This is a genomic window from Kribbella sp. NPDC049227 (genome assembly GCF_043197265.1).
In the GTDB taxonomy this organism is placed as follows: domain Bacteria; phylum Actinomycetota; class Actinomycetes; order Propionibacteriales; family Kribbellaceae; genus Kribbella.
The window spans coordinates 1-54,915 of sequence record NZ_JBICST010000001.1; the positions used below are offsets into that span (position 1 = coordinate 1).

The 54,915-nt window shown below is 68.8% G+C and carries 61 protein-coding genes (1 of these 61 only partly in view); 34 read left to right on the forward strand and 27 right to left on the reverse strand.

Features of this window, described 5'->3' with window-relative positions; genetic code table 11:
- From ACGFH6_RS00005 to ACGFH6_RS00015, 3 genes are all read left to right on the forward strand, one after another.
- Positions 1 to 308: transposase (locus tag ACGFH6_RS00005; protein WP_393378987.1), on the forward strand; the 308-nt coding region annotated here is incomplete at its 5' end.
- Between the two features lie 329 nt (positions 309 to 637).
- Positions 638 to 865 (forward strand): DUF3107 domain-containing protein, encoded by a 228-nt coding sequence (locus ACGFH6_RS00010; RefSeq protein ID WP_131358936.1) that lies wholly within the window; start codon positions 638 to 640, stop codon positions 863 to 865.
- Between the two features lie 145 nt (positions 866 to 1,010).
- A complete protein-coding gene (locus tag ACGFH6_RS00015; protein ID WP_393378989.1) occupies positions 1,011 to 1,289 on the forward strand; it encodes a GlsB/YeaQ/YmgE family stress response membrane protein in 279 nt (92 codons plus the stop codon).
- A gap of 224 nt (positions 1,290 to 1,513) precedes the next feature.
- Here ACGFH6_RS00015 and ACGFH6_RS00020 read toward each other — a convergent pair whose 3' ends face one another.
- A complete protein-coding gene (locus ACGFH6_RS00020) occupies positions 1,514 to 2,194 on the reverse strand; it encodes a ferritin-like fold-containing protein (RefSeq protein ID WP_131358941.1) in 681 nt (226 codons plus the stop codon).
- 319 nt (positions 2,195 to 2,513) lie between these two features.
- Between ACGFH6_RS00020 and ACGFH6_RS00025 the strand changes: the two genes are divergently transcribed.
- Both ACGFH6_RS00025 and ACGFH6_RS00030 read left to right on the forward strand, forming a co-directional pair.
- On the forward strand, positions 2,514 to 4,046 hold the full coding sequence (locus ACGFH6_RS00025) for a DEAD/DEAH box helicase (protein WP_393378992.1): 1,533 nt from the start codon (positions 2,514 to 2,516) through the stop codon (positions 4,044 to 4,046).
- Between the two features lie 101 nt (positions 4,047 to 4,147).
- Positions 4,148 to 5,077 (forward strand): DUF4349 domain-containing protein, encoded by a 930-nt coding sequence (locus ACGFH6_RS00030; RefSeq protein WP_393378995.1) that lies wholly within the window; start codon positions 4,148 to 4,150, stop codon positions 5,075 to 5,077.
- A 1-nt stretch (position 5,078) separates the two neighbouring features.
- Here ACGFH6_RS00030 and ACGFH6_RS00035 read toward each other — a convergent pair whose 3' ends face one another.
- Positions 5,079 to 5,828: a ParA family protein gene (locus ACGFH6_RS00035; RefSeq protein ID WP_393378998.1), complete on the reverse strand. Its 750-nt coding sequence runs from the start codon at positions 5,826 to 5,828 to the stop codon at positions 5,079 to 5,081.
- Positions 5,829 to 5,867: 39 nt separating this feature from the next.
- On the opposite strand from ACGFH6_RS00035, the gene ACGFH6_RS00040 reads away from it, so the two are divergent.
- Positions 5,868 to 6,737 (forward strand): alpha/beta fold hydrolase, encoded by an 870-nt coding sequence (locus tag ACGFH6_RS00040; protein ID WP_393379001.1) that lies wholly within the window; start codon positions 5,868 to 5,870, stop codon positions 6,735 to 6,737.
- Positions 6,738 to 6,761: 24 nt separating this feature from the next.
- Here ACGFH6_RS00040 and ACGFH6_RS00045 read toward each other — a convergent pair whose 3' ends face one another.
- Together ACGFH6_RS00045 and ACGFH6_RS00050 are read right to left on the reverse strand one after the other, a co-directional pair.
- On the reverse strand, positions 6,762 to 7,853 hold the full coding sequence (locus ACGFH6_RS00045; protein WP_393379003.1) for a hypothetical protein: 1,092 nt from the start codon (positions 7,851 to 7,853) through the stop codon (positions 6,762 to 6,764).
- Positions 7,850 to 8,356, reverse strand: coding sequence for an RNA polymerase sigma factor (locus ACGFH6_RS00050; protein WP_393379005.1), 507 nt, complete (start codon positions 8,354 to 8,356; stop codon positions 7,850 to 7,852). Before ACGFH6_RS00050 ends, ACGFH6_RS00045 begins: the two co-directional genes overlap by 4 nt.
- A gap of 196 nt (positions 8,357 to 8,552) precedes the next feature.
- Here ACGFH6_RS00050 and ACGFH6_RS00055 point away from each other — a divergent pair, with 196 nt between their 5' ends.
- Together ACGFH6_RS00055 and ACGFH6_RS00060 are read left to right on the forward strand one after the other, a co-directional pair.
- Positions 8,553 to 9,350 (forward strand): hypothetical protein, encoded by a 798-nt coding sequence (locus ACGFH6_RS00055; protein ID WP_393379007.1) that lies wholly within the window; start codon positions 8,553 to 8,555, stop codon positions 9,348 to 9,350.
- Positions 9,347 to 9,658, forward strand: coding sequence for a hypothetical protein (locus ACGFH6_RS00060; protein WP_393379009.1), 312 nt, complete (start codon positions 9,347 to 9,349; stop codon positions 9,656 to 9,658). Before ACGFH6_RS00055 ends, ACGFH6_RS00060 begins: the two co-directional genes overlap by 4 nt.
- On the opposite strand, the gene ACGFH6_RS00065 is transcribed toward ACGFH6_RS00060, so the two are convergent.
- The 7 genes from ACGFH6_RS00065 to ACGFH6_RS00095 all read right to left on the reverse strand — a co-directional run bounded on the left by ACGFH6_RS00065 (position 9,659) and on the right by ACGFH6_RS00095 (position 15,833).
- Positions 9,659 to 10,612: an ATP-binding cassette domain-containing protein gene (locus tag ACGFH6_RS00065; RefSeq protein ID WP_393379012.1), complete on the reverse strand. Its 954-nt coding sequence runs from the start codon at positions 10,610 to 10,612 to the stop codon at positions 9,659 to 9,661.
- A 3-nt stretch (positions 10,613 to 10,615) separates the two neighbouring features.
- A complete protein-coding gene (locus ACGFH6_RS00070; RefSeq protein WP_393379015.1) occupies positions 10,616 to 11,431 on the reverse strand; it encodes an ABC transporter permease in 816 nt (271 codons plus the stop codon).
- Positions 11,424 to 12,221, reverse strand: coding sequence for an ABC transporter permease (locus ACGFH6_RS00075; RefSeq protein ID WP_393379017.1), 798 nt, complete (start codon positions 12,219 to 12,221; stop codon positions 11,424 to 11,426). The genes ACGFH6_RS00070 and ACGFH6_RS00075 overlap by 8 nt, the downstream gene beginning before the upstream one ends.
- Positions 12,222 to 12,492: 271 nt before the next feature.
- Complete coding sequence (locus ACGFH6_RS00080; RefSeq protein WP_393379019.1) at positions 12,493 to 13,332, reverse strand: alpha/beta fold hydrolase; 840 nt, start codon at positions 13,330 to 13,332, stop codon at positions 12,493 to 12,495.
- Positions 13,333 to 13,439: 107 nt separating this feature from the next.
- Positions 13,440 to 14,327 carry a RecB family exonuclease gene (locus tag ACGFH6_RS00085; protein WP_393381134.1) on the reverse strand — a complete coding sequence of 296 codons (888 nt, stop codon included), beginning with the start codon at positions 14,325 to 14,327 and terminating at the stop codon, positions 13,440 to 13,442.
- 10 nt (positions 14,328 to 14,337) lie between these two features.
- Entirely contained in the window at positions 14,338 to 14,955 is a 618-nt protein-coding gene (locus ACGFH6_RS00090) for a MarC family protein (RefSeq protein WP_393379021.1), read from the reverse strand.
- A complete protein-coding gene (locus ACGFH6_RS00095; RefSeq protein ID WP_393379024.1) occupies positions 14,952 to 15,833 on the reverse strand; it encodes a PHP domain-containing protein in 882 nt (293 codons plus the stop codon). Before ACGFH6_RS00095 ends, ACGFH6_RS00090 begins: the two co-directional genes overlap by 4 nt.
- 127 nt (positions 15,834 to 15,960) lie before the next feature.
- Between ACGFH6_RS00095 and ACGFH6_RS00100 the strand changes: the two genes are divergently transcribed.
- Positions 15,961 to 16,365, forward strand: coding sequence for an NUDIX hydrolase (locus ACGFH6_RS00100; protein ID WP_393379026.1), 405 nt, complete (start codon positions 15,961 to 15,963; stop codon positions 16,363 to 16,365).
- Here ACGFH6_RS00100 and ACGFH6_RS00105 read toward each other — a convergent pair whose 3' ends face one another.
- Entirely contained in the window at positions 16,366 to 16,524 is a 159-nt protein-coding gene (locus ACGFH6_RS00105) for a hypothetical protein (RefSeq protein ID WP_393379028.1), read from the reverse strand.
- Positions 16,525 to 16,649: 125 nt separating this feature from the next.
- Here ACGFH6_RS00105 and ACGFH6_RS00110 point away from each other — a divergent pair, with 125 nt between their 5' ends.
- Positions 16,650 to 17,414: a GNAT family N-acetyltransferase gene (locus tag ACGFH6_RS00110; RefSeq protein WP_393379031.1), complete on the forward strand. Its 765-nt coding sequence runs from the start codon at positions 16,650 to 16,652 to the stop codon at positions 17,412 to 17,414.
- On the opposite strand, the gene ACGFH6_RS00115 is transcribed toward ACGFH6_RS00110, so the two are convergent.
- A complete protein-coding gene (locus ACGFH6_RS00115; RefSeq protein ID WP_393379033.1) occupies positions 17,390 to 17,803 on the reverse strand; it encodes a DUF4267 domain-containing protein in 414 nt (137 codons plus the stop codon). The two genes, ACGFH6_RS00110 and ACGFH6_RS00115, sit on opposite strands and share 25 nt — an antisense overlap.
- Positions 17,804 to 17,892: 89 nt before the next feature.
- Between ACGFH6_RS00115 and ACGFH6_RS00120 the strand changes: the two genes are divergently transcribed.
- Both ACGFH6_RS00120 and ACGFH6_RS00125 read left to right on the forward strand, forming a co-directional pair.
- Complete coding sequence (locus ACGFH6_RS00120) at positions 17,893 to 18,450, forward strand: TetR/AcrR family transcriptional regulator (RefSeq protein WP_393379036.1); 558 nt, start codon at positions 17,893 to 17,895, stop codon at positions 18,448 to 18,450.
- A gap of 114 nt (positions 18,451 to 18,564) precedes the next feature.
- A complete protein-coding gene (locus tag ACGFH6_RS00125; protein WP_393379038.1) occupies positions 18,565 to 19,521 on the forward strand; it encodes a hypothetical protein in 957 nt (318 codons plus the stop codon).
- A gap of 52 nt (positions 19,522 to 19,573) precedes the next feature.
- On the opposite strand, the gene ACGFH6_RS00130 is transcribed toward ACGFH6_RS00125, so the two are convergent.
- Positions 19,574 to 20,149: a histidine phosphatase family protein gene (locus tag ACGFH6_RS00130; RefSeq protein ID WP_393379041.1), complete on the reverse strand. Its 576-nt coding sequence runs from the start codon at positions 20,147 to 20,149 to the stop codon at positions 19,574 to 19,576.
- A 105-nt stretch (positions 20,150 to 20,254) separates the two neighbouring features.
- Between ACGFH6_RS00130 and ACGFH6_RS00135 the strand changes: the two genes are divergently transcribed.
- The 6 genes from ACGFH6_RS00135 to ACGFH6_RS00160 all read left to right on the forward strand — a co-directional run bounded on the left by ACGFH6_RS00135 (position 20,255) and on the right by ACGFH6_RS00160 (position 27,829).
- Positions 20,255 to 21,289, forward strand: a complete 1,035-nt coding sequence (locus tag ACGFH6_RS00135) for a LacI family DNA-binding transcriptional regulator (RefSeq protein WP_393379043.1) — start codon at positions 20,255 to 20,257, stop codon at positions 21,287 to 21,289.
- 11 nt (positions 21,290 to 21,300) lie between these two features.
- On the forward strand, positions 21,301 to 22,593 hold the full coding sequence (locus tag ACGFH6_RS00140; protein WP_393379045.1) for a sugar ABC transporter substrate-binding protein: 1,293 nt from the start codon (positions 21,301 to 21,303) through the stop codon (positions 22,591 to 22,593).
- Positions 22,594 to 22,730: 137 nt separating this feature from the next.
- Entirely contained in the window at positions 22,731 to 23,573 is an 843-nt protein-coding gene (locus ACGFH6_RS00145; RefSeq protein ID WP_393379047.1) for a carbohydrate ABC transporter permease, read from the forward strand.
- Positions 23,573 to 24,385: a carbohydrate ABC transporter permease gene (locus tag ACGFH6_RS00150; protein ID WP_393379050.1), complete on the forward strand. Its 813-nt coding sequence runs from the start codon at positions 23,573 to 23,575 to the stop codon at positions 24,383 to 24,385. Before ACGFH6_RS00145 ends, ACGFH6_RS00150 begins: the two co-directional genes overlap by 1 nt.
- A gap of 17 nt (positions 24,386 to 24,402) precedes the next feature.
- On the forward strand, positions 24,403 to 25,980 hold the full coding sequence (locus ACGFH6_RS00155; protein ID WP_393379052.1) for a glucoamylase family protein: 1,578 nt from the start codon (positions 24,403 to 24,405) through the stop codon (positions 25,978 to 25,980).
- Between the two features lie 22 nt (positions 25,981 to 26,002).
- Positions 26,003 to 27,829, forward strand: a complete 1,827-nt coding sequence (locus tag ACGFH6_RS00160) for a xylan 1,4-beta-xylosidase (protein ID WP_393379053.1) — start codon at positions 26,003 to 26,005, stop codon at positions 27,827 to 27,829.
- Here ACGFH6_RS00160 and ACGFH6_RS00165 read toward each other — a convergent pair.
- The gene (locus tag ACGFH6_RS00165) at positions 27,812 to 28,534 is read right to left on the reverse strand and encodes a FadR/GntR family transcriptional regulator (RefSeq protein ID WP_393379056.1); all 723 of its coding nucleotides are present in this window, start codon (positions 28,532 to 28,534) and stop codon (positions 27,812 to 27,814) included. The genes ACGFH6_RS00160 and ACGFH6_RS00165 overlap by 18 nt on opposite strands.
- A gap of 180 nt (positions 28,535 to 28,714) precedes the next feature.
- Between ACGFH6_RS00165 and ACGFH6_RS00170 the strand changes: the two genes are divergently transcribed.
- From ACGFH6_RS00170 to ACGFH6_RS00185, 4 genes are read left to right on the forward strand one after another with little or no spacing between them, the layout of a single operon-like run.
- Positions 28,715 to 29,986, forward strand: coding sequence for an ABC transporter substrate-binding protein (locus tag ACGFH6_RS00170; protein ID WP_393379058.1), 1,272 nt, complete (start codon positions 28,715 to 28,717; stop codon positions 29,984 to 29,986).
- Positions 29,986 to 30,933 carry a carbohydrate ABC transporter permease gene (locus ACGFH6_RS00175; RefSeq protein ID WP_393379060.1) on the forward strand — a complete coding sequence of 316 codons (948 nt, stop codon included), beginning with the start codon at positions 29,986 to 29,988 and terminating at the stop codon, positions 30,931 to 30,933. The genes ACGFH6_RS00170 and ACGFH6_RS00175 overlap by 1 nt, the downstream gene beginning before the upstream one ends.
- Positions 30,923 to 31,777 (forward strand): carbohydrate ABC transporter permease, encoded by an 855-nt coding sequence (locus ACGFH6_RS00180; RefSeq protein ID WP_393379063.1) that lies wholly within the window; start codon positions 30,923 to 30,925, stop codon positions 31,775 to 31,777. Before ACGFH6_RS00175 ends, ACGFH6_RS00180 begins: the two co-directional genes overlap by 11 nt.
- A gap of 20 nt (positions 31,778 to 31,797) precedes the next feature.
- A complete protein-coding gene (locus tag ACGFH6_RS00185; protein ID WP_393379066.1) occupies positions 31,798 to 33,093 on the forward strand; it encodes an alpha-L-fucosidase in 1,296 nt (431 codons plus the stop codon).
- Between the two features lie 338 nt (positions 33,094 to 33,431).
- On the opposite strand, the gene ACGFH6_RS00190 is transcribed toward ACGFH6_RS00185, so the two are convergent.
- Both ACGFH6_RS00190 and ACGFH6_RS00195 read right to left on the reverse strand, forming a co-directional pair.
- A complete protein-coding gene (locus ACGFH6_RS00190) occupies positions 33,432 to 33,935 on the reverse strand; it encodes a MaoC family dehydratase (RefSeq protein WP_393379068.1) in 504 nt (167 codons plus the stop codon).
- 112 nt (positions 33,936 to 34,047) lie between these two features.
- Entirely contained in the window at positions 34,048 to 34,614 is a 567-nt protein-coding gene (locus ACGFH6_RS00195; protein WP_393379070.1) for a general stress protein, read from the reverse strand.
- Between the two features lie 75 nt (positions 34,615 to 34,689).
- Here ACGFH6_RS00195 and ACGFH6_RS00200 point away from each other — a divergent pair, with 75 nt between their 5' ends.
- Together ACGFH6_RS00200 and ACGFH6_RS00205 are read left to right on the forward strand one after the other, a co-directional pair.
- Positions 34,690 to 35,799 (forward strand): magnesium and cobalt transport protein CorA, encoded by a 1,110-nt coding sequence (locus ACGFH6_RS00200; protein WP_393379073.1) that lies wholly within the window; start codon positions 34,690 to 34,692, stop codon positions 35,797 to 35,799.
- 219 nt (positions 35,800 to 36,018) lie between these two features.
- Positions 36,019 to 37,044: a winged helix-turn-helix domain-containing protein gene (locus tag ACGFH6_RS00205; RefSeq protein ID WP_393379076.1), complete on the forward strand. Its 1,026-nt coding sequence runs from the start codon at positions 36,019 to 36,021 to the stop codon at positions 37,042 to 37,044.
- A 73-nt stretch (positions 37,045 to 37,117) separates the two neighbouring features.
- On the opposite strand, the gene ACGFH6_RS00210 is transcribed toward ACGFH6_RS00205, so the two are convergent.
- Positions 37,118 to 38,308 (reverse strand): acyl-CoA dehydrogenase family protein, encoded by a 1,191-nt coding sequence (locus ACGFH6_RS00210; protein ID WP_393379079.1) that lies wholly within the window; start codon positions 38,306 to 38,308, stop codon positions 37,118 to 37,120.
- 110 nt (positions 38,309 to 38,418) lie between these two features.
- Complete coding sequence (locus ACGFH6_RS00215) at positions 38,419 to 39,915, reverse strand: protein kinase (protein WP_393379081.1); 1,497 nt, start codon at positions 39,913 to 39,915, stop codon at positions 38,419 to 38,421.
- Between the two features lie 119 nt (positions 39,916 to 40,034).
- On the opposite strand from ACGFH6_RS00215, the gene ACGFH6_RS00220 reads away from it, so the two are divergent.
- Together ACGFH6_RS00220 and ACGFH6_RS00225 are read left to right on the forward strand one after the other, a co-directional pair.
- On the forward strand, positions 40,035 to 40,691 hold the full coding sequence (locus tag ACGFH6_RS00220) for a peptidylprolyl isomerase (RefSeq protein ID WP_393379084.1): 657 nt from the start codon (positions 40,035 to 40,037) through the stop codon (positions 40,689 to 40,691).
- Positions 40,692 to 40,748: 57 nt separating this feature from the next.
- Entirely contained in the window at positions 40,749 to 41,366 is a 618-nt protein-coding gene (locus ACGFH6_RS00225; RefSeq protein WP_393379086.1) for a VOC family protein, read from the forward strand.
- Positions 41,367 to 41,385: 19 nt separating this feature from the next.
- On the opposite strand, the gene ACGFH6_RS00230 is transcribed toward ACGFH6_RS00225, so the two are convergent.
- The gene (locus ACGFH6_RS00230; protein ID WP_131359055.1) at positions 41,386 to 42,351 is read right to left on the reverse strand and encodes a CoA ester lyase; all 966 of its coding nucleotides are present in this window, start codon (positions 42,349 to 42,351) and stop codon (positions 41,386 to 41,388) included.
- Positions 42,352 to 42,501: 150 nt separating this feature from the next.
- Here ACGFH6_RS00230 and ACGFH6_RS00235 point away from each other — a divergent pair, with 150 nt between their 5' ends.
- From ACGFH6_RS00235 to ACGFH6_RS00265, 7 genes are all read left to right on the forward strand, one after another.
- Positions 42,502 to 43,029 carry a hypothetical protein gene (locus tag ACGFH6_RS00235; protein WP_393379088.1) on the forward strand — a complete coding sequence of 176 codons (528 nt, stop codon included), beginning with the start codon at positions 42,502 to 42,504 and terminating at the stop codon, positions 43,027 to 43,029.
- Between the two features lie 30 nt (positions 43,030 to 43,059).
- Positions 43,060 to 44,340 (forward strand): magnesium transporter MgtE N-terminal domain-containing protein, encoded by a 1,281-nt coding sequence (locus ACGFH6_RS00240; RefSeq protein WP_393379091.1) that lies wholly within the window; start codon positions 43,060 to 43,062, stop codon positions 44,338 to 44,340.
- Positions 44,330 to 44,860 (forward strand): DUF1003 domain-containing protein, encoded by a 531-nt coding sequence (locus tag ACGFH6_RS00245; protein WP_393379094.1) that lies wholly within the window; start codon positions 44,330 to 44,332, stop codon positions 44,858 to 44,860. Before ACGFH6_RS00240 ends, ACGFH6_RS00245 begins: the two co-directional genes overlap by 11 nt.
- A 49-nt stretch (positions 44,861 to 44,909) precedes the next feature.
- A complete protein-coding gene (gene htpX, locus ACGFH6_RS00250) occupies positions 44,910 to 45,809 on the forward strand; it encodes a zinc metalloprotease HtpX (protein WP_393379096.1) in 900 nt (299 codons plus the stop codon).
- A gap of 3 nt (positions 45,810 to 45,812) precedes the next feature.
- Complete coding sequence (locus ACGFH6_RS00255; RefSeq protein WP_393379099.1) at positions 45,813 to 46,376, forward strand: hypothetical protein; 564 nt, start codon at positions 45,813 to 45,815, stop codon at positions 46,374 to 46,376.
- A 77-nt stretch (positions 46,377 to 46,453) separates the two neighbouring features.
- Positions 46,454 to 47,599, forward strand: a complete 1,146-nt coding sequence (locus tag ACGFH6_RS00260; RefSeq protein ID WP_393379101.1) for an Mrp/NBP35 family ATP-binding protein — start codon at positions 46,454 to 46,456, stop codon at positions 47,597 to 47,599.
- A 39-nt stretch (positions 47,600 to 47,638) separates the two neighbouring features.
- Positions 47,639 to 48,724: a GNAT family N-acetyltransferase gene (locus tag ACGFH6_RS00265; RefSeq protein WP_393379104.1), complete on the forward strand. Its 1,086-nt coding sequence runs from the start codon at positions 47,639 to 47,641 to the stop codon at positions 48,722 to 48,724.
- Positions 48,725 to 48,727: 3 nt separating this feature from the next.
- Here the strand turns inward: ACGFH6_RS00265 and ACGFH6_RS00270 are convergent, their stop codons facing one another.
- The 7 genes from ACGFH6_RS00270 to ACGFH6_RS00300 all read right to left on the reverse strand — a co-directional run bounded on the left by ACGFH6_RS00270 (position 48,728) and on the right by ACGFH6_RS00300 (position 53,975).
- Positions 48,728 to 49,075, reverse strand: coding sequence for a sec-independent translocase (locus ACGFH6_RS00270; protein ID WP_393379106.1), 348 nt, complete (start codon positions 49,073 to 49,075; stop codon positions 48,728 to 48,730).
- Positions 49,076 to 49,147: 72 nt separating this feature from the next.
- Positions 49,148 to 50,617, reverse strand: coding sequence for a trypsin-like peptidase domain-containing protein (locus ACGFH6_RS00275; protein WP_393379108.1), 1,470 nt, complete (start codon positions 50,615 to 50,617; stop codon positions 49,148 to 49,150).
- 76 nt (positions 50,618 to 50,693) lie between these two features.
- A complete protein-coding gene (locus ACGFH6_RS00280; protein WP_393379110.1) occupies positions 50,694 to 51,746 on the reverse strand; it encodes a transcriptional regulator in 1,053 nt (350 codons plus the stop codon).
- Between the two features lie 3 nt (positions 51,747 to 51,749).
- Positions 51,750 to 52,358 carry an anti-sigma factor family protein gene (locus ACGFH6_RS00285; protein WP_393379112.1) on the reverse strand — a complete coding sequence of 203 codons (609 nt, stop codon included), beginning with the start codon at positions 52,356 to 52,358 and terminating at the stop codon, positions 51,750 to 51,752.
- Positions 52,355 to 53,023 carry an RNA polymerase sigma factor SigE gene (sigE, locus tag ACGFH6_RS00290; RefSeq protein WP_393379114.1) on the reverse strand — a complete coding sequence of 223 codons (669 nt, stop codon included), beginning with the start codon at positions 53,021 to 53,023 and terminating at the stop codon, positions 52,355 to 52,357. The genes ACGFH6_RS00285 and sigE overlap by 4 nt, the downstream gene beginning before the upstream one ends.
- Before the next feature lie 150 nt (positions 53,024 to 53,173).
- Entirely contained in the window at positions 53,174 to 53,395 is a 222-nt protein-coding gene (locus tag ACGFH6_RS00295) for a biotin/lipoyl-binding carrier protein (RefSeq protein WP_393379116.1), read from the reverse strand.
- Positions 53,396 to 53,429: 34 nt separating this feature from the next.
- The gene (locus ACGFH6_RS00300; RefSeq protein WP_393379117.1) at positions 53,430 to 53,975 is read right to left on the reverse strand and encodes a CGNR zinc finger domain-containing protein; all 546 of its coding nucleotides are present in this window, start codon (positions 53,973 to 53,975) and stop codon (positions 53,430 to 53,432) included.
- Positions 53,976 to 54,046: 71 nt separating this feature from the next.
- On the opposite strand from ACGFH6_RS00300, the gene ACGFH6_RS00305 reads away from it, so the two are divergent.
- On the forward strand, positions 54,047 to 54,915 hold the 5' portion of the coding sequence (locus ACGFH6_RS00305; protein WP_393379120.1) for an MFS transporter. It continues 307 nt past the right edge of the window; only the first 869 of its 1,176 coding nucleotides appear in the window; it begins with the start codon at positions 54,047 to 54,049; the stop codon falls past the right edge of the window.

Genomic DNA, 54,915 nt, shown 5'->3' on the forward strand with positions numbered 1-54,915 from the left:
AAGGCCTACGCCACGTCTTCAAGCTCGGCGGCGACGCCGGCAAACACGCCCTGAAAGCATGGCTGGCCTGGGCCGGCCGGAGCCGCATCGGCGTCTTCGTCCAGCTCGGCCGCAGAATCCGCCGGCACCTGCCCGCCATCCACGCCAGCCTCGACCACGGCCTGTCCAACGCCCGGATCGAGGCGGTCAACACCAAGATCCGCCTCATCACCCGCATCGCCTTCGGCTTCAAAGACCCCCACGCCCTCATCGCCCTGGCCATGCTCACCCTCGGCGGCTACCGACCACCCCTCCCCGGCCGAACCTGACCCACACATCAGACAGGAGACCCGGATATCCCCTCGTGTTGTGCCTTCTCCGTTCGTATACGAGGGGAGAACCCACAACACCAAGGGATATCCGATCCTCCGCACGGCGGAGTGGGCTGGGCGCGGAGCGGGCTGGGCGCGGGGCAGGCTGGGCGCGGGGCGGGAGGTGGGGCGGGCAAGGTGTGGGCAGCGCCAGAGGGCGGGGGGTGGGGTGGGGTAGGTACGGGGGTTCTGCTCTGGGCGGACGGGTGAGAGCTGGGGGGCGGTAGCGGATAGGCTCGAACCGTCACCGGCGAGAGCCGCCGGTCGGAACGTGCCCGGAGGGTTTCGTGGAGGTCAAGATCGGCGTACAGCACGCCAATCGTGAGTTGGTGCTCGAGAGCGAGCAGAGCCCGGACGAGGTCCAGGAGGCGGTCGCGGCGGCGCTCAGCGGCAAGTCCAACCTGCTGCAGCTCACCGACGACAAGGGCCGCCGGGTGATCATTCCGGCCGACCGGCTGGCGTACGTCGAGATCGGCGAGGTGTCGATTCGCAAGGTCGGGTTCGGCGCGATCTGATCGCGGTCCGGACACAGTCGCGCGTGTCCCGGTTGCGGACTGCCACCCAGGGGGCACGATGGCGGTAAGACCTGCGTTGCAGTGGTCTGGTAGCACGGGGCGCCAGGCCGGGGTGCGGGTCAGCCATCCCTCATAAGGAGGAACCGTGTACTGGGTCTGGATGCTCATCGTCAGTCTCATCGCGGGCATCATCTTCGGGCCGCTGGCCCGGCTGGTGCTCCCCGGCAAGCAGAACATCAGCCTCGGCTGGACCATCCTGGGAGGCGGCATCGGCGCCTTCATCGGCGGTCTGATCGCGAAAGCCTTCGGAGTCAAGGACACCCCCGGCCTGGACTGGACGCAGTACCTGATCCAGATCATCTGCGCCGTGATCGTCGTCGGCGTCATCGCCGGCTACCAGAGCAGATCGAAAACCGCAGCCTGACCACCTCACCTCAGCGGCCGCCACTCCGATCCGGGGCAGGCGGCCGCTCTGCGTTCCCCCCGCCCACCCTCCCGCGCATTTGAACGGATAACCCCTGGCCTTGCCGGTTCTCCCCCCTTGATATGGGTGGAGAAGGGGCAACTCGCGTGGTTATCCGTTCAAATGCGCAGCGGTCAGAGGGTGGTCGGGTCGGGTCGGGTCGGGTCGGGTCGGGTCGGGTCGGGTCAGGCCTGGAGGCCGAGTGCGGTCATCCGGGCGGTGTGCGCCTCGGTAAGTCGGGTGAACATCCGGCCGATCGCGGCCAGGTCCAGTCCGGGCCGGTCGACGCTGCCGGCCAGCAGGGCGGCCAGCGAGTCCCGGTCGGCGGCGATCCGCTGCGCCTGGCTGAGGGCCTCACCGACGAGCCGGCGGCCCCACAGCGCGAGCCGGCCACCCAGCTTCGGGTCCTCCTCGATCGCGGCCCGGACCCGGTCCACGACGAACTCGGCCTGCCCGGAGTCGGCGAACACCTCGAGCACCAGGGCCCGCGTCTCCGCATCCACGAACGACGCGATCTCGCGGTAGAAGTCGTTGGCCAGACCGTCCCCGACGTACGCCTTGACCAGGCCCTCCAGCCAGTCCGACGGCGCGGTGTGGTCGTGGAACGCGTCCAGCGGCGTCACGAACGGCCGCATCGCTTCCATCGGGTCCACGCCGAGCGCGACCAGCCGGTCCCGCAACTGCCGGAAGTGCCCGAACTCGGTCGTCGCCAGCGCCGCCAGCTCGGCCTTGTCGTTCAGGGTCGGTGCCAGTTTGGCGTCCTCGGCGATCCGCTCGAACGCGGTCAGCTCGCCGTACGCGAGAACTCCCAGCAGATCCACCGCCGCGGCCCGGTAGGCGGGATCATCAAAGGCCGTCTGCTCCATGCCCGGCACCCTATCTGTCCACCGGCGGGAGTGGCGCAAACCACACGAAGCGGCGTTGACAGCTCATGCGGTTACACTGGTGGGCGATTCGCCGGTGACGCGCCCAGATGGGCAAGCTGGTGCGAGGTGCTTGCACAGTGTCCCCGCGCCTCACAGACGAGGCTGACAAGCCTCTGGCGCCCGGCCACAGAGCACCTGTCCGTATCAAGCATGTTGAGAGGCGATCAGCCTGACCACCTTCCGAGAGCTCGGGGTCTTACCCGAGATCTGTGACGCGCTCGATCGCGTCAACATCGTCGAGCCGTTTCCGATCCAGGAAATGACGCTCCCGGTAGCCCTGATGGGCACTGACCTGATCGGTCAGGCCCGGACCGGCACCGGCAAGACGCTTGGCTTCGGCATTCCGTTGCTGCAGCGCACCATCTCCCCCGGCGAGGCCGACTACGAGGAACTGGCCGCCCCCGGCAAGCCTCAGGCGCTGGTCGTCACCCCCACCCGTGAGCTGACCATCCAGGTCGCCAAGGACCTCACGACCGCGTCGACCGTGCGTACGGTGCGGGTCCTGACCATCTACGGCGGCGTCGCGTACGAGCCGCAGCTGGACGCACTGAAGAAGGGCGTCGACGTCGTCGTCGGTACGCCGGGACGCCTGCTGGACCTGGCGAACCGCGGCGTGCTCGACCTCGGCCACATCAAGGTCCTGGTCCTCGACGAGGCCGACGAGATGCTCGACCTCGGCTTCCTGCCCGATGTGGAACGCATTCTGCGCAAGACCCCCGAGCTGCGGCAGACGATGTTGTTCTCGGCAACGATGCCGTCGGCCGTGATCGCGCTGGCCCGCACCCACATGCGGCACCCGCTGAACATCCGCGCCGAGTCGCACGAGGACACCGAGATGGTGCCGACGACCGCGCAGTTCGTCTACCGGGCGCACGACCTGGACAAGCCCGAGGTGGTGGCGCGGATCCTGCAGGCCGAGGACCGCGGCCGGGTGATGATCTTCTGCCGGACCAAGCGGGAGGCGTCCCGCCTCACCGACGACCTGCAGGACCGCGGGTTCAAGGCCGCCGCGATCCACGGCGACCTGAACCAGCAGGCCCGCGAGCGGGCGCTGACCCGGTTCCGCGGCGACAAGATCGACGTACTGATCTGCACCGACGTCGCGGCCCGCGGCATCGATGTCGAGGGCGTCACGCACGTCATCAACAACACCTGCCCCGAGGACGAGAAGGCCTACATCCACCGGATCGGCCGGACCGGCCGGGCAGGTGCGAGCGGCATCGCGGTGACGTTCGTCGACTGGCCGGACGTGACCCGCTGGAAGACCATCAACAAGGCGCTCGACCTGCCGTACGACGAGCCGCAGGAGATCTACTCGACGTCGCCGGAGCTGTACCACGACCTGGGCATCCCGACCGACGCGAAGGGCCGGATCAAGCCGGCCCGGGAGCAGCGCGAGGACAAGCCGGCCCGGGAGCCGCGCCGCAGCGAGGACCGCGCCGAGGACGGCGAGCGTCCGGCGGCCCGGAAGCGGAACCGGACCCGCAAGCGCACGCGCTCGGGGCAGCCGCTCGAGGAGAACGCCGACGTCACCACCAAGACCGAGGTACCGCCCTCCACGGAATCCGCGACGGAGGCCGCCGAGGCTCCGGCCGAGCGGAAGCCGCGCAAGCGGGCCCGCACTCGCAAGACCGCGCAGAAGCCTGTCGAGAAGGCCGTTGAGACGGCTGCTGCCGAGCCTGCCGCCACCGAACCTGCCGCCACCGAACCTGCCTCGGCCGAGCCTGCCGAGAAGGCTGCGCCGGAGCCGGGCACGAGCCCGACCGTCCCGCTGTTCTCCGCTCCGGAGTGACCTGCCCGTCGCCCGACCGTGGCTGAACAGTGACCTCAGCCTGCAACACCTAGCCTCTCGTGGACCGTCCTAGGACGGAAACCACAGAGAGGGGCTGGGTGATGAGGCGGATCAGGGGTGCCGTGGTCGCAATGGCGGCGCTGGGGGTCGTGTTGCTGGCGGGTTGCGGGGGCAACAGCAACGAAAGCAGCGCCGAGGGGATGTCCGCTCCCGCGCAGCGGCAGGACGGCGGAAGCGGCGCCTCCGCGGGCGACAGCGGCAAAGTCGCGGAGGGCGAGTCCAGCAACGGCGCACCGAAGGCGCCAGGGCAGCCGCAGGCTGAGCCGAGCGTGACCCGGGCGATCATCAAGACGGGCTCGCTCACGGTCGAGGCCGACGACGTGAACGGTCAACGGCAGAAGGCGATCACCGTGGTCACCGCACTGCGTGGCCAGGTCGCGTCCGAGGACACCGGCAGCAATGCCGACGGCAAGATCACCCAGGCGAACCTGGTGCTCAAGGTCCCGACCGCGTCGTACGAGACCGCGATCCAGCGCCTGTCCGACCTGGGCAAGCGGGTGCAGATCCACCAGGAGTCCGCCGACGTCACGGAGCAGGTCGTCGACGTGGAGAGCCGGATCAGCTCCCAGCGCGCGAGCCTGGAGCGGATGCGAACCCTGCTCGCGAAGGCGAACACGATCGGCGAGATCGTCTCGGTCGAGACCGAACTGACCCGGCGTGAGGCCGACCTGGAGTCCATGCTGGCCAAGCAGAAGAACCTCTCCCTCCAGACCGAGCTCGCCACGCTCACGCTGACCCTGACCGAGAAGGGCAAGCCTCCCGTCACGGAGGACCCGGATCGCGGTTTCCTGGCCGGGCTCAAGGGCGGCTGGCACGCGTTCGTCGCGACCTTCTCCGCACTGGCGACCGCACTCGGCGCGGTTCTCCCGTTCCTGGTGCTGCTCGCGCTGATCGGCGTACCGCTGTGGCGGAACCGGCACCGCCTGCGCCGTCAGCCTGCCCTTCCGCAGACTCCGGACGGCGGGCAGTAGGTCACAGCAGCGCGCCGGCCAGAGCCCGGTAGGCCTTCGCACCGGGCGAGGCCGGCGCGGTGCTGAGTATGGTCTCCCCGATCGCCGGCGCCTCCGCGAACCGGATCGACTTCGGGATCGACGGCTGCAGCACATCCAGCGAGTACGTGTCCGCGATCGTCTCCAGCACCGCCCGGGCGTGCGTCGTGCGGCCGTCGTACAGCGTCGGCAGTACGCCGAGCACGTGCAAGCCCGGGTTGGTCAGCCGCTGTACGTCGTGAATCGTGTCAAGTAGTTGCCCTACGCCACGATGCGCCAGAGTCTCGCACTGCAAGGGAATCAGGACCTCGGACGCCGCCGACAATCCGTTCACGGTCAGCAGCCCGAGGGTCGGCGGACAGTCGACGATGATCCAGTCGTACGACGCCCGCAGCGGGCGCAGGGCGGTCCGCAGCATCTGCTCCGGGCTGGCCTCCTGCGCGATCCGCACCTCCGCGGTGGCCAGCTCGATCGTGGCCGGCAGCAGGTCGGATCCGTCCTCGAGCTTGACCAGCACGTCCCGCGGCCTCACGCCGCCGAGCAGCACCTGGTAGATCGACGCGTCCAGGTCCTCGGGGTCGATACCGACCGAGAACGTCAGGCACGCCTGCGGGTCCAGATCCACGAGCAGCACCCGTTGGCCCAGCTCCGTCAGGGCAGCGCCGAGCGTCGCGACGGTGGTCGTCTTGGCCACCCCGCCTTTCTGGTTGGCAACTGCCATGGTGCGAGGCACCCGGCCATTGTGCCGTACCGGCGACTACTCTCTTGACTTGTGAGTACGCCGCGCACGTTGACGCTGCCCGACGGGGTCCACCCCGCGACCCTCGACACCGACCGGGGTTCGTTCGCCACGCTCATGGCGGTGCCGAAGTACGGCACGCCGCTCGGCACTGTACTGCTCGTGCCAGGGTGGACCGGCAGCAAGGAGGACTTCACTCCGCTGGTCGACCACCTGTGCCGGTACGGATGGCGCACGGTGGCTGTCGACCAGCGTGGTCAGTACGAGACCCCCGGGCCGGCCGAGCGGTCGGCGTACACGCTGGAGGAGTTCGGCGCCGATGTGGTGGCGATGAGCAAGGCGCTCGGCGGGTACAGCCAGTTGGTCGGGCATTCGTTCGGTGGACTGGTCGCGCGGGAGGCCGTGCTGACCGATCCGTCGGTGTTCTCGACCATCACGCTGCTGTGTTCGGGTCCGGCGGCGTTCACGGACGAGTCGAAGGTGCAGGGCCTGCAGATGCTCGCGTTCGGGCTGGACAACTTGCCGATCGAGCAGGTGTACGACCTGAAGCTGGAGCACGACAGCAAGGTGCCTGGGTACGTGACGCCGCCGGATGAGATCGCGGCGTTCCTCCGCAAGCGGTTCACCAGCAACAACCCGGCCGGCCTCGCCGAGATCACCCGCCGCCTGATGGACGCCGACGACAAGACCGACCGGCTGGCCAAGTCCGGCGTCCGCACGCAGGTGGCGTACGGCGCCTCCGACGACGGCTGGCCGATCACGGTCCAGGCCGACGTGGCGGAGCGGCTCGGCATTCAGGCCCAGATCATCCCCGACGCCGGCCACTCCCCGGCCATCGAGCAGCCCGCCGCGACGGCCCGGCTCCTGGTCGACTTCTTCCACGACCAGACGTTCATCGACTGACGGCGGTCGTCTCTGGCCGCGCGGTCACGCGACTGGTTGCACCGCCGGCTTGACTGTCAGCAGGTTGAGGCCGACCGGCGTGAGCGCGGTCTTCACTGCCTCGGTGTAGACCAGGACCTCGACCTCGGCGCGGCCACCGCCCGGGGACGATGCGGACGTGGTCTGGATACCGAGCTCCTGCCTTGCCGTGAGGTTGGTCAGGTTCTGGTAGATGCGGTTGACGTCGCCGCGGCTGAGCAGGGCCCGGGACACGCAGAGGTTGCCGTCGAACACCTTGTCCAGGGAGGTCCGGAACGCGGCCAGATCCCCGTGCGCGACGCCGACCTGCACAACGACCGGCTTGCTCCGGCCATGGCCTGCCGGGTACTGGATGAGCGGCTCGGAGATCTGGGAGCTGTGCGCGTCGAGGAAGGCCAGGACCGCGGGCGCGTTGAGGTTGTTCGGCTTCGACACCCAGCCGCCCTGCGGCGCCTTGCACGGCAGCGGCGGGATCTGCGGTGCGGGCGGTACGACAAACGCCTTCTGCTCCTGGACGTCGATGGATCGGTCGCCCCAGGTCCCGATCAGGGTCGCGGTCCCCTGGCGTACGTTCTTGATCGTCCGCACGTCGCCGAGCCGGGCGAGATCGACGCCCTTGAGCTTGACGGCGATGGTGGCCGGGCAGCTGGGAGCGGGCTCCTGACCGGGCGGATAACCCACCAGGTCCGTCGGGTGCGACGGGCAGAACACAGGCTCCTGACCTGGTACGGCGATCACCTCGCCGCTGGCCTGGACCTTGTCACCGGCGCGGACCAGCAGCTTGTCGTTCACCGGATCCGGTTGGGTGGCACCGGGCATCGGCGTGGCCGCCTGGTTGCCTTGGGCAATGGCTTGCTGGGTGTCACCGGTCGCGGGCGGGACGGCGGCCGAGTCCTGGCCGCCGTCCGGGAGGACGGTGAGCGCGGCGGCGGCGATCGCCGCGACGCTCGCGGCGGCCAGCGCCGGCACCCAGCGACGGGGACGGCGGCGGCCGCCGAGAAGATGGTCCAGGTCTGGTTCGGGGGCCGACGGCTGGTCCGCGCGCCACCGCGCACCGGCCCGCGTCAACAGGTCGTCGACCTCGTCGGTCGGGTTCATTCGCTGACCTCCAGCAGGGTGCGCAGGCGGGACCGCGCATCGGACAGGGTGGACTTGACGGTGCCTTCGGAGCAGCCCATCACCGCGGCCGTGTCGGCGATCGACAGGTCGGCGAAGTAGTAGCAGTCCACTGCGAGGCGCTGTCTGGCCGACAACGAGGTGAGCGCGTGGTCCACGTCCATCCGGGCATCCAGGTCCGGCCGCGACACCGGTCGATCGTGATCGTCGAACTCACCGGCCGGCCGCAACCGCCGTGCCGCCTTACGCGCCTGATCCGCGGTGATCGCGAGCAGCCACGCCGACGGCGTACCCCGGCTCGCGTCGTACTGACTCCGCTTCGACCACGCCCGCGCCAGGGCGTCCTGCACGATGTCGTCCCGGTCGGCCCCGACCGCGAGCCGCCCCGCCAGTCGGGCCATCGCGGGCAGATGGGGGCGCACCCACTCGACGAACCCAGCCCCGTCCGCCGGCGGACCCACCACCACAGCAGGCTCATCCGTCATCGTCGGCATACCCTGTCTACCCCCGAATCCCACTTCCGGTTGGGTCCCTACCCGCAGTTCAACGACCCCACCACCCCCCAAGTCACACCCCACCCCACTTCGTAACCTCCCCGAGTTATCCACAATCCGCGAAAATCGCCCCACAGCCGGTCCCCCCGGTCACTACGGTCGAAGAACCACGACCTGGGGAGATCAGATGTCATCCGAGCCGTCCGAGTTGCACCGAGCCTTCGCTGCGCATGGCGAGCTCGATTGGGGACCGAGCCTGGCGTCAGTGGCCGCCATGGCCAGGATGCACGGCCGGCCCGCCGTGGAGAAGAGCATGCGGCTGCTCGCCGAGGTGACAGCGATCGAGCCTCGGGTGACCGCGGACTTCCTGGACTCGCTGCCCGCGTCGGCAGCGCCGTACCAACTGAGTCGGCGCATCAAGTCGCCGGAGTCCCTCGCCCGCAAGATCCAGCTCTGGGAGGAGCTCGACCGCCGCTTCCCGATCGACGACGTGCTGCGATACACCGCGCTGACTCGGACATCCGAGGAGCTGGTCCGGGCAGCTCGACAGACAGTCGACGAGCTCAACCGTCGCGGTTGGCAGGTCACCTACGCGATGCACTCGTACACCGAAGGCTCCCGGTACAAGGGCATCCACGCCTACCTCGCACCACCGCGCGGTCCGCGTGTCGAGGTGCAGTTCCATTCGACCGCGTCGGTGAAGGTCAAGGAGGCAACGACGCGCTGGTACGAGATCGATCGCAGCGACACGGCCACGCTCGTCGAGCGGACCGCCGCGCGGCAGCAGTGCGTCGATCTGTCAGCCACACTTCAGCCTCCGACCGGGATCGACGGGCTGACACGGCTCGGCGGACGAAAGGTCGCAGTCAATAACTACAGTGACTCCCGGCAACCTCCGCGGTATCAGGCGGGTCCGGTGCCGGACCATGAGCTACCTGTGGCGCAATCCAGGACACTAGACAGGAACGACGGGATCACGCGATGAAGCTCTATCTGGTGAAGGAAGAGGGGCGGCAGGTGTGGGTCGCCGCGTTGGCGCACGAGATCATGTATTCGTACGTCGCCAATACCGGCAAGTTCCATGCGAACAATGCCCTGCGCAACGACTTCTACGCGGAGCGGTGGTTCACCTACGAGGACATCGGTCCGGCTGAGGCTCGCCGTCTGATCCAGGACGGCGTCGGCACCCTCGACGAGACGGACCATGCCACTGCCCTGCAGAAGTGGCGCTCCGATCCGGACCCCCAGGACCCTTCAGACGTCCTCTCGATGGCCGCCGGTCACAACCCCTGATCAGTGGTGGGTGGGGGTGTAGAGCTGGGTTATGACGGATTCGATGGTGGGTTCGGCTACGGAGAGGTCTACGAGGGGGTAGTTGGCGGCTATTTGGGAGAGGAGGGGGGCGGCGCTCGTGGTGGTGGGGAAGGTGAGGTGCTGGCGGGGGCCGTCGACCTTGACAACGGTGGCGCCTCGGATCTCGATGGGTGGGAGGGAGGTGGCCAGGTCGACGACCAGGGTGCGAGGGGCCGACTGGCTGGCGCGGAGGCCGGTGAGGGTGCCGTCGTAGATCTGGTGGCCGTGGTCGATGACCATCACCCGGCTGCACAGGGCTTCGATGTCGTCGAGGTCGTGGGTGGTGAGGATGACGGTGGTACGGCGTTCCGCGTTGACCTGGGCAAGGAACTCGCGCAGCCGGGCCTTGCTGATCACGTCCAGCCCGATCGTCGGCTCGTCGAGGTAGACGATCTCCGGGTCGTGCAGCAACGCGGCCGCGATGTCGCCGCGCATCCGTTGCCCCAGCGACAGTTGACGAACGGGTACGTCGAGCAGTTCGCCGAGGTCGAGCAGTTCGACGAACGTCGCCAGGTTCTCCCGGTGCTTCGCGATCGGAACGTCGTACATCTTCTGCAGTACGGCGAACGAGTCCTTCAGCGGCAGGTCCCACCACAGCGTGGTGCGCTGCCCGAAGACGACGCCGATCCGCTTGGCCAGCTTGAGCCGGTGGCGGGACGGGTCCACCCCGGCGACGCGGATCGTGCCGCTGCTCGGGACCAGGATGCCGGTCAGCATCTTGATCGTTGTGGACTTCCCGGCGCCGTTCGGCCCGATGTAGCCCATCACCTCGCCTGGTTCGACGGTGAACGACATGCCGTCCACGGCGCGCACTTCCCGGCGGGTACGGCGGAATCCGTTCCGCGACGTGACGGTGAAGGTGCGGGACACGTCCGACAACTCGATGACTGCCACTGCTCAGCTCCCTGTACTGCGGTAACGACGGAGACCGCCCCGCCACGCCAGTGACGCCAGCGCGACCATCGCGACGGCGACCAGCGGAGACAGCAGACCGATCCAGGACGGCAGGCCCAGCGGGGCCGGCTTCCCCAGCACGAACAGCACCGGGTAGTAGTTGACGAAGGCCAGCGGTACGACGAACGTGACGGCCCGGACGATCTCCTTGCCGAAGACCGACAACGGGTACTGCGTCAGCGTCTGACCGCCGTACGTGAACGAGTTGGCCAGCTCGGCGGAGTCGATCGCGAGGAACTGGAACGCGGCGCCGAGCACGAAGATCGCCGCGAAGATGATCGAGCCCGTGATCACGGACAGCACCAGCATGACGATCCTGGCCGCCGTCCAATCGACGTGAACGTTGCCGAGGGCAAATGCCAGGACGAGGCCGGCCTGCAGCGGCCGGCCGATCCGGCGCAGCGCGAACCCGTCCGCGGCGGTCTGCAGGAACGCCGGCACGGGCCGGATCAGGTAGACGTCGAGCGAGCCCGTCCGGATCCGCTCACCGACGCGCTCGATCGATCCGGTGAACAAGTCGGCGATCCCGAGCGTCATCGAGGCCGTTGCGTAGAGCAACGCCATCTCCCCGATGGTGAACCCGCCGAACGTGTCGATGTGGCTGAACATCAGCACGATCGCGACGAAGTCGGTCACGGTGAGCAGCATCGAACTGAACAGCATCAGCACGAACGACGCCGGATAGGCCAGCGACGACCGGATCCACATCAGGACGAGCATCCAGTACTGAGCGGGTGCCCGGCGGAGTCGCTCAACCACCGTGGATCACCACCTTCCGGGTCGCCACCGACGTGGTGAGCTGCCCGGCCAGCAGCAGCACCAGGAGCCAGCCGAGCTGGAACATCAGCGCCGAGGCGATCCCGTTGGGGTTGCGGCCGAGCCAGGTGTCGATCGGCACCTGCAGCGTCGCGGCCCACGGCGTCGCCCGCGCGAACTCGCCGAGCCAGCCGGGGAACACGACCAGCGGCAGGATCGTCCCGGAGAAGAAGCACGACAACAACAGCGCGAGCTGTTCCATGCCCCGCGTATCGGTGATCCAGAACCCGGACAACGCGACCAGGTAGCGGATGGTGAAGCTCACCAGGATCCCCAGCACCAGCCCGACCGCGACGGCGAGCCACGTGATCGGGTCGCTCGGGAACGTCAGGTCGAACACCAGCGCACCGACCAGCAGCGGCGCACCGCCGCGGACCAGCAGCTGGAACATCGCGCGCCCGAGGTCGACGGACAGCCACCACAGCAACAGATGCGTCGGCCGGTACAGGTCGACGGCGATCTCACCGCTGCGGACACGCTCGCCGAGCTCGACCGTGGTGGTGGCACCGAAGATCCCGATCGGCATCAGCAGCCCCTGCTGCAACCACACGAACGTCAGCGCATCGGAGACGTCGTACCCGCCGAGCCCCGGCCGCTCGTGCCACAAGGTCAGGTAGATACCGCACAGGATGAACCCGAACACGGTATTGGTGAACGCGCCGGACGCGGTCGCGATCCGGTACGTCGAGAAGCGCCGGAACGACCGTACGCCGATCGCCCAGTAGACGCCCACGGCAGCCTCCTCTCCAGACTTCGAGGTGGTGTCCGGATCCAGCGGCACGCAGAACTACCCCGAATCCGACAGGACCGGGGGGGTTCGGACACCACTGTGACAGGCATGGCTGAACCACACCGTTTTCAAGGCAAGGATCGGACAGTACGCCGCACTCCGGGCAGTCGTCAACCGGATTCTTCGGTGGTGCTCCCACGACTGGTGCCCTGCGCAGGACTACCGGTCCGGGCGGGGACCCCTCAGACCTCGCCCGGACCGGGACTGGGAGGGATCAGCTGATCTCGGCTTCGAGGACGCGGTTCAGGAGGGAGGCGAACGGGGCCGGGTGGCTCGAGTAGCCGGCGTGGCCGCCGGGGAAGGTCACGACGGGCCAGCCGAGGCGTTCCGCGATCAGCTGGATCGGGCGCCCGGGGAGGAGTTCGATCGACTGTCGGCCGGCGGCCGGGACGATGCGGTCGGCGACCGTCTTCAGCGCGTCCAGGTCCGGCTGGTAGCGGGTGAACGGCAGCAGTTTGTGCTGGTAGAAGTTGCCCGCGTTGGCCTGTATCCGCTCGGCCAGCTCGCGGTACTCCGGCAGCAGGTCCTCCAGCGGCGGCATCGCGTCGTCGTCCATCCCGGTGCCCATCAGGAACAGCACGTCGGCCGCCGCGACCCCGTCGGTCTTGTGGGTGTCGTGCACGTCCTCGAAGAACGCGCGCGCGTCCTCGACGTCCGGCAGCACCTCGACGCACGGCGGTTCGTGCGCGACCAGCATCCGCACCCGGTCCGGGTGGCGGGTGATCAGCTCGAGTCCGGTGATCGCGCCGGAGCTGCTGCCGAAGACGAACGCCGGTTCGTCGCCGGCGACCGCGTCGATCAACGCCAGCGCGTCCTCGGCCGACTGGTCGACGCACTCGTCGGCCGGCTGACCGTCGTACGGGCTGCGCGAGTTGCCGCGCGGGTCGTACGCCACCACGGTGTAGTCGGCCGCGAGCTGCCCGGCCATCCCGTCGAACACCCCCGCATCCGTCCCGCACCCGGCGATCAGCAGCAGCACCGGTCCGGCCCCCGTCACCTCGTAGTGCAGCGTCGCCCCCGGTACCGCCAGCTTGTTCACAGTCTTCGCACCCATCAGGCACCCCTCTCTCGTGCCTCCACCCTCGCCTCCCCCGCTGGCACCCCACGCACACGCCGCTGGTACGGCGCCCCTCAACCGACCTCAGCCAGCGTCAGGCACGATCAGCTAGCGGACTCGTCCGTGGACGGGATCGGAGACGTGTCGTCGAGGCCGGCCCAGGAGTCGCGGGGTGGGGCGGTGCGGCGGCCTTGCGGGCAGATGCGGGCGAAGTCGCACCAGCCGCACAGCGGTGACGGCTCAGGTGGGAACGCCTCGTCGGCTTCGGCGGGGGTCAGCCCTTCGCGCCAGCGGACCTCGGCGGCCGCCGCATCGTCCGCGATCGACTCCGCCCGGCGCTGGTGGCGGGCGAGAGAGGCGTCGTCATGGTCGGCCGCCGCCACCGTGTTCGTCGGCAGGTGGTGGAGCTCGACCCGCGTGCACGGCTTGTGCAGGACCTGTCGCGCGCCCAGCACATACAGCGCCATCGCCAACGACGACCGCGCGTCCACCGGTGTCAGCGGTCGCCGGCCGGTCTTGTAGTCGACGATCGCCAGCTCGGTCCCACCGCTGCCGTCCCGCGCCGGGCGCTCGTCGATCCGGTCGACGCGCCCGCGCAGCGACGCCCGCTCGGTGGTGAAGGCGACGGTGCGCTCCACTCCGCGCGGCTCGTAGTACGGATCCGAGTCGCGCAGGTACCCGAGCACCATCTCGGTCGACCGCTCGCGCCAGTCCAGCGACTGCTGGTCGTCCCGGAAGCCCTCGCTCCGCCAGCTCGACCGCATCTTCGCGACCACCTCGTCCGGCGTACGGCGGGCGGCCGGCCAGCGACCGAAGAAGTCGGCGAGCACCTCGTGCACGATGGCCCCGACCGTGTTGTGCGCCCACGGCGGCCCCTTCGGCGGCCGCGGCGTCTCCAGGTACGTGTACCGGTACTTCCGCTTGCAGTCCGCGAACGTGAGCAGCTTGGTCGGCGTCGCGACGAACAGCCGTGTCGGCATCCCGGGCAGCATGTCGCTCACGTCAGCCCGCCTTGATGAAGTCGGTGACGGCATCGGCCACCAACTGTACGGCGATCGCACTCAGGAGCAGGCCGGCGATCCGGGTGACGAGGAGTACGCCGTTCTCCCCCAGCAACCGCATGATGATCCCGGAGAACCGCAGCGTCAGCCACATCACCACGTGGATCAGGATGATGCCGACCGATATCGCCATCACGTCCGGGAGTGCGCCGTTCGCCCGCTGCACGAACACCATGGTCGCGACGATCGCACCCGGCCCGGCCAGCAACGGCGTACCCAGCGGGACGAAGGCGATGTTGACGTTCTTGGTCTGGACCGGGTCCTCGGCGGTGTCGGTCAGCAATTGCAGCGCGATCAGCAGAAGCAGCAGACCGCCCGCGCACTGCAGCGCGGGCAGGGTGATGCCGAGGTGGTGCAGGATCTGCTGCCCGAAGGCCGCGAACACCACGATCACACCGAAGGCGACCAGCACCGCCTGCCAGGCGGCCTTCTTCCGGACCGCGCGAGACTGGCCCGCGGTCAGCGAGATGAACACCGGCACGGTGCCGGGCGGGTCCATGATCACGAACAGCGTGACCACGACCTCGCTCAACAGCCCGAGGTTGATGACACTGTTCACGGCAGGTAGGCCTCGGGGACCTGGGCGTCGGTGGCGGCGGCATTGGCCTTGGCGACCTCGAGCAGCCGCTCGAACTGCTCGGGCTCGGTCGAGTTCACCCCCAGCTCATGGTCGATCTTGCCCGCGCCGTGGTGGTCGCTGGAGCCGGTGGCGATGATGCCGAGCTCGTCGGCGATCCGGTGCAGCGTGGCCCGGGATTCGGCCGAGTGGTCCTGGTGGTCGACCTCGATCCCGGCCAGGCCGTGGTCCGCGACGAGCGCGGCGATGGTGTCCTGGGTCATGACCTTGTAGCTGGACCGGCCCCACGGGTGCGCGATCACCGGTACGCCGCCGGCCGCGCGGACCAGGTCGATCGCGCGACCGGGCTCGATCGCGTAGTGCGAGACGTGGCCGGCCCGGCCGTCGGCGAGGTACCGGTCGAACGCCTCACCCCGGTTCGCGACCGTGCCATTGGCGACCAGTGCGTCGGCCACGTGCGGCCGCCCGACGGACGGCGTACCGGTGGCCTGGGCCAGCACCTCGTCGACGGTCAGTGACACGCCGATGCTGTTGAGCCGGGCCACGATCGACGGGATCCGGTCGGTGCGGCCGTCACGGACGATCCGCAGCTCCTCGGCGAGCTCGGGCTGCGACGGGTCGAGAAGGTAGCCGAGCAGGTGGACGCTGATGCCGCGAAGCTTGCAGGAGATCTCGATCCCCGGCACGAACCCGATCTCCAGCTCCTCCGCGGCCCGGCGGCCGTCGGTCCACCCGTCGGCGGTGTCGTGATCGGTGAGCGCGATCACATCGAGGCCGGCCTGCTGCGCGTGCGCGATCAGGACGTCCACCGGATCGGTGCCGTCCGAGCGGTTCGAATGGGTGTGCAGATCGATGCGCACGAGCGGTGAGGATCCCTTCGGTGTCCGTGACCATGCCCTGATCAGGACATCTGTCACCGCAGATGCTAGCCGCGTTCACTCGCCGGACCTGTCAGTTGTCCCCAGGCGAGCACTATCCTGCCGTCGCATGGATGCCGAGCGGGTCGACTGTGTGGGTGCTCTCGTGTACGACGAGCAGCGCCGGCTGCTCGTGGTACGCCGGGCCAACGAGCCCGGCCGCGGGCTCTGGTCCATCCCCGGCGGGCGAGTCGAGCCCGGCGAGGACGATCCGGCGGCGGTGGCGCGCGAGGTCGCCGAGGAAACCGGCCTGACCGTGCAGGTCGGGGCCATGGTCGGCGAGGTCGAACGCGACGGCCCGAGGGGCCGGCTCTACGTGATCCGCGACTACGCAGCGACCGCGGTGGGCGGCACGCTCACTCCCGGTGACGACGCGACCGACGCGAAGTTCGTCACCCGTACCGAGTTCCTCGCCCTGCCGACCACGACCCTGCTCGTTTCCACGTTGGAACAGTGGAACGCCCTGCCCGGCTGATCAGCAGTCGGTGACCGGGACCCGGCCGGTGGCGAACGCCGCCGGCGTGACCCGCATCAGCGCGCGGAAATCGGCGATCAGGTGCGACTGATCGGCGTACCCCGCCCCCGCCGCCGCGGTCGACCAGGAGCACCGGTCCTGGCTGATCAGGCCGCGCACCCGGGCGATCCGGGCGAAATGCTGACCGCTGATGTCGAGCGGGTGCTCGGGTGTCCGGCCGGCACCTTCCGCGGTTGGGTGGAAAGCAATCGCGCTGCGTTCGGGTGATCGGCAGACTGTCGCCCATGGAGAACGTGGTGCGGGCGATCGAGGAGAACGCGGCCGAACTGCTGATGGCGATGGGGGCCGCCGGAGGTGGTGTGCAGCGCGACGACGCCGGAGGACGGTGGACGATCGGGGGGTCGCCGATCGACTACCACAACGCGGTGGTTGGGGGGACCAGCGAGCAGGTGATCGCGGAATCCCTTGCTGAGTTGAGGAATCACGGCGTACCGGGGACCTGGCATGTCGGGCCGTCGATGCGGTTGGACGGTCTGGCCGAGCGGCTGGTCGCGAGCGGGTTCGCGTTCGGCGGGAGTGAGCCCGGGATGGCGGTGCGGCTGGACGAGTTGCGTACGCCGGCCGTCGTACCAGGGCTGGAGATCACGCGCGTATGGGACGACGAGGAGCTCGCGACGTGGGAGGCGACGCTCGGGCGTGGATTCGGGGAGGGTGTGAAGGAGGCTCGGTGGGTCGCCGAGGTCTACCGGAAGCTCGGGTACGGGGATCCCTGGCGTCACTACCTCGGACGGCTCGACGGTGAGCCGGTCGCGACGACCACGATCTTCCTCGGCGCCGGCGTCGCCGGGGTGTACTTCGTGATGACGGTCCCCGAGGCGCGACGGCGCGGGATCGGCTCGGCGATCACGTACGCCGCCCTCCGCGAGGCCGCCGGCGTTGCGGAGTACGGCGTACTGGGATCGTCGCCGGCCGGGCGGTCTGTGTACGCCGGGCTCGGGTTCCGCGAGTACTGCACCATCGACCTCTACGAGTGGACGCCAACCGACTGAGCGGCCGCGACAGCCGAGCGTTCGCGGAGCAGCAGCCAGGCGTCGACGACGACCACCACTGCGGTCAGGCCGTGGACGCCGAGCGCGGTGGCGACCGAGCCGCCGTGGGTGAGTACGACGATCATGTCCGTGACCGGGATGAGTGTGGCGAGCGCCATCACGATGCCGGTGGCACGGCGCTGGCCGAGGGCGAACAGGACCAGGATGTTCAGGCCGAGGACAGTGTCGCGGATCCCCTTCACGGCGAAGTAACCGGCCGCGGTGCCGGTCGGCCAGGGATCGATGCCGAAACCAGCGGCGGCCCCGTGCCCGTCGAACAGGAACCGCAGGCCGAACGAGATCGGGAACAGGCCGAGCAGGATGGTGAGCACGGTGACGAAACGACGCATGACTGACTCCTTGATCTAGCAGCGCTAACTTCCCTAGCGACGCTAACACTGCCGTTGCTAGATTGTCTAGCAATGCTAAGATCCGGTCTATGCCGAGTCAGACACGCAGGGAACGGGCGCGGGAGGAGCGGCGGGAGCTGATCGTCCGGACCGCCCGGGAACTCGCCGAGGCCGAAGGGTGGGAGGCCGTCACCACCCGCCGCCTGGCCGAGGCCGTCGACTACAGCCAGCCCGTCCTCTACGGCCACTTCAAGAACATGGACGCCATCTCCACCGCGGTGGCCCTCGAAGGCTTCGAAGAACTGGCCGCCGGACTTCGCGCGGGCCGGGAACGCGACGGCCTCCGCGGACTGGCCGAGGCCTACCTGCGGTACGCCGGGGAGCATCCGGCCGTCTACGACGCGATGTTCGTACGGCGCACGGACCTGGTGTTCGGCGACGCCGGCACCCCCGCGATCCTGCGAACGACGTTCGGCGAGATCCTGGCCGTCGTCACCCCCTTCGCACCCGACGACCCCGAAACCCTGACCGAGGTCTTCTGGAGCTCCCTGCACGGTCTGGCCACCCTCGCCAACGGATCCCGCCTCCGCCCCACCCACCACCAGCAACGCCTCGACCACCTGCTCGCGCTCATCAGCCACAGCTGAACCTCGGAAACTAATCGCCACCCAGCGGCGACTTCTTTCCGGACAGCGACTGTACGAGGCGGTTGTCCACAGCCGCCTCGGCGAGCGGCGGCGAAATCAGTCACGCTTGAGCGGATGGACTGGTGGTGGCGGCGACGGCTCGCCGACGAGGGCATCGATGCGCTGATCCATGACCAGAATCGGATCGTGTCGCGCGTCCAGCTGTCCGCCGCGGGCTGGTCCAAGGCGCGGATCCGGCAGCCGTTGCGGGCTCGGCGCTGGCAAACCGTTCACCCAGGCGTGTACGCCACCCACACGGGCCCCATCGGGTACGACGAGCAGTTGCTGGCGGCCCTGCTCTACTCCGGACCCGAAGCGTCTTGGAGCCATCACACCGCGGCGGAGCAACTCGGCCTGATCACCCCGGACAGCAACCGCCCGGTGCATGTGACGATCCCGGAACACCGCCGGGTCAGGCGGCAGCCGAATCTCGTCGTACATCGCGACCAGCACTGGGCAGCTCGCCTCGCGGCCGTCGTACCGCCTCGACGGACTCCGGCGCACGCCGTCCTCGACATCGTGGGCATCACACGATCGCTTGACCGGGCGGCTGCGGTGATCGCCGAGGCCTGCCAGAGCGGCCGAGTCGCTCCCGCGGAGATCATGAGGGCACTGGCCGTCCGTCCGCGGTTGCGGCATCGCCGGTCGCTAGGACCGATCATCGAGGATGTCGCTACCGGGTCGCATTCTCTGCTCGAGCTGCGCTATCTGCGCGACGTCGAACGCCGGCACGCGTTGCCGGCCGGGCAGCGGCAACGCGCGGTGGACCGCGAGTTCACCGACGTGTTCTATCCCGGGTTCGAGCTCGTGGTCGAGCTCGACGGGCGCCTCCACCTCGTCCCGCGGCAGCGGTGGCGTGACCTCGACCGGGACAACCGTGCCACGCTGCGGACCGAGTCGACGCTGCGTTACGGCTGGTTCGACGTCACCGTCCGGCCGTGTCAGGCCGCCGTACAGGTGCTGCAGGTACTGCGTCGGCGAGCGCCGGCCCTGGCGGCGAAGCGGTGCGGGCCTTCCTGCCCGGTCCGCTGACGATCTTCGGAAACAAGGAGTCTCTCACCGGCGACTTGTTTCCGAAGAGCGGCTAGTTGTTCCAGTGGTGGACTGCTGGGGAGCCACGTTCCCAGCCCAGGACTGAGATGGTGGCGGTGTTGAGGACGAAGTGGCGGCCTGCGGTGACGTCGAGTTCGAGCCAGCGGGCGGTGAGGGCGCGCAGGGCGTGGGAGTGGCCGAAGACGAGGACGTCGCCGTCGACGGCGGCGATGCGCGCATTGACGCGATCCAGGCGGGCCGCCACCTGGGCCGGGGTTTCGCCGTTGGGTACGGGATCGTCCCAGACCGTCCAGCCGGGCACGGTCTCGCGGATCTGCGCGGTGGTGATGCCTTCGTAGTCCCCGTAGTCCCACTCGACCAGGTCGTCGTCGACCTCGGCGGCCGGGTAGCCGGCCAACTCCGCCGTACGCCGGGCCCGTTGCCGCGGTGAGGTGAGGACCAGGTCGAAGTTCTCGGCCGCCAGGCGTTGCTTCAGCGACGCCGCGACCTGCTCGCCGTCCGCGGTCAGCGGAAGGTCGGTGACGGACGTGTGCCGGCCGGACCGGCTCCACTCGGTCTCGCCGTGCCGGACCAGGAAGAGCTGGTCGGTTCGTTCCGGTGTGGTCACGCTTTCATCGTCGCAGATCCGCGCCGAGGTCTTGACCGATGCACCTGGAGCAGGGCAGGGTCTGAAACTGTAAGCGCTTCCACTCCGACCCTCAGGAGCGAGCACGTGGCATCCGGAACCAGCGGGAGGCCGGCGACGATCTACGACGTCGCGGCCCGCGCGAAGCTGTCGATCGCGACGGTTTCGCGCGTCCTGCAAGGGACCGGACCGGTGTCAGAGAAGGCGCGGGCCCGGGTCGACCAGGCGGCGCAGGAGCTCAACTACGTACCGCTGCGCGCCGCCCGAAGCCTGGCGGTACAACGGCATGAGGCGCATGGGCTCGTACTGCCCGACCTGGCCGGCCCGTTCTACGGCGACCTGCTGATGGGGTACGAACGCTGGGCCGGCGAGCACGGCCAGAGCGTGGTGATCACGGTGACCCACGGCCACCCCGATCCCCGCCGCAGCGCCCGCGACCTGGCCGGCCGGGTCGACGGGATAGTTGTCCACGGCAACGCTCTGGATCTGCCGACGATCCAGGACCTACGCAAGACCGGCGCCCCACTGGTGCTGGTCGCCCATCCCCCGATGACCGGCTGCGACTCCGTCCGCAGCGAGAGCGCGGCCAGCGCCGAGCAGCTGACGAACCGCTTGCTCGATCACGGGCACACGAAACTGTTGTTCGTCGGCGATCCGGCCAGTTCGTACGACGTCTCCGAGCGGTACGCCGGGTTCGCCCGGGCCCACGCCCGTCGCGGGCTGAAGCCGCCGGAGCCCGAGCGCGTCCCGCTCACCGAGGAAGCGGGCGCCGAGGTCGGCAAGAGGGTGCTTCGGGCAACGAACCCGCCGGACGGACTGGTCTGCGCGAACGACGAGCTCGCGCTGGCGGCGATGAACAGCCTGAGTGCGCAGGGGATCGGCGTACCGGACGAGATCGTGGTGACCGGGTGGGACGACGTGATGGCGGCGCGGTACGTGTCGCCGGGGCTCACGACGGTGCGGCAGCCGATGATCGAGCTCGGCCGGCTCGCGGCGCAACGACTGCACGAACGCGTGACCGGGGAACGGACCCGGGCGCGGAACGACGTACTGGCGACGCAACTCGTGCTACGGGACAGCTGTGGCACGGCGCAACCGGGGGATGCAGCAGGAACCGAGTGAGGAGACAACACATGTTCACCCACAGCATCCGCCGCCGATTGGTGATCGGCAGCGCTGCGCTCACCGCCACAGCTCTCGCCCTCGCGGGATGTGGCCGGTCCGAGGACACCCCGAGCGGGGGTTCACAGGCGACGACGACGGTCAGCGAAGGACCCGCCACCGGCAATCTGACCGTGTGGGCGATGGGGACCGAGGGCGAGAACCTGCCCAAGCTGATGCAGCAGTTCCAGCAGGCGAACCCGGGCGTGAAGGTGACCGTCACGCCGATCCCGTGGGACGCCGCACACAGCAAGTTCACCACCGCGATCACCGCGCAGTCGCTGCCGGACGCCGCGATGGTCGGCACCACCTGGATGGGCGAGTTCGCCGACCTCGGCGCGCTCGACCCGACCCCGCAGGGCTTCGACAGCAACGGCTTCTACCCCGGCGCGCTGGACACCACCAAGGTGGGCGACACCCAGTACGGCGTTCCGTGGTACGTCGAGACGCGGTTGGTCTACTACCGCAAGGACCTGGCCGCGAAGGCCGGGATCACCACGCCGCCGACCGACTGGGACGGCCTGAAGGCGATGGCCAAGGCGATGAAGGAGAAGGCCGGCGCGAAGTACGGGATCAACCTGCAGCCGGGCGGTACCGGCTCCTGGCAGACCGTGATGCCGTTCGCCTGGTCCGCCGGCGCGAACCTCACCACGGACGACCAGAAGGAGTTCACCTTCGACACCCCGGAGATGCAGGAGGGGCTGAAGTACTACCAGAGCTTCTTCACCGAGAAGCTGGCCGGGACCGACCTGCCGCCGAACCAGACCGAGGCGCAGTTCGTCAACGGCCAGGTGCCGATGTTCATCTCCGGTCCGTGGATGGCCGGGTCGGTGGCCAAGCTCGGCGGCGACGCGATCAAGCCGAACATCGGGGTGTTCGAGATCCCGAAGAACAAGACCTCGACGTCGTTCGTGGGTGGGTCCAACTTCGTCGTGTTCAAGACGTCGAAGAACAAGGACAGCGCGTGGAAGCTGGTCAAGTTCCTGTCCGATGCGAAGACGCAGGCGGCGTGGTTCAAGATGTCGTCCGACCTGCCGGCGGTGAAGAGCGCGTGGCAGGACCCGAGCATCGCCTCCGACCCGCTGCTGCCGGTGTTCGGCAAGCAGTTGGAGAGCGCGAAGGCGCCGCCCGCGATCGTGAACTGGGAGCAGGTCGCGAACGCGTTCGACACCGAGATCGAGAAGATGGCGAAGTCGGGCCAGTCCCCCGCCGACACCGCCAAAGCCACCCAGACCAAGGCATCGTCGATCGGCACCGGTAGCTGATCGCGATGGTTCATGACACAGCTCCCGACGAGGCGCTGCGGACCTCGTCGGGAGGACCGCCATCGGGTGCAGGAGCGAGCACGGTACGTTCGCGTCCCCGCACCAGGCGGCTGGATCGGCAGACCGTTGCGGCGTGGGTGCTCGTCCTTCCGTTCGTGCTGCTGTTCCTCGCGTTCACGGCCGGGCCGGTGCTGGGGTCGCTGGGGATGAGCTTCACCGACATGCGGCAGCGGGATCTGCGGACGCCGTTCGCGGTGAACGGGGTCGGGTTCGACAACTACGTGAAGGCGCTGTCGGACGAGACCTTCCGCAAGGCCGCGTTCAACACGGCGTACTTCGTGATCCTCGGCGTACCGCTGACGCTGGTCGTCGCACTGGCGGCCGCGGTGCTGCTGGACCGTGGTGTGAAGCGGTTCCAGAGCCTGTTCAAGGTCGGCTACTACCTGCCGGTGGTCACGTCGATCGTCGCGATCGCGGTGATCTGGCGGTTCGTGCTGGCGCCCGACTCCGGCCTGCTGAACACCGTGCTCGGCTGGTTCGGCATCGACGGGCCGAACTGGCTGGCGTCGAAGACGTTGGCGATGCCGTCGCTGATCGCGATGGCCGTCTGGCGCAACTTCGGCTCCGCGATGATCATCTTCCTGGCCGGGCTGCAGGGCATCCCGCAGACCGTCGAGGAGGCCGGTCAGATCGACGGTGCGAGCTCGTGGCAACGATTCCGCTACCTGATCCTGCCGTTGCTGCGTCCGACCGTGCTGTTCACCAGCGTGACCACCGGCATCGGCTACCTGCAGTTCTTCGAGGAGCCGCTGGTGATGACCCAGGGCGGTCCGCTGAACAGCACGCTGTCGGTGTCGATGTACACCTACCAGCAGTTCGGGTTCGGCAACTACGGCCTGGCCACGTCGATGGCCTACATCCTGTTCGTCGTCATCGCGGTGGTCACGTTCATCCAGTTCCGGCTGCTGAGGGAGAAGTGATGCGCCGTACCTGGTGGATCTACCTGATCGGGGTGCTCGGCCTGGTGGCCGTCGCGGCGCCATTCCTGTGGATGGTGCTCGGCAGCTTCAAGACGCAGGGCGAACTGCTCCGCGTCCCGCCGACCTGGTGGCCGGACAACCCGACCACAGGGAACTACGGCGACCTGTTCAGCAAGGCGAACTTCCCGCGCTACTTCCTCAACTCGACCCTGGTCGCGCTGGTCGTGACGGCCGGGAACCTGACGTTCTGCTCGATGATCGGCTACGCGCTGGCCAAGCTGCGGTTCAAGGGCCGCGACGCGCTGTTCGTGCTGGTGCTGGCCACGCTGATGATCCCCGGCATGGTCACGTTCGTGCCGCTGTTCGTGCTCGTCACCAACGCCGGGCTGGCGAACAGCTACCCCGGCCTGATCCTGCCGTTCCTGGTGTCGCCGTTCGGTGTCTTCCTGATGCGGCAGTTCTTCTCCGGACTGCCGGACGATCTGATGGACGCCGGCCGGGTGGACGGCACCAGTGAACTGGGCATCTTCGGCCGGATCATGCTGCCGTTGACGCGACCGGCCCTGGCCACGCTCGGCATCCTGACCTTCCTCGGTTCCTGGAACAACTTCCTCTGGCCGCTGGTGATCGCCCAGACCGAGGACAAGTACACCCTTCCCGTCGCCCTGGCGCTGTACTCGACCGGCCAGAACGCGCAGAACTACGGCCTGCTGATGGCCGGCGCGGTCGTGGTCGTCCTGCCGGTGCTGGTGATGTTCCTCGCCTTCCAACGGCATGTGACCAAGGGCATTGCGATCACTGGACTCAAATAGACCCCCTGGAGACTTGGATGACCGCCAACATCAGTCGCCGTACCCTGCTCGCCGCCGGCGGCGCCGCCGCGCTGATCGGCACCACCGCAAGCACGACGTACGCCGGGACGCCTGACCCGGCCGCCCTCCTCAAGGGCAACTGGAAGCCGGGCCGTGAGGACAAGGCCCTGGTCGGCCGCTGGGCGCGAGACACCTGGCGCAGCCTGGTCGCGATGACCGACGAGAAGACCGGCCTCCCCGCCGACAACATCGGCTCCTCGGTGACGAACCCGGTCCGCAGCCAGTACACCTCCCCCACCAACATCGGCGGCTACCTGTGGAGCACGGTCGTCGCGCGCCACCTCGGCATCATCTCGCCGAAGGAGTCGCTGCGCCGGATCACCCAGACCCTGACCACGATGTCGAAGGTCGACCACCACGAGCCGAGCGGCATGTACTTCAACTGGTACGACGAGTCGACCGGTGAGGTCCGGTACGTCGACCCGGACGGCACGAAGCCGATCACGCCGTTCGTCTCGAGTGTCGACAACGGCTGGCTCGCCTGCGCGCTGATGGTGGTCCGCAACGCCGAGCCGGGAGCCCGCGCGCTGGCGGATTCGCTGCTCGGCAAGATGAACTTCGCCTACTACTACAACCCCGCGGCCCGGCCCGGCGGCCTGATGCGCGGCGGCTTCTTCGAGACCCCGCCGCCGGACGAGGAGACCGACAAGGGCAACCACGCCGGCACCGGGCCGGACGTGTACTACCGCAAGTTCCACTACGACACCTGCAACACCGAAGCCCGGATCGCCGGCTACATCGGATTCGCGCTCGGCCAGGTCCCGCACACGCAGTACTTCGCGACGTACCGGACGTTCCCGGACTCGTGCGACTGGTCCTGGGTCGAGCAGAAGCCGAAGGGCGTGCACCGGACGTACCTCGGTCTCGACGTCTTCGAGGGCACCTACTCGTACCGCGGGATGCGGCTCGTGCCGTCCTGGGGCGGCGACATGTTCGAGTCGCTGATGCCCGACCTGTTCATCCCCGAGGCCAGCTGGGCGCCGCGCAGTTGGGGTATCAACCACCCGCTGACGGTCCGCGCGCAGATCGAGCACGGACTGGACGACGCGAAGTACGGCTACTGGGGCTTCTCGCCGGCCTCGAACCCGAAGGGCGGGTACTCCGTCTACGGTGTCGAGGCGATCGGGATGGACCCCGGCGGCTACCCGTCCGACCTGGAGGCGACGAACTTCGACGCCGGCTTCGAGGGCTGCCGCGAGGGCGTCAACCCCAATCCCACCTTCGGCGACGGTGTGGTCACCCCGCACGCCGCGTTCCTGGCGATGCAGTACGCGCCCGGGCAGGCGATCGAGAACCTGCGCCGGATCGAGACGAACCTGCACGCGTACGGCGCCGGCGGCTTCTACGACTCGGTCGCGGTCCGGTCCGGGCTGATCGCCCAGCGGTACCTGGCCCTGGACCAGGCCATGGTGATGGGTGCCATCGGCAACGTCTTCGCCAACGACGTGGTCCGGCGGAACTTCAGCACCACGACGGTCGAGCGCCGGATCCGGCCGCTGATCGCGATAGAGCAGTTCGAGTCCGGGCTCGAGTGACACGACGACAGGAGTCAGCTTGATGCACGACGACGCCTCGGTGGAGGCCAAGACCGACTGGGACGCGCGGATCGCGCTCCGCAGTGACGAGGAGCGCGCGTTCACCTTCCCGGACCTGGATCCGCCGAAGGAGGTCACCGCGACCGGCGGCGCCGGTCAGGTGACGATCGACTGGACGCCGGTGGACGGAGCCGCGGGTTACCTGATCCTGCGGTCCACCGGCGACCACGGCCCGCTCGAGCCGGTCGACCACCACAGCGGAGACATCCTCTCGGTCCCGGCGCCGCCGTACGTCGACACCACCTGCACGCCGGGGACGCCGTACCGCTATGCGGTCGCGAGCGTCCCCGAGGTGACCACGAGCGGCCGTCCGAGCGGTACCGTCGGCGCCGTACCACTGGTTGCCGACGGCACCGTCCCGGTGGTCTCGGTGACCGTCGACACGGTTGCTGAGGGCACCGAACTGCCGAAGCCCTGGGTTCCGATGGTCGGCAGTGAACGGCTCAGTCAGCTGCTCTGCACAGATCTCACCGGTGGTCACGAGATCGGGGCGGAGCTGGAGCAGGCGCTGCGCCGGATGCACGACGAGATCGGCGTACGCACGGTCCGGGCGCATGCGATCTTCCATGACGACACTCGCGTGTACGCCGAGGTCGACGGCGAGCCGGCGTACGACTTCTCCGTCGTCGACGCGATCTACGACAAGCTGCTGGCGATCGGGCTGCGGCCGGTGGTCGAACTCGGGTTCATGCCGCGGGACCTGGCGAGCGATCCGGCCAAGACCGTGTTCGCGTACGGCGCGATCATCTCGCCGCCGAAGTCGTACGAGCGCTGGTACGACCTGGTCCGCGCGCTGGTGCGGCACCTCGTCGAGAGATACGGCCTCGACGAGGTGCTGACCTGGGACTTCGAGGTGTGGAACGAGGCCAACCTGGAGGTCTTCTGGTCCGGCACGAAGGCCGAGTACCTGCATCTGTACGACGTGACCGCAGCCGCCGTGAAGTCGGTCGACCCGCGGCTGGCCATCGGCGGACCGTCGTCGGCCGCGGCGGGCTGGGTGGACGACCTGCTCGCGCACGCGGCGGCGGAGGGTACGCCGGTGGACTTCGTCTCGACGCACACCTACGGCAGTCCGCCGCTCGACGTGCAGGCGTCGCTGGATCGGCACGGGTTCAGCGATGCGCGGATCCTCTGGACCGAGTGGGGCGTGACCCCGACACACTTCAACCCGATCAACGACTCGGTGTTCTCCGGAGTGTTCCTGCTGCGCGGGATGAAGTCGGCGGCCGGGCGGGTCGACGCGCTCGCGTACTGGGTCGCGTCAGACCACTTCGAGGAGCTCGGCCGTCCGCCGCGGTTCCTGCATGGTGGCTTCGGCTTGCGGACCGTTGGCGGACTGGCGAAGCCCCGGTACCACGCGATGAGCCTGCTGAGCCGGCTCGGGCCGGTCGAGCTGCCGGTGACGTGGAACGGTGACGGCGGCGGCAGTCTGGTGGAGGCGTGGGCCTCCCAGGATGACGATCGGATCGCCGTACTGCTGTGGAATCTGACCCTCGACCAGACCAAGTCGGCGGGGGCACCGGAACTGTCCAGGACGGTCCACGTGCAGCTGCCCGGCGTGGATCCGTCCTGGCAGGCCACCGTCACGACACTCGGCATCGGCGTCGGTGATCTCGTCGCAGCCGCCGCCGACCTGGGGATCGGCGACTGGCCTTCCGACGAGCAGCTGACGGAGCTGGCGGACCGGAGCCAAATGGTCAGTACTCCGCTGGAGTGGAACGGCTCAGCACTCGAGCTGACCCTCCCGATGCCCGCCGCTGTCCTGGTGGAGCTACAGCCCAGAAGCTAGTCCCACCCCACCACCCCGGTCAGGCCCGTCGAGATCGACTGCGTCCTGGATCCAGCGCTCGACACCGGCGATGTGGACCGTGGCCCAGGCCCGCGCGACCTCGGGTTCGCGGGCGGCGATGGCCTCGAGGATGGAGCGGTGTTCGGCCACCGATCGGGCGACCGCACCGGTCTGGGTCAGACCGCGCCAGATCCGGGCCCGGTACGTCGGCTGACGCAGGCTCTCGATGATCGAGGCCAGCGCCCGGTTGCCGCTGCCGATCGCGAGCAGCCGGTGGAACTCCACGTCACAGGCGAGCTGGTCGTCCGCCGACGGTTCCTCGCCGAGGTCGTCGAGCAGCTTGCGCAGCGCGGTGACGTCCTCGTCCGGCATCCGGAGCGCGGCCCGCGCGGCCGCCGCCGGCTCGAGGATCCGGCGTACCTCGAAGAACTCGAGCACCGACGCGTCCTGGTGCAGGTCGAGGACGAACCCCATCGTCTCCATCAGCAGGGACGGGTCGAGGCTCGTCACGAACGTCCCGTCGCCCTGGCGGACCTCGAGGATCCGGATCAGCGCCAGCGCCTTGACCGCCTCGCGCAGCGAGTTCCGGGACAGGCCGAGGCGCGCGGCCAGGTCGGCTTCGCGCGGCAGCCGGTCGCCGGGCTGCAGTTCGCCGGACACGATCATCTGCTTGATCCGGTCGATCGCCTCGTCGGTGACCCGCATGCCAGCCTCCCTGCTCGGCCCGGAAACCTCCGATGTCTTGGGACAATACATCGGAGGTCTGCCCGGCGCACCCACACTCAGCGCCGAGTTTCTTCCCTGAAATAAGGCCACGAACTGTTGACTCTCGTCAAGACTTCGGCATATTGATCGGATGAATCACAGCTCTCCTTGGAGGTCAGGATGAGAGGAACACCAGCGCGGGCTCGCCGCTGGGCCACCGCCGCCCTGTCGGTACTGGCTCTGACGGCGGTGGCGGCCTGTGGCGGCGGCAACGACAGCAGCGGTGGCGGGTCCGGTTCGGCCGACAAGGCCGACCTGACCTGGCAGTTCTGGATCGGCGGTACCGAGGACCAGGCCGCGTGGCAGAAGGTCGCGGACCAGGCCCACACCGACCACGCCGGCATCACGGTCAAGCTCCAGGGCACGGACTGGAACAACTACTGGGCCAAGATCGGCACCCTGCTGGCGAGCGGGAAGGCGCCGTGCATCATCGGCATGCAGAGCCTGCGGACCGCGTCGTACGCGAGTGCGATGATGCCGCTGGACGACCTGATGAAGAAGTACGGCCTGAAGGCCGAGGACTTCGACAAGCCGATCATGGACGGCCTCAAGGTGGACGGGAAGCAGATCGCGATCCCCTACGACTCCGGCCCGATGGTGATCTTCTACAACAAGGACATGTTCAAGGCCGCCGGTATCCCCGACCCGAAGCCGGGCTGGACGATGGACGAGTTCAAGGCGGCCGCGAAGAAGCTCACCGCGGCCGGCAAGACCGGGCTGGTGACGTCCCCCGGTGATCTCGGCGTCACGTCCTGGGTGCGGACCCAAACCGGCGCGGAGCCGCTGACCGACGGCAAGCTGAACCTCACCGACCCGAAGTTCGAGGAGGGTTTCCAGGGCTACGCGGACTTCGTCAAGACCGACAAGATCGCGCCGCAGGTGCCGGCGGGTAACGCCGACTTCGAGACCACCCAGTTCGTCTCCGGCAAGTCGGCGATGCAGCTGAACGGTCCGTGGTCGCTGATCGACACCATGGGCAAGGTCAAGTTCAACCTCGGGATCGCGCCGATCCCGGCCGGTCCGGAGGGCTCGAAGACCTTCACCGCCGGTTCGGGCTTCGGCATCTCCCGGTCCTGCAAGACGCCGGACGCCGCGTTCCAGGCGATCCAGTCGATGACGAGTGAGAAGCCGCTGACCACGCTGGCCGCGGCCGGCCGCGCGTACCCGGCGCGGACCGTCGCGCACCCCGCCTGGTTCACCGCCGCGAAGATCCCGGAAGCCAAGGAGGTCATCGACTACGCGTCCGAGAACTCGGTCGCGCTGGTCACCTCGAAGAACTGGGTCCAGGTGGCCGACCTGCTCAGCCGGTTCGGGACTCAGGCCCTGAACGGTGAGATCCCGCCGGAGCAGGCCCTGAAGACCATCCAGGACCAGGCGGGCGCAGGGTCCTGATGGCCACGAACACCACGATCGTCGCTCCGCCCGGTGCGCCGCCTTCGGGCGCCGTCCGGGCGGGGCGGCGGCCCGCGCTGCGAAGGGACGGCCGGTACGCCGGGATCTTCCTGGGGCCGAGCCTGGCCGGGCTGGCCGTGTTCACGCTGTTCCCGACCCTGATGGCACTGGGGATCAGCCTGTTCGACTGGCCGGTCTTCGGCGAGCGCACGTTCCTCGGCATCGACAACTACACCCACCTGCTGCACGACCCGGTGTTCCGGCGGGTGGTGCTGAACACGGTCCTGTTCGTGGTGCTGTACGTGCCGCTGAACGTGGTCGTGTCACTCGGGCTCGCGGTTTGGGTCGGGCCGAAGATCAGAGGCCGGCAGGCATTCCGGGTGCTGTTCTTCATTCCGGTGATGACGCCGATGGTGGCCAACGCGATGGTCTGGAAGCTGCTGTTCCAGCCCGGTGGCCTCATCGACAGCGGGATGCAGAGCTGGTTCGGCATCGACGCGCCGAACTTCCTCGGCTCGTCCACCTGGGCGATGCCGGCGATCGTGGCGATGTCGGTCTGGCAGGGCTTCGGCTACAACTTCCTGGTCTTCTCCGCGGCGCTCGACCAGGTGCCGCAATCGCAGCTCGAGTCGGCGCAGATCGACGGCGCCGGTCCGCTGCAACGGTTCCGGTACGTCACCTGGCCGATGATCACGCCGGCGATCTTCTTCGCCACCACGATGACTCTGATCACCTCGTTCCAGGTGTTCGCGCAACCGTTCATCCTGACCCAGGGCGGTCCGGGCGTGTCCACCCAGACGATCGTGATGTACGTCTACAACCAGGGCTGGCAGTTCCTCACCATGGGCCTGGCGTCCGCGGCCGGCTGGGTGCTGTTCGTGATCATCATGGCCATCACCGCGATCCAGTTCGTCGGGCAGCGCAAGTGGGTGAACTATGACGTCTGAAACCGCAGTCACAGTGACCGGCCGCCGGATCCGCAGCAGTGTGTCCCACATCCTGCTGATCATCGTCGCGCTCCTCTTCCTCGGGCCGTTGGTGTACGCCGTGTCCACCTCGCTGAAGCCGGCGGACGAGGTGTTCACCCCGACCCCGCATCTGTTCGGCTCCGAGATCCGCTGGCAGAACTACGCCGACGCGTTCACGTTCGCGCCGTTCGGCCGCTACTTCCTGAACAGCCTGTTCGTCGCGGTCGCCGGGACGCTCGTCGTCGTGGTCGCCTCGAGCCTGTCGGCGTACGCGTTCGCCCGGCTGAGGTTCAGGGGCCGAGAGCAACTGTTCGTGCTGTTCCTGGGCACCTTGATGGTGCCGCAGGAGGTGCTGATCGTGCCGATGTACTGGCTGATGCAGTCGCTCGGCTGGGTGGACAGCTACTGGGCATTGATCCTGCCCTGGGCGTTCACCGCGTTCGGGACCTTCCTGCTCCGGCAGTTCTTCCTGACTGTCCCGGCCGAGCTGGAGGAAGCGGCCCGGGTGGACGGGTGCGGACCGTTCGGCACCTTCCTGCGGATCATGCTGCCGCTGGCGCGTCCGGCGATCGCCGTACTGACCGTCTTCACCTTCATCAGCTTCTGGGGCAGCTTCCTGTGGCCGCTGATCATCGTGAACAGCGTCGAGACCAAGGGCACCGTGCCGCTCGGCCTGGCGCAGTTCAGCGGGCAGCAGGGCACTCAGTGGAACCTGATGATGGCGGCGTCGATCATGGCGATGATCCCGACCGTCCTGCTCGTGATCCTGCTCCAGAAGCATCTCGTCCGCGGCCTGCTCGTCACCGGTCTGGGCGGCCGCTAACTACTCCGAGGAGATCTGAGATGACCGACGCGCCTCCTGCGCATTCCGTCGAGAAGTTCCGTGACTGGCGGTTCGGCCTGTTCGTCCACTGGGGGCTGTACTCACTGCCGGCCCGGCACGAGTGGGTGAAGAACCTCGAGCGGCTGACCGACGAGGACTACCAGCCGTACTTCGACCACTTCGAGCCGGACCTGTACGACCCGGGCAAATGGGCCCGCGCCGCCCGCGAGGCCGGGATGAAGTACGCCGTACTCACGACCAAGCACCACGAAGGCTTCTGCCTGTGGGACTCCGAGGTCTCGGACTACACGGTCGCGAAGACCGCGTGGGGCAAGGACCTGGTCGGCCCGTTCGTCGAGGCCTGCCGGGCCGAGGGCCTCGGCGTCGGGTTCTACCACTCGCTGATCGACTGGCATCATCCCGAGTTCCCGATCGACCTGGTGCATCCGCAGCGGGACGACGAGGAGGCGATCGCGAAGGCGGCCGGCCGCGACATCCAGGTGTACGCCGACTACCTGCATGCGCAGACGCGCGAACTGCTGACGAACTACGGCCCGATCGACATCATGTGGTTCGACTTCTCCTACCCGGGCCGGAAGTACCCCGACGGCCGCGACGGGCACGGCAAGGGCCGCGACGACTGGCGGTCCGAGGAACTGATGGCGATGGTCCGGGAGTTGCAGCCCGACATCCTGATCAACGACCGCCTCGACATCCCCGGCGACTTCGTCACGCCGGAGCAGTACCAGCCGGACGGCCCGATGCAACGCGACGGGCAGCCGGTGCTGTGGGAGGCCTGCCAGACGCTGAACGGCAGCTGGGGCTACGACCGGGACAACCTGGACTGGAAGTCACCCGAGCTGCTGGTGAAGATGCTGGTCGACTCGGTCTCCAAGGACGGCAACCTGCTGCTGAACGTGGGACCGACCGGGCGGGGCGAGTTCGACCCGCGCGCACTGGCGACGTTGGCATCGATCGGCGAATGGATGCGGCTGCACGAGCGGTCGGTGCGTGGGGCGAGGCCGGCGGAGTACTCCGCTCCCGCGGACTGCCGCTTCACCCAGAAGGGCAACCGGCTCTACCTGCACCTGTTCTCGTGGCCGATGGGCCACGTCCACCTGCCCGGCCTGGCCGGCAAGGTGAAGTACTCCCAACTCCTGAACGACGCGTCCGAGATCAAGCGCATCGTCAACGACCCCCATCAAACCGCCCAGAACACCACCATGGGCGGCACTTCCGCCGACACCCTCACCCTCAAGCTCCCGATCCAGAAACCGAACGTCCTGGTCCCCGTGATCGAACTCTTCCTGAGCTGAAACCCGCCACCCCCGACTGCTGCTGACCACCCGCTGATGGGTTGACCAACCAGACAGTGGGTCGACCCACCGCGTGCGGTTGGCCAACCCCCAAACGCGTGGGTTGACCCACCACACACGAACGAGCACCCGGCACCCGCGACGTACGCCGGACGGCGCGAAGGCGGGTGCACGGAGAGAGGACGGCGACGCGGGGTCCGGGCTCGTGGGTCGACCCACCAGACAGTGGGTTGACCCACCGCGTGCGGTTGGCCGACCCACTACGGCGTGGGTCAGCCCATCAGATGGGTGCGGGAGGGGCGCGCATGGGTGGTCGGTGCGGGCGGGGGTGGTCGGGGCTAGGAAGCCGGGGTGGGGCGGCCGGGCTGTTCCCCGCCCCGGGCTTCCAGGTAGGTGTTCTTGGGGACCATGACCTTGCGGCGGAAGAGGCAGACGACGGTGCCGTCCTGCTTGTAGCCCTTGGTCTCGACGTACACGACGCCGCGGTCGTCCTTCGACTTCGACTCCCACTTGTCCAGTACGACGGTCTCGCCGTAGATCGTGTCACCGTGGAAGGTCGGGGCCACGTGCCGCAGCGACTCGACCTCCAGGTTCGCGATCGCCTTGCCGCTGACGTCCGGCACCGACATGCCGAGCAGGATCGAGTAGATGTAATTGCCCACCACAACGTTCTTGCCGAACTGGGTGGTCTCGCCGGCGTAGCGCGCGTCCAGGTGCAGCGGGTGGTGGTTCATCGTCAGCAGGCAGAACAGGTGGTCGTCGTACTCGGTCACCGTCTTGCCCGGCCAGTGCTTGTAGACAGCACCGACCTCGAACTCCTCATAGCTACGCCCGAACTGCATGCCGGCTCCTCCTGAACCCGATGGACCCCCCATGCTGCCGAATCCGGGCGTCCCCGGTCCGTGGTGTGGCTCTCACCGGCAGGAGAGATAGGTCACCTCCCACCGCGGAGCCTCAGTCGTGCGGCCGCTGCAGTGGCTCGACCGGCTGCTGCGTGGCCGGCTGCTGCGTGGCCTGGTGCTCCGGCAGGCGCGGGCTGACCTCGCCCTTCAGCGCAAGCTTGGCCAGGTGGTTCCGCGCCTCTTCGGCGAACTTGAAGTCGCACAGTACGTCGTACGTCGTCGCGACCACCGCGGTCCGCGAGGTGAAGTCGCGCCGGCCGGCGGACTGGGCGTAGCCGAGGCCGCCGAACACCAGACCGAAGAAGGCACCCAGCACCACACCGGTGAGCAGCGCGGCGAGCCAGTTACCTGTCGTGAACAGGCCCAGCAGCAGGCCGACGAACAGACCGAACCAGGCACCGCTGGCCAGTCCGGCGGTGAGCGCCCGGCCCCAGGTGAGCCGGCCGGTGATCTTCTCCACCTGACGGAGGTTGTTGCCGACGATGGTCGTGTGCTCGACCGGGAACTTCTCGTCCGAGAGGTAGTCGACAGCTCGCTGCGCCTCCCGGTAGGTGTCGTACGTCCCGATCGTCAGGCCACTCGGCCGGGGGTCCATCGAGGGCATGCCCTGCGGGGTCATCGTCGTTCCTCTCCACGTTCGTCACCCCCATCATTGCCGACGGCTGGTTACCGCGCCTTGATAGCCTCGCCGGTGATGGCCGGGCGACGGTGGGACACAGGCGCGACACGCCGGATGGGACGAGTCTTCGCCCGGCGTTCGGGCGGTGACGGCCCGGGACCGGTGGACCTGGTCGCCAGCGGGAAGCTGGACGGCGCACTGGTCGACTGGGCGTTCTACCGTGACGGCCGGCGCGACTCCAGGATCAACTCCTATACGGAGGCGCTGAGCCGGGCCAAGCGGGGTCAGGGGTTCGTCTGGATCGGTCTGTTCCAACCCGATGACCGCCAGTTGGCCATCATCGGTGCGGAGTTCGGACTGCACGCCCTGGCCATCGAGGACGCCACCGAGGCCCACCAGCGCCCGAAGCTCGAGCGCTACGACGACACGTTGTTCGCCGTACTGAAGACAGTCAGGTATGTCCCGCACGGGGACCTGACCGCCACCAGCGAAGTGGTGGAATCGGGTGAGGTGATGGTGTTCTGCGGACCCGGCTTCGTGGTGACGGTCCGGCACGGGGAGCACAGTGAGCTGACCGGACTCAGGCAGTCCCTGGAGGGACAGCCGGAGCGGCTCGCCCTCGGTCCCGGCGCCGTACTGCATGCCATCGCGGACCTTGTCGTCGACAGGTACCTCGAGGTGACGGACGCCGTCCAGGCGGACATCGACATGATCGAGACGGAGATGTTCAGCCCGCGCGGCTGGCGGAACATCGACCGGGTCTACCAACTCAAGCGCGAGGTGCTGGAGCTGAAGCGGGCGGTGGCTCCGCTGACCGGTCCGATGCGGGCGCTCTCGACGCTGCGCCACCCGCTGATCGCCGACGAGACCCGGAACTACTTCCGCGACGTCGACGACCACCTGCTGCGGGTGAAGGAGCAGGTGATCTCGTTCGACGAGCTGCTCAGCTCGATCCTGCAGGCCGGGCTGGCCCAGGTTCAGGTCGCCGAGAACGAGGACATGCGCCGCATCTCCTCATGGGTGGCGATCCTCGCCGTCCCGACGATGATCGCCGGCATCTACGGGATGAACTTCGACAACATGCCCGAGCTGCACCTGAAGTACGCCTACTTCGTGGTCCTCGGCATCATGTTCGCCGCGTGCACGGTCCTTTACCGATTGTTCAAGCGAAACCACTGGCTCTGAGGCCGGGGTTCCAATACAGCGTCACGCACGAGTTGGCAACCTTCTGCCATGGCCACGAGTGCCACTCGTTTGGAATGTTCCAACAGTTGTGGACGGCTCGGCGCCCTTGATTGAATGCGGCCATCGCGTTCGGTCAGCAGACCGCCACATTCTGCGACCGGCGGCATCGGGGGATGTCGTGATGGGTTCGGCGTCTCGGTAGGCAGGGAGGGCTGTGCCGTGCTTCGTATTCATTTCACACCGCGTGATCTGACCCGGGTCACGGTCGCCACCGACCCCGCGCCGCTGTGGGAGGTGCTGCTCAGCCTCCATATGCTGCAGCACTCCGACGGGCGGCTGATCTTCGAGGACTGGCGCCGGCAGGTGCGGGCGAAGGTCGCTCCCGAGCAGATGCGGCTCCTGCTCGAGCTGACCCCGCTACGCGGGTACTCCCCCGACTTCCTCACCCCGGACGAGCCCGCACCGGACTTCGAGACCGCGCTGGAGCTGACGCTGGCCACGCCGCGGCAGCAGATCCGCAGCCAGCTCGACCTGCTCAGCAAGTACCGTCCGGTCTCCCCGTGGACGCGGGAGCTGGCCCAGGGCGAGCGTTCCTCGCTGCAGAAGCTCGGCCGGGCGATCCGCACGTACCACGCGGCCGCCATCGCGCCGTACTGGAAGTCGATCGGGACACATGTGTCGGCCGATCACGCACACCGCGGGGAGGCACTGGCCCGGCACGGGGTGGACCGGCTGCTCTCGTCGCTGCACCCGCGGGTCCGGTGGGTGGCGCCGGTCCTGCAGGTGCTGGACATGAACGACCGCGACCTCTACCTGGACGGGCGCGGCATCGAACTGCAGCCGTCGGCGTTCTGCTGGCAGGTGCCGACCAAGCTGCGCGACCCGGAGCTGAAGCCGATCCTGGTGTACCCGATCCAGCACGCGCCGGGCATCCTGCGGCAGGGGTCCGCGGAGCCGGAGCCGTCGACCGACGCGCTGGGCTCGCTGCTCGGCTCGACCCGTGCGGCCGCGCTGGAGGCCGCCGTCGCCGGCTGTACGACGACGGAGCTCGCGAAGCGGTGCAAGATCTCCCCGGCCGCGGCCAGCCACCAGGCCACGGTCCTGCGGGAGGCCGGCCTGATCACCACCCGCCGGGACGGCGCGTCCGTCCGTCACGAGATCACCCAGCTGGGGATCTGGCTGCTGTCCGGCCACGGCTCGGGTAAGACCCGGCAGCCGCCCTCGGAGCTTCGGGTGACCGTCTAGCCACCCCTCCGCGGCACGCTGGACGCCGACCGGCACCGCCCCGCCTGTCGGCCCAGCGTGCCGGCCTGTCCGGTCAGAGCTTGTAGTCCTCCAGCAACCGGCGGCCGATGATCATCCGCTGGATGTCCGCCGTACCCTCGCCGATCAGCAGCATCGGGGCCTCGCGGTAGAGGCGCTCGATCTCGTACTCCTTCGAGAAGCCGTAGCCGCCGTGGATGCGGAACGAGTCCTCCACGACCTGCGAGCAGTACTCGCTGGCCAGGTACTTCGCTACGCCGGCCTCGAAGTCGTTGCGCGAACCACTGTCCTTCTTCCGCGCCGCCTTCACCATCAACTCGTGCGCGGCCTCGACCTTGACCGCCATGTCGGCCAGCCGGAACAGCACCGCCTGATGCTCAGCGATCTTCTTGCCGAACGTCTCCCGCTGCTGCGCGTACGAGATGCCGAGCTCGAACGCCCGCCGCGCCACGCCGCAGCCGCGGGCGGCGACGTTCACCCGGCCGACCTCGACACCGTCCATCATCTGGTAGAAACCCTTGCCCGGTACGCCGCCGAGGATCTGGCCCGCGTCGATCCGGTAGCCGTCGAAGATCAGCTCGGTCGTGTCGACGCCCTTGTAGCCCATCTTCTCGATCTTGCCCGGCACGCTGAGGCCCATGTCCACCACGCCGAACCCGGGCTCCTTCTCGACCAGGAACGTGGTCATGTTCCGGTAGACCGAGTCCTGACCCTCGTCGGTCTTCACGAGTACGGCGACCAGGTTGCTGGAGCCGCCGTTCGTCAGCCACATCTTCTGGCCGTTGATCGTGTACGCGTCGCCGTCCTTGACCGCCTTGGTCTTGATCGCGGCGACGTCGGAGCCGCAGCCCGGCTCGGACATCGAGAACGCGCCACGGACCTCGCCGGTCGCCATCCGCGGCAGGTACTTCCGCTTCTGCTCGTCGGTGCCGTGCTGGAGCAGCATGTACGCCACGATGAAGTGCGTGTTGATGATGCCGGACACGCTCATCCAGCCGCGGGCGATCTCCTCGACACACAGTGCGTAGGTGAGCAGCGATTCGCCGAGGCCGCCGTACTCCTCCGGAATCATCAGGCCGAACAGGCCGAGCTCCTTGAGGCCCTCGACGATCTCGGTCGGGTACTCGTCGCGGTGCTCCAGTTCGGTCGCGACCGGGAGGATCTCCGACTCGACGAACGCGCGGACCGTCTTGAGGATCTCCTCCTGGATGTCGGTCAGCCCGTCGGTCTGCTGCAACCTGCTCATCGTCGGCTCCTTCGGGAGTTGGCCTTACCCGCGAGTATCGCGGTTCTCAGCATCCCGGCACCCAGCCGACACCCGCTGTGACACTGGCCACGCGTTCACCGTCGCGTGGCTCACTCGTCGCGTGAACCGTCGCCTGAATTGTCGTTGGGGTTGGGCAGCGCCCCGCTGATCGCGCCGAACAACGCCGCGATCTGCGGGGTCGCCCGCCAGCGGTGTTGCTGCTGCGCCTCGAACAGCCGCTTCCTGGCGTCGTAGAAGTTCTCGGCGGCCGACTGGGTGTCGCCGTGGTCCAGCGCCTCCGCGGCCCGGTCCAGGTCGTGCGCCGCCTCCCGCGGAGCCTTGCTCCGGCTCCCTTGCTGGGTGGCGCGTACCTGCGCGGCCAGGGTCCGCAAGCTCTGCACCAGCGCCGCCTGCGGGTTCTGGTGCGTCTCCTTCGGAGTCGGCGTGGGCTTCGGCTTCTTCGACGGCGTCTTCGAGGGCGTCGGAGTCGGCTGCGACGTGGTCTTGGGTGCGACCGAGACCTTCTGCACCGGCGCGGACGGCGTCCCACCCGCCTGCGCCGGCGGCTCGTTCGTCACACTCTCGCGGAGCAGCAGGCCCCCAGTGATCGCAGCCAGCACGACCGCGGCGGCCACACCCACCTTCGCGAGCGGGAACGCCTTGCGAGGTGCCCGGTGCGTGCCCGTTTCGGCGGACTCGTCCTCCCAGTGGCCCACGCCGACCACATCCTCGGCCGCGTCTGTGTGCTCGCCTGGCTCATCGGTCGCCGGTGCGGGGAGAGACAGCACCTGCGTCGCGTTGTGTGCTGGAGATGGCGTCAGCAGGGCAGCGACCTGAGCAGCCGACGACGGTCGGGCAGCGGGGTCCTTGGCCAGCAGATGCGTGACGAGGCCGGCCAGCTCGACCGGTACGTCGGTCCGCAGGATGGGCGGCGGCGGTGTCTCGAGGTGCTGGCGCATCACCACGTCAACGGTCTGGCCGGTGAAGGGCGGCGTACCGCTGAGGAGCTCGTAGAGGACGCAGCCGAAGGAGTACCAGTCGCTGGCGGGGGTGGCCGACTTGCCGCGGACCTGCTCCGGCGACACGTACGACGCCGTACCGAGCAGGACACCCAGACCGGTCGTCTCGTTGCCCGCGCGCTTGGCGATGCCGAAGTCGGTGATCTTGAGCGTGCCGTCCGCCGCCAGCATCAGGTTGGCGGGCTTCACGTCGCGATGCACGATCCCGGCAGCGTGGGCCGCGTCCAGAGCGCGCGCACCCTGGGTCGCGATGTCGGCGACCAGTTCCCCGCTCGGCAGGCCCGCCGTACGCATGAGTTGGGCCAGATCCGGGCCGGAAACGAGTTCCATCACCAGGAACACGTGTTCACCCTCGGTGCCGACGTCGTACGTCGCGACGACGTTCGGATGGGTCAGCCGCGCGGCCGCCTGCGCTTCCGCCCGGAACCGCTCGGCCGCGTCCATCGGGTCGCCCTCGAGCCGGCGGAGCAGCTTGACGGCCACCTGGCGGGCCAGGACGGTGTCCTCGGCCTTCCACACCTCACCCGCGCCACCCCTGCCCAGCAGGGTGAGCAACCGGTAACGCCCTGCCAGTACCTCGCCGTTCACACACAACACCTTCCGCAGCGGACCGCAACACCTTAGGCGGCCAAGGCGACGAGATCGAGTCCACGGCGAAAAGCTTGAAGAACCTCTGCACAGAGCGATGAAAGTACTACCGTGAGCGAATGAAGCGATCAATCACCGCCCTGATCGCGGCCACTCTGGTTGCCGCGACGCTGACCACGACGACCGCGTCGGCGACGCCGGCGCACCGGCCGAAGCCGGTGGTGAAGTGTGAGTTCACGCCGACGCCGGAGAATCCGGCGGCGAAACCGGTGCGGATTCCGTCGGCCACCGCGAAGGCCAAGGGCACGATCGACGTGTTCTTCGTGACGAACTACGGACCGTTCGTCGTACGGATGGACCGGGCCAACGCCCCGTGCGGGGTGCACAACTTCGTGCATCTGGTGAAGAGCCGGTTCTACGACCTCACCCAGTGCTTCCGGCTGACCAACTCGGCCCGGCTCGGGGTCCTGCAGTGCGGGGACATCTACCGGCAGGAGGAGGGTGGCCCGGGGTACAAGTTCCCCGACGAGGTCACCGGGCAGGAGACGTACCCCCGCGGTACCGTTGCCTACGGCAACCAGGGTCCGGGGACGAACGGCAGTGAGTTCTTCGTCGTCCACTCGTTCGCCAACATCGACCCGAACTACACCGTCCTCGGCCACGTGATCGCCGGCATGTCCACGTTCGACCGCATGGTCGCCGCCGGCATCGCCGACCCCGACCAGGACGGCCCGCCGGTCAAGCCCATCCGCATCTACAAGGTCTGGTCCTTCTGACCCTCCTGCGCTGCGGGGGAGGGTAATTCGGGTGCCTGCGGGGCTACCTTGAGCCTCGTGGGCACTCGCGGACGACCGAGGCATCCCGACGTACTGACGCCGGCGGAGTGGCAGGTGGTGCACGCGGTCCGGCACGGCATGTCGAACCGGGAGATCGCCCGGCGCCGCGGGGTGAGCCTCGACGCGGTGAAGTTCCACGTCGCGAACGCCTTGCTGAAGCTCGGCCTGGAACGCCGGGCCGAGCTTCGCAGCTGGCGCGGCGTGCCCGCCGACAGCGCTCTGCACGGACAAGGAGGCTCGGACATGGTTCTGCAGTTGGGCACGATCGGACAGATCGCACGACCGGTCAGCAACATCCAGACCGCGGTCGACTTCTACGGCGGGACGCTGGGGTTGCCGCATCTCTACACCTTCGGAGACCTGGCGTTCTTCGACTGCGGCGGAACCCGGTTGTTCCTCAGCGCGAACGACGGGCCGGTGGGTGAGCCGTCGGTGCTGTACTTCCGCGTCGACGACATCCAGTCCGCGTACGACGACCTGCTGGCGCGCGGCGTCGAGTTCGAGACCGCGCCGCACTTGATCCACAAACACGACAACGGGGTCGAGGAATGGATGGCCTTCTTCCCGGACCCCGACGGGCACCTGCTGGCGATCGTGGCGCAGGTCGGGGGCTGAGGTTCGGCCGCGTCGGGAACTACTCGGCCGGTTGCCAGATGTCAGTGCGGGTCATCCCGGCGGCACGACCTTTGGCCGAGACCACCAGCGCCATCTTGCGGGACGCCTCGTCGATCATCTCGTCGCCGAGCATGACCGCTCCGCGAGCCCCGCCGGCCGCGGAGGTGTAGTGGTCGTAGGCGTCGAGGATGTTCTCGGCGTGGTCGTAGTCCTCCTGCCGCGGCGAGTACACCTCGTTCGCCGCAGCGATCTGGTCCGGGTGCAGCACCCACTTGCCGTCGAAGCCCAGCGCGGCGGACCGGCCGGCGACACGGCGGAAGCCGTCCACGTCCTTGATCTGCAGGTACGGACCGTCGATCGCCTGTTTCCCGTGGGCCCGCGCGGCCATCAGGATCTGCATGAGGATGTAGTGGTACGCGTCCCCGACGTCGTACCCGGGCGGCTGCTCACCCACCACCAGCGACTTCATGTTGATCGACGCCATGAAGTCGGCCGGGCCGAAGATGATCGTCTCGACCCGGGGTGACGCGGTGGCGATCGCGTTCACGTTGGTCAGGCCGAGGGCGTTCTCGATCTGCGCCTCGATGCCGATCCGGCCGGGCTCGTAGCCGTGCACCTTCTCGAGTTGGGTGAGCAGCAGGTCGAGCGCGACCACCTGCTCGGCGGTCTGCACCTTCGGCAGCATGATGCAGTCGAGGTTCGCGCCGGCGCCGGCGACGACCTCGATCACGTCGGCGTACGTCCATTCGGTGGTCCAGTCGTTCACCCGGACGACTCGGATCTTGGTCCCCCAGCCGCCTTCGTTCAGCGCGGCCACGATGTTCTTGCGCGCGTCCACCTTGGCGATCGGCGCGACGGAGTCCTCCAGGTCGAGGAAGACCTGGTCGGCGTCCAGGCCCTTCGCCTTGGCCAGGAACCGCGGGTTCGACCCCGGCGTGGCCAGGCAGGACCGCCTGCTGCGCAAGGTAGTTGTCTGATCAGCCATCGCCGTCGTCCTCCAACTCGGGTTACCCGCCGGTCACGGGCAGCGTACGGCGAACCCGCGGCGAGGTCCGGTGATCGGGCTCACTTCGCCGTGGAGTGTGTCCGGTTTCACCGCGCCCCGGAGGACGCGCCGGTGTGACAACCTTGGTCCGTGACCATCGAGGACGCTGCCGCCGAGATCGCCGGTGTCATGAAGAAGGCCGGCCTCGTCTGGCTGTCCTGGAACGGCGGACGCCCCACGCCGGCCTGGTTCGCCACGGTCGACGGCCAGTACGTCGTACTGGCGGATGCGGCCGAGAGCGCGGAGCAGCCGCTGCCCGGACTGGCGACGGCCGGCTCCGCGGACGTCGTCGTACCGGCCAAGCCCGCCACCAACCGGCTGGCGAGTTGGAAGGCGACAGTACGACGGCTGGAGCCGGGCAGCGACGAGTGGACGACGGCCGCCCAGGTACTGCGCACCGAGCGGCTCAACGCGGCCGGACTGGACACGCAACTCGAGCGCTGGAAGACCGAAGCGGACCTCCTCGTGCTCGAGCCCACTGGTGAGATCACCGAGGCCGCCGGGCGGTACGACGCCACTCCGCGGGCCGAAGCGCCGATCGGCACCAAGGCGACCACCCGAGGCAAGCCACCGGTCACCCTGCACCGCCGCATCCGCCGCCGCCCGCGCCTGAGCTGAGACTCCACCCCGGCGGGTTAGCCTTCGACCATGAGTGGCTCACCGTCGCGCGTGTACGTGGCTCGGCTGGCCGGTCTCCCCGTGTACGACCCGAACGGGGATCAGGTCGGCAAGGTCCGCGACGTCGTGGCGATGATGCGGCAGGGTACGCAACCGCCGCGGGTGCTCGGTCTGGTCGTGGAGGTGTTCACCCGGCGCCGCATCTTCCTGCCGATGACCCGGGTGACCAACGTCGACGTCGGACACGTCACCACCACCGGACTGGTGAACATGCGCCGCTTCGAGCAGCGCCCGACCGAGGTGCTGGTGCTCGGCGAGATGCTGGACCGCACTGTCACCGTCCTCGAGACCGGCACGACAGCAGTGGTGTTCGACATGGCCATGGAGCAGTGGCGGACCCGGGACTGGGTGCTGTCGAAGGTGGCGGTGCGCGAGGGCGGCAAGCGGTTCCGGCGGCGCGGGCAGTCGCATGTGTTCGACTGGGCCGACGTGAGTGGCTTCGCCCAGGTCGAGGAGGGGCAGGGCGCGACCCACATCCTGGCTGCGTTCGACTCGATGAAGGCCGCGGACCTGGCCGCCGTACTGCATGATCTGTCGCCCAAGCGGCGCAAGGAGATCGCGGCCGCACTGGAGGACGAGCGGCTGGCCGACGTACTGGAGGAGCTGCCCGAGGACGACCAGGTGGAGATCCTGGCCGGCCTGGACACCGAGCGCGCGGCGGACGTGCTCGAGGAGATGTCACCGGACGACGCGGCCGACCTGATCGCCGAGCTGCCCACCGAGACCGCCGAAGCCCTGCTCACGCTGATGGAGCCGGACGAGGCCGAGGACGTACGTCGTCTGCTCACCTACGAAGAGCGCACCGCCGGTGGACTGATGACGTCCGAGCCGGTGATCCTGCCGGCGGACGCGACCGTCGCGGACGCCCTGGCCCAGGTCCGCAACGCCGATCTGAGTCCCGCGCTGGCCGCGATGATCTATGTCTGCAGGCCGCCACTGGAGACTCCCACCGGCCGGTTCATCGGCATCGGCCACATCCAGCGGCTGCTCCGCGAACGACCTTCCGAGCTGGTGTCCGTAGTACTGGACACCGATCTGGACGGGCTGCGGCCGGACGACAGCCTGACCACGGTCAGCAAGTACCTGGCGACCTACAACCTGGTCGCGGCACCGGTGCTCGACGACGAAGGCCGGCTGCTCGGTGCGGTCACGGTCGACGACGTACTCGACCACCTGCTGCCCGACGACTGGCGTGAATCCGATCAGCCCGGCGACAACGACTCGCAGGAGGTGGACCACGATGCCTCGTGACGACCGCAGCACCGACGACCGCCGCCTGCGCAGTACGGCGCGGCTCGACGTACCGCGGGACTGGCGGCGGACGTTCGTGCCGCGGCCGTCGTACGACGCCGACGCGTTCGGGCGGCTGTCGGAGCGGATCGCCCGCTTCCTCGGCACCGGGCGGTTCCTGGTCTACATGACCGCGACGATCGTGTCCTGGGTCGCCTGGAACATCTTCGCGCCGCAGAGCCTGCGGTTCGACCAGTACCCGTTCATCTTCCTGACGCTGGCGCTCAGCCTGCAGGCGTCGTACGCCGCTCCGCTCATCCTGCTGGCGCAGAACCGGCAGGAGGCGCGCGACAAGGTGCAGTACGAACGCGACCGTGACGTGGACGCCCGGACCCGTGCTGACATGGAGTTCCTGGCCCGTGAGATGGCCTCGCTGCGGATGGCCGTCGGCGAGGTCGCGACCCGCGACTTCCTCCGCTCCGAGCTGCGCGCACTGCTCGCGGATCTGGACCTGAAGAGCCGCGAGGACGACCGCGTCTGACCTCTTTGGAGCCGAGATACTCTCGCTATCAGGTGAGGAAGGACGTGGAATGAAGACTCGATTCGCGCCTGATCGCGGCCTCAGCCGCCGGATGGTGATGACCAGTTTCCTGCTCGGTCTGCTGTACGTCGCGTTCGTCGCGCTGCTCATCGCGCTGACCGGGAGCGCCGTACTGGCCGTCGTGATCGCGGCCGGGGCGCTGTTCGTGCAGTACTGGTTCTCGGACCGGATCGCGTTGTACGCGATGCGCGGGCGGATCGTCAGCCCGGAGGAGGCGCCGCAACTGCACGGCGCGATCGACCGGCTGTGCGCCCTGGCCGACATGCCGAAGCCGAGGGTCGCCATCGCCGACGTCGACCTGCCGAACGCCTTCGCGACCGGGCGCAACCCGAAGAACGCGGTCGTCTGCGTGACCACCGGGATCATGCGCCGGCTCGACGCGGACGAGCTCGAAGGCGTCCTCTCGCACGAGCTGTCCCACGTCGCCCATCGTGACGTCGCGGTGATGACCATCGCGTCGTTCCTCGGCGTACTCGCCGGCCTCATCACGCGCTTCGGCCTGTACGGCGGGCTGAGCCGCAACCGCGACCAGAACGCGGCGGTGATCGTGCTGACCGTGATCCTGGTGTCCGTCGTCGTCTACGCGATCTCGTTCCTGCTGACGCGGGCGCTGTCGCGCTACCGCGAGCTCGCCGCGGACCGGGCCGGCGCCATGCTGACCGGCAGACCATCGGCACTGGCCTCCGCGCTGACCAAGATCAGCGGGGACATCGCCCGGATACCGTCGCGCGATCTGCGCCAGGCGGAGGCGTTTAACGCGTTCTTCTTCGCCCCGGCGATCTCGGGCCAGGGGAAGAGCCTGTCCTCGCTGCTGTCCACTCACCCGCCGCTGGAGACACGCCTCGACCGCCTCGGTGTGCTGTCGCGCGAGCTGGGCGAGCAAGCTTAGGTCATGGGCCTTCTCGACATCCTGCTCGGCCGGAGCAAAGCCGTCCCGCCGAACCTCGACCAGCTGTTCTCGCTTCCGTCGGCCGCGATCACGCTCGACACGGCGGCCGGTTACCGGCCGACCGGAAGTGGATCGGTCTGTTTCAAGGCGGCCGAGGGCGGTGGATTCTCGACCCTGCGCGAGGAGGTGGACAACCTGCTCGCGCTCGACAACGGGAAGTTCACCAGCCACACCGACTCGTACGGCTTCACCTGGCTGGTCCGGCAGACCACTCCGGACGATGTCGAGGGCCTGGTCACCGACCTGCACGCGGTGAACACCTCACTGGTCGACGCGGGCTTCGGATCAGCGCTGCTGTGCACGCTCGTCGCCTTCACCAACGGCAGCAAGTCGCTGGGGCTCGTCTACCTCTACAAGCGCGGTTCCTGGTACCCGTTCGTCCCCGCTGGGCAGGACCGGCGCGACAACGCCACCGAACTCCAGATCAAGTCGGTCATCGGCACCGACCTCCGCTTCGAGCAGGACCTCTCCCGCTGGTTCCCCATCTACGGCGCCCCCGGCCTGTGAAGTAAGGGTTGCCTTGGCGGACCTACGTCACATGGACCGTGGTCGGAGCGGCTCGGGCGAGCACGTAGCCTGGGGGTATGGCTCCCACTGCTGATCAGGTGACCACGGCGCTCGGCGGTGTACTGGATCCGGAGATCAAAAAGCCGATCACGGACCTGGGCATGGTCGAGTCGGTCGTCGTCCGTGACGACGGCGTCGTCGCGGTCCGGATCCTGCTGACCGTCGCAGGCTGTCCGATGAAGGACACGCTGCGCCGCGACACGACCGCCGCGGTCAGCAAACTCGACGGCGTGACCGGGGTCGAGGTGGACCTGGGCGTGATGTCGGCCGAGCAGCGGGCAGCCCTGCAGACCCAGCTGCGCGGTGGCGTGGCGGAGAAGGAGATCCCGTTCTCCCGGCCGGACTCGCTGACCAAGGTGTTCGCGATCGCGTCCGGCAAGGGCGGTGTGGGCAAGTCCTCGGTGACGGTCAACCTCGCGGCCGCGATGGCGTTGCAGGGGCTGCAGGTCGGCGTACTGGACGCGGACATCTACGGGCACTCGGTGCCGGCGATGTTCGGCGTCGCGGACGAGCGGCCGACGGCCGTGGACGACATGATCATGCCGGTGCCCGCGCACGGCGTGAAGGTGATCTCGATCGGCATGCTGAAGCCGAAGCGCGACCAGGTGGTCGCCTGGCGCGGCCCGATCCTGGACCGCGCGCTGGTGCAGATGCTGGCCGACGTGTACTGGGGCGATCTCGACGTCCTGCTGCTCGACCTGCCGCCCGGCACCGGTGACATCGCGATCTCGGTCGGCCAGCGGCTGACCAGCGCCGAGGTCATCGTGGTGACGACCCCGCAGGAAGCCGCCGCCGAGGTGGCCGAGCGGGCCGGCACGATGGCGCAGATGGTGCACCAGCGGGTCGCGGGCGTGGTCGAGAACATGTCCTTCCTGCCCTGCCCGCACTGCGGCCCCGAGCACCGGATCGAGATCTTCGGCAGCGGCGGCGGCACGCGGGTCGCGGAGACCCTGTCCGCACGCCTGGGCTACAAGATCCCGCTCCTCGGCGAGATCCCCCTGGACGAGCGCCTCCGCAGCGGCGGCGACCTGGGCAACCCCTTGGCCGTCACCGACCCCGAAACGCCCGCAGCGCAGGTCCTCACGCAGATCGCGGCCACCCTGGGCGGCCGCCCCCGAGGCCTGGCCGGCCGCCAACTCGGCCTCTCCCCCGCAGGCCGCTGACACCAGCCGCTGACGCCCCACTGGTGTTGACTTGGCCGGGTGCCGATTCCTGAGCAGCACCCGGTCCTGACCGACGGCGTGGTCACGTTGCGTGCGCCGCGGCCGGACGACGTACAAGGCCAGATCGACCGGCAGCGCGAGGATCCCGGCCGGGGCTTCACCGACGAGGACGCGCGGCGGTGGATCGGCTTCGGCATCACCGAGGCGTGGACGACGCGCGAGCGGCTTGTGTTCGTCGTCGAGTATCAGGGCCGGTACGCCGGTACTGCCTCGTTGCAGCCTGATATGGACGGCAACGCCCGGGTGCACTACGGCCTGTCCGAGTGGGCTCGGGGCTCCGGTCTGGCGAGTCGCGCCGTACGGCTGCTGCTGGAGTTCGGCTTCACCACCTGCGGGTTCCGTGTCGTCCATTGGTGGGCGCGCGTCGGGAACTGGCCCTCGCGCCGAGTCGCGTGGGCCACCGGCTTCCGGATCGGCGACATCGTGCCAGGCATGGTCGAAGAAGGCGGTCGGCACGTTGACACCTGGACCGGCTGGATCGGCCCGACCGACCCCCGCACACCGCGTCGGCCCTGGTACGTCGCCCCGGTGCTCAAGTCTCCGCGGCTACTCCTGCGTGCCTGGCGCGAGGACGAGATCCCCCGCATCACCGCGGCCCGGACCAATGAGGCGACGGCCCACTTCCTGCCGTTCATCCCTCAGCCCTTCACCGCCGAGGACGCGCGCTACTGGCTCAAGAGCCTCGACGAACAAGCCGCCTCCGGTCACCGCTACAACTGGTGCCTGGCCGATGCCAAGACCGACCTGGGGCTCGGCAACCTCACGCTCTTCAATCTGAACGACGACGGCGCCGGTGAGCTGGGCTTCTGGGCGCACGCCGACGCCCAAGGCCGCGGCTTGATGGCAGAGGCGATCCATCGCGTCGCCGAGTGGTTCTTCTCCCCCGACGGCCACAACGGTCACCGGCTGCTGATCCGGACCGCCGCCACCAACACCCCCGCTCGCCGGGTCGCCGAATCAGCCGGCTTCCGCCACGCAGGCACGGAACGCGAAGGCTTCCGCGTCGCGACCCGCCAGGACGACCTGGTCAGCTACGACCTGATGGCCGGTGACCTGGCCGGGTAGAGCTCAGGTCGACTCGGGGTCGAAGGGTGCCTTCTGGCCGGCCGGGAGGCGGTCCGGGGCGGAGTCCATGAAGTCCGGGGTGCTCGTCGGCTTCTCGTCGTCGAAGTCGTCGGAGCCTTCGAGCAGGTGCTTGCGGACGAAGTTCTTCGGGTTCAGATCCTGGAGCTCGAGGTCGGCGAACTCCGGGCCGAGCTCGTTGCGCAGATCGTTCTGGGCGTTGCTGACCATCTGGCGGACCTGACGCAGCAACCGGCCCGCGGTGCGGGCGAACTCCGGCAGCCGATCCGGGCCGAAGACGAGCACGGCGACGATCGCGATCACCACCAGCTCGAGTGGCCCGATGCCGAACATGTCCCCACCTCTCTGTACGTCGTTTCCGACGGCGTCCAGGGTAGCCGCCGTACGGTGACACCGCCTGCCGGGTCAGCCGATCTGGCCGGCCAACGCGACCGTCGCCTGCCGCTCCCGCCCACTGCGCTCGTACGCCAGCCTCACGCTCTCACCGGGCTGGTGGGTGCGAATCGCGACGATCAGTGCTTCGGCGGTGTCGACGACCTGGTTGTTGATCGAGGTGATCACGTCACCGACCCGTAATCCGGCCCGCGCGGCCGGAGACCCCGGGTTGACCAGGCTCACCCGCGCGCCACCCTCGAACTGCATGTCCACCTGCGCGCCGATCACCGGGTACGACGCCCGGCCGTTGGCGATCAACTGCTGAGCGGTCCGCCGGGCCTGGTCGATCGGGATCGCGAACCCGAGCCCGATGTTGCCGCTCTGGCCCTCCTGCGTGCCGCGCACCGTGGCGATCGCGGAGTTCACGCCGATCACCCGCGCGTTCATGTCGACCAGCGGGCCGCCGGAGTTGCCCGGGTTGATCGCCGCGTCGGTCTGCAGCGCGTTGATGTACGACTCCGGGTCGGCGGCCTCGCCGGAGGTGGTGACCGGGCGGTTCTTGGCCGAGATGATGCCCGAGGTGACCGTGCCGGCCAGCCCGAGCGGCGAGCCGATCGCGACCACGTCCTGACCGACGATGGCCAGGTCGGAGCGGCCGAACTGCACCGACGGCGCCTTCAGACCGGCCACCTGGACGATGGCGAGGTCGTACGCCGGGGAGCGGCCGACGAGCCGCGCGGTCGCAGGCTTCCCGTTCTCGGCGACGACCTGGATCGAGCCGCCGTTGGCCGCGGCGGCGACGACATGGTTGTTCGTCAGGATGTGGCCGACGTTGTCGATCACGAATCCGGAGCCGGTCGCGTTCGAGTCGTCCGCGCCCTCGACCCGCAACTGCACGACGCTCGGCAGCAGCGTCGCGGCGACGGCGGAAACCGACCCGCTGCGGATCTTCGGGTCCGCGCCGGTGCCGACCGGCGGGGTGGGCTGCTCGGCGACCGGACTGGTGTTGCCGTCGAGGGCGACGACGGTGACGGCGGCGCCGGCGCCCGCGATCACGCCGATGACCAGGGCGACGGCCGCGGCGATCGCGACGACCCGGTTGGTCTTGGGCGGCGGCGCCGGGGTGTACGCGCGGGCCTGCTGCTGGTGCCAGTCGATCGGCGGAGGCGGCGTGTACGTCGGCTGGTACGCCGGACGCTGGGTCGGCCAGGCCTGCCCCTGGTACACCGGCCGGAAGCTGGGCTCCTCGGCGGCGGGCCGCCCGAAGCTGCGTTGTGTCACCGAACGACCACCGTTCTGCCGGTACGACGCATCGCTCCCGGGAGGCGGCAACGGCATGCTGCCCGACCCGGCCGCAGGCGGCACCAGCGCCGACAACGGCGGACCGTCGGCGGTCGGCTCTGCCGAAGCAGGCGCGGCCGTCGGGATGATCCGGGTGGGCTCCGGCGCCGATGGATCGCGGGGGGTCGGAACTGTCGGTTCGGCGTCGTCGCTGGTCACGGTGGCCGCCTCACGTGTCGTGGTCGTCGGTCGGAGGCCCTCTCCCGGAGTTGCCGGAAGAGACTTCCAGATTCGATTATCCCAGCTTCGGCGAAAGCGCACCCATCGGAGTGAGCCAGGTTGCGATTTTCGCCAGCCCGGCACCCATCCGCTGGATCGCGGTCAGCTTCACCGGGACGTCGTGCGGGAAGGCCCGGACCACCTGGCCGAGCATGTCCGGCGGCAGGTCACCGATCAGCGTGTAGACGATCCCGCCGGAGGACCAGACGACGTACGACGGCATCCCGTAGCGCTGGTAGACGCCGGGGGTGTCAGTGGCGCTGAAACCGGCCACAGCCGCCGGGTCGAGCGCGCCGCGTTGCTCGAAGAGCGAGAGGTTGAACAGTCCGTCGGAGTACGAGAACTGCAGCGACCCGTTGCCGGTGTCCTGGTGGACGTCGTACAGCTTGAGCGACGCGGGCAGCTCGGGCGCGCAGACCCAGCCCTCGGAGCGCAGGTTGTCGACCGTTCCCAGGCCCATCGACTCGACTCCGCTGGGCGCCATCGGCGGCAGGTGCGCGAGGAACTCCGAGTCCTCGATCTCCAACGCGGTGAACACCGTGGCCCGGACCATCGTCTTCCCGTCCACGCTGAACAGCTGCCGCTGCAGCAGCAGTCCGGTCGTCTTGTCGATCCAGAACCGCGCAGCGAGCGTCTGGTCGTCCCGCAGTGCCTCGACCAGGACAGCCGCCCGGCCGATCGTGACCGTGCAGCACTTGTAGACGAGCGTGTACGTCGCCTGCAGCAACGCCAGCGGCCCACCGTCGACCGCACCAGCGTTCGTGGTGCGCTGGACGAACGCCTTGGCGCCGGGAGATGCCTCGGAGCCGACCACAGTGATCTCGGAGCCCTGCGAGGCCGCGTGCACGATGTCGAGCATGGTGGAGCTGGCGCCCTGCGGCCCCCAGGAGGTGATGATCTGGGTGCCGTGGAACGAGACCCGGTTCGGCGCCGCGGCGGCGCGCTCGAGCCAGCTGACGGCCGTCGGTGAGTCCTCACGGGACGCGACAGTCACCGCAGCGGCGGGCATGGGCAGGCCGAAGCCGATCAGTGCGGTGCTGACCAGTACGGCGAGCCGGGAGAGGCTCACAGGTCAGCGTCCTGCCAGGGCCACCGGCTGCAGCGTCGGGCTCAGCCCCGCGTACCCAGCCCCGTTGTAGGAGTTCAGCAGCGCGACCGGGTCCGCGAACGGCGCTCCGCTCGTCGTGCTGGCGTGGTCGGAGGAGAAGCTCGCGACCGGTGGCTGCAGCGCGGGTGGCTGCTCCGACCGGGCCGGGTCTCCGACGACGAACGCCGTACCGAGTAGTGAGGCCACCGCGGCGGCGGAGCTTGCAGCGGTCAGTACGCCGGTACGCCGCCGGGAGCGAGTGGTCCGGGGCGCGGGGCCGGTGGAGCCACTGCGACCCGCCGGGAACGCGGACCGCTGCGGGAAGAGCGACACGGCCGGTGTGAGCACCGGGCGGACCTCCTCGCGCGGCTCCATCGCGAACGACGAGACGCCCATCAAGCGCTGCATCAGGTCGGTGGACGGCTCCGGCAACTCCTGGGCCGCCATCCGGGCCTTGAGCCGGCGCTGCGCGTCGACCTCCGCGCGGCAGGTGTCACAGCTGACCAGGTGGCTCAGCACCTTGTCACGGGAGTCGTGGTCGAGTTCACCGTCGACGACGGCACTCAGCTTGTCCATCGGGTGCTGCAGCGTCACCGGTGCTCACCTCCGGTGCTGAACGGTCCGTCCGCGGGCGGACCACCGATCCGGGACTGACCAGAGCGCGGGGCGCGGTGCTCCAGGTGCTTGCGCAGCATGGAGCGGCCGCGGTGAATCCGGCTGCGGACCGTCCCGAGCTTCACATCCAGTACGTCGGCGATCTCGTCGTACGTCATGCCCTCGATGTCGCACAGCACCACGGCCGCGCGGAAGTCCTCCGGCAGCGCGTCCAGTGCGTCCTGCACGTCGTGGTCGAACAGGTCCGAGTCGAGCTTCTCGGCCGGGCCCTCGCCCTTGGCCGGGAGCCGGTCGTGCGCGTCCTCGGGCAAGCCGTCGAAGCGGATCCGCTGCTTGCGGCGGGCGCCGTCCAGGAACAGGTTCGTGGTGATCCGGTACAGCCAGCCCTCGAAGGTGCCCGGCGTGTACGACGACAGCGAGCGGAAGACCCGGACGAAGACCTCCTGGGTCAGGTCCTCGGCGTCGTGCTTGTTGCCGGTCAGCCGGTACGCGAGCCGGTAGACCCGGGCCGAATGCGCGCGGACGATCTCGTCCCACGACGGCAGCGCGTCCTCAACCGCCTCCGGGACAGGCACCACAGAGGTGTCAGCCGGCTTCACCGCAACGCCTCCCAGGGTCCTCTCGGCAATAAGCGTGAAGGCCATGGTGCCGCGTTCACCGTCCTCTGCGCACGTGGGGAAGACCCGGGTCGGACCCTGAGTTGCTCGTACGACGGCTCAACGCGGTGCCCCGGCCGGAAGTTCCCGGCCGGTGCCCTCACCAAGGAAGACGTATCAGCGGCCATTTCGGTTGAATCAGTTCTCCTCGATCACGGCGATCGGGTCCCCGTCGCGGACGACTTCGCCCTCGGCGACCTTCAGCTCGACGACGGTCCCGGCCACCTCGGCCAGCACCGGGATCTCCATCTTCATCGACTCCAGGATGACGAGGGTGTCCTCCGGCCCCACCGTGTCCCCGGCCCGGGCGGTGACTTTCAGCACATTGGCCACCAGTTCCGCCACCACGGTATGACTCAACTCGCACTCCTCCGGTCCGGATCCTGCCTCGATCCTAGGCCTCCCCGGCGACGGCCCGGCGGGCCCGGTACGACGCGACGCGGGTGCGACTGGAGCAGGTAGGCGAGCAGAACCGGCGCGGTCTGCGCTCGGCCGGGTTCACGAAGACGCGCTCGCAGTCCGGCGCCGCGCACGAGTCGATCGCACCGAACCCATACCCGGCCGCGAACCCGGCCAGCCCCAGCGCGGTCGAGGCGGCGAGCCACTCGGCCCACGTCGCCTCCGGCTCGGCCACATGCAGGTGCCACGGCGACCCGTCGTGGTCGGACAGATACGGGCGTACGGCGTACTCCGCGAGCAACTCGTTGAGGATGCGGGCCGCCTCGGCCGGGTCGGCGTGGAACACCGGCCGGATCCGCTCGCGGACAGCCCGCACCGCCTCCAGATCACCGTCGTCCAGCGTGATCGGGTCCGACTCACCATGCTCCAGCAGGAAGGTGCGGACATCGTCCGGCTCGTTGAGCCGCTCCGGGTCGCGAGTGCGCGTGTTGACCAGATCGACCGCGAGCCGGATCAGCCGGTCCGGCGTCTGAATCTCCACCACTTCTCCTTCTCGTAACGTATTTGCTAGCGTAACGCGTAACCGAAGATATTGCGTTACAGGAGGTCGGCGTGCCCAGCTACTACCTTGCCGCGACCCTCGCCAGGCTCGCTGACGAAATGGTCGTGTTCACGCTGGTGCTCCTCGTGTTGGAGCGCACCGACAGTCCTGCGCTCGCAGGTCTCACCGGGGCCGCCTACGCCTTGCCGGCCGTTGTCACCGGCCCACTGCTCGGTGCCTGGCTCGACCGGACGCCGTACCGTCGCTCCGCGCTGGCGCTCAACCAGGCCGTGCTCGGTGTGGTCATGCTGACCCTTCTCGGCGTGGTCGGCCACAGTGCGCACTGGGTCACTCCGGTGCTCGCGGCTGTCGCCGGGGCGACGCTGCCGATGGTGAGCGGTGGGTTCACGAGCATGCTGCCGAGCCTCGTCCCGCCGGAGCGGTTGGCCCGCGCCAACTCGTTGGAGGCCGCGAGCTTCGGAGCGGCCACGATCACCGGTCCGGCGACCGCAGCGACCATCTCGGCAGTGTTCTCGGTGGAGACCGCCGTACTGGTCATCGCACTGGCTGCGACGCTGAGCATCGTCGCCATCACGCGGCTGCCGGCGCTCCCCCGTGCGGTGACCGACGGCGAACCGTTCATGGCCTCGGTCATTGGCGGACTGGCCCATCTGGCGCGCACACCGCGGCTACGGGCGTCCACGGTCACGACCACGTTGCTGCTGGGCGTGATGGGCATCCTGCTGATCACCCTGCCGCTTCACATGGAGTCGCTCGGCATGCCGAAGTCCGCTGCGGGCTATCTGTGGACTGCACTGGAGCTCGGCAGCGTCACCACGGCTCTACTACTCGGACGACTCCAGACCCGTTGGCGTCCGGAGTACGTCGTGATGGTGTCCGTTGCGGCGTACGGGCTGGCCATGCTGACGTGGCCGCTGGC

Excerpts from the sequence above, each read along its gene's own strand:
- ACGFH6_RS00195 (WP_393379070.1), bottom strand. The coding sequence starts at position 34,614 with ATGACCCCGCAGGGCATGCCCTCGATGGACCCCCGGCCGAGTGGCCTG.
- ACGFH6_RS00060 (WP_393379009.1), top strand. The coding sequence starts at position 9,347 with ATGAAGCTCTATCTGGTGAAGGAAGAGGGGCGGCAGGTGTGGGTCGCC.
- ACGFH6_RS00150 (WP_393379050.1), top strand. The coding sequence starts at position 23,573 with ATGCGCCGTACCTGGTGGATCTACCTGATCGGGGTGCTCGGCCTGGTG.
- ACGFH6_RS00100 (WP_393379026.1), top strand. The coding sequence starts at position 15,961 with ATGGATGCCGAGCGGGTCGACTGTGTGGGTGCTCTCGTGTACGACGAG.
- ACGFH6_RS00165 (WP_393379056.1), bottom strand. The coding sequence starts at position 28,534 with ATGCGGGTCACCGACGAGGCGATCGACCGGATCAAGCAGATGATCGTG.
- ACGFH6_RS00180 (WP_393379063.1), top strand. The coding sequence starts at position 30,923 with ATGACGTCTGAAACCGCAGTCACAGTGACCGGCCGCCGGATCCGCAGC.
- ACGFH6_RS00025 (WP_393378992.1), top strand. The coding sequence starts at position 2,514 with ATGACGCTCCCGGTAGCCCTGATGGGCACTGACCTGATCGGTCAGGCC.
- ACGFH6_RS00245 (WP_393379094.1), top strand. The coding sequence starts at position 44,330 with ATGCCTCGTGACGACCGCAGCACCGACGACCGCCGCCTGCGCAGTACG.
- ACGFH6_RS00125 (WP_393379038.1), top strand. The coding sequence starts at position 18,565 with ATGGACTGGTGGTGGCGGCGACGGCTCGCCGACGAGGGCATCGATGCG.
- ACGFH6_RS00055 (WP_393379007.1), top strand. The coding sequence starts at position 8,553 with ATGTCATCCGAGCCGTCCGAGTTGCACCGAGCCTTCGCTGCGCATGGC.
- ACGFH6_RS00045 (WP_393379003.1), bottom strand. The coding sequence starts at position 7,853 with ATGAACCCGACCGACGAGGTCGACGACCTGTTGACGCGGGCCGGTGCG.
- ACGFH6_RS00120 (WP_393379036.1), top strand. The coding sequence starts at position 17,893 with ATGCCGAGTCAGACACGCAGGGAACGGGCGCGGGAGGAGCGGCGGGAG.
- ACGFH6_RS00240 (WP_393379091.1), top strand. The coding sequence starts at position 43,060 with ATGAGTGGCTCACCGTCGCGCGTGTACGTGGCTCGGCTGGCCGGTCTC.
- ACGFH6_RS00115 (WP_393379033.1), bottom strand. The coding sequence starts at position 17,803 with ATGCGTCGTTTCGTCACCGTGCTCACCATCCTGCTCGGCCTGTTCCCG.
- ACGFH6_RS00160 (WP_393379053.1), top strand. The coding sequence starts at position 26,003 with ATGCACGACGACGCCTCGGTGGAGGCCAAGACCGACTGGGACGCGCGG.
- ACGFH6_RS00190 (WP_393379068.1), bottom strand. The coding sequence starts at position 33,935 with ATGCAGTTCGGGCGTAGCTATGAGGAGTTCGAGGTCGGTGCTGTCTAC.
- ACGFH6_RS00260 (WP_393379101.1), top strand. The coding sequence starts at position 46,454 with ATGGCTCCCACTGCTGATCAGGTGACCACGGCGCTCGGCGGTGTACTG.
- ACGFH6_RS00020 (WP_131358941.1), bottom strand. The coding sequence starts at position 2,194 with ATGGAGCAGACGGCCTTTGATGATCCCGCCTACCGGGCCGCGGCGGTG.
- ACGFH6_RS00140 (WP_393379045.1), top strand. The coding sequence starts at position 21,301 with ATGTTCACCCACAGCATCCGCCGCCGATTGGTGATCGGCAGCGCTGCG.
- ACGFH6_RS00200 (WP_393379073.1), top strand. The coding sequence starts at position 34,690 with ATGGCCGGGCGACGGTGGGACACAGGCGCGACACGCCGGATGGGACGA.
- ACGFH6_RS00220 (WP_393379084.1), top strand. The coding sequence starts at position 40,035 with ATGAAGCGATCAATCACCGCCCTGATCGCGGCCACTCTGGTTGCCGCG.
- ACGFH6_RS00155 (WP_393379052.1), top strand. The coding sequence starts at position 24,403 with ATGACCGCCAACATCAGTCGCCGTACCCTGCTCGCCGCCGGCGGCGCC.
- sigE (WP_393379114.1), bottom strand. The coding sequence starts at position 53,023 with ATGGCCTTCACGCTTATTGCCGAGAGGACCCTGGGAGGCGTTGCGGTG.
- ACGFH6_RS00030 (WP_393378995.1), top strand. The coding sequence starts at position 4,148 with ATGAGGCGGATCAGGGGTGCCGTGGTCGCAATGGCGGCGCTGGGGGTC.
- ACGFH6_RS00175 (WP_393379060.1), top strand. The coding sequence starts at position 29,986 with ATGGCCACGAACACCACGATCGTCGCTCCGCCCGGTGCGCCGCCTTCG.
- ACGFH6_RS00270 (WP_393379106.1), bottom strand. The coding sequence starts at position 49,075 with ATGTTCGGCATCGGGCCACTCGAGCTGGTGGTGATCGCGATCGTCGCC.
- ACGFH6_RS00210 (WP_393379079.1), bottom strand. The coding sequence starts at position 38,308 with ATGAGCAGGTTGCAGCAGACCGACGGGCTGACCGACATCCAGGAGGAG.
- ACGFH6_RS00080 (WP_393379019.1), bottom strand. The coding sequence starts at position 13,332 with ATGGGTGCGAAGACTGTGAACAAGCTGGCGGTACCGGGGGCGACGCTG.
- ACGFH6_RS00230 (WP_131359055.1), bottom strand. The coding sequence starts at position 42,351 with ATGGCTGATCAGACAACTACCTTGCGCAGCAGGCGGTCCTGCCTGGCC.
- ACGFH6_RS00085 (WP_393381134.1), bottom strand. The coding sequence starts at position 14,327 with ATGCTGCCCGGGATGCCGACACGGCTGTTCGTCGCGACGCCGACCAAG.
- ACGFH6_RS00050 (WP_393379005.1), bottom strand. The coding sequence starts at position 8,356 with ATGACGGATGAGCCTGCTGTGGTGGTGGGTCCGCCGGCGGACGGGGCT.
- ACGFH6_RS00185 (WP_393379066.1), top strand. The coding sequence starts at position 31,798 with ATGACCGACGCGCCTCCTGCGCATTCCGTCGAGAAGTTCCGTGACTGG.
- ACGFH6_RS00170 (WP_393379058.1), top strand. The coding sequence starts at position 28,715 with ATGAGAGGAACACCAGCGCGGGCTCGCCGCTGGGCCACCGCCGCCCTG.
- ACGFH6_RS00110 (WP_393379031.1), top strand. The coding sequence starts at position 16,650 with ATGGAGAACGTGGTGCGGGCGATCGAGGAGAACGCGGCCGAACTGCTG.
- ACGFH6_RS00255 (WP_393379099.1), top strand. The coding sequence starts at position 45,813 with ATGGGCCTTCTCGACATCCTGCTCGGCCGGAGCAAAGCCGTCCCGCCG.
- htpX (WP_393379096.1), top strand. The coding sequence starts at position 44,910 with ATGAAGACTCGATTCGCGCCTGATCGCGGCCTCAGCCGCCGGATGGTG.